Here is a 56,661-nt window from a genome sequence, read left to right on the forward strand (position 1 = left end):
AAGAGGGGGTCGGCGCCCGACCGGTCTCGATCTTGCGCCGTCTCCTGGGCGAGCTGGGTGACCCTGATGTCCTTCGTCGGCCTGCTCGCCCTGGCCGTCGCGGTCGCCGCGCCGGCCCGCGGCCTCGACGACCGCGCCGCGCGCCTCGTCCGCACCCGCCTGACCTGGGCCGCCGTCGTCGCCGGCGTCCTGGCGTTCCCGGCGGTCCTCACCGACCAGGCCCGCAGCGGCTCCGGCTACGACTACTCCGGCGCCTGGCAGAAGCTCTTCGACGGCTCGACCGCCGGCCTGCTCGCCGGCTTCGAAACCGTGCTGCCGCTCATCGCAGCCCTGATACTCCTGCCGGTGGTCCTCCGCCGCAGCCTCACGTCGCGACTGATCACCGGCCTCCGCGCGGCAGCCCTGCTCCTCGGCGTCGTCGCCCTCGCCGCGACCCGCATCCCGGCCAAGGCGCCGGCGCCGGCCGACCGGGCCCGCACCGCGTTCCAGACCTTCATGTGGATGCTGCACCTCATCGGCGGCGCGGTGTGGGTCGGCGGCCTCGTCGGCCTGGTCGTCCTCGCCGTCCGCAGCGCCCTGGACTCCGGCTTCTGGTCGGCGGCGATCCGCCGCTTCGCCGCCGCCGCGATGGGCTGCGTCGCCGCCATCAGCCTGTCCGGCCTGTACCTCTACTGGTCGCACGTCGACGGCCCGACCCAGCTGTTCACCACCATGTACGGCCGCGTCCTCGGCGTGAAGATCCTGCTGTTCGGCAGCCTGCTGGTCCTCGGCGCCGTCAACCAGTTCTGGCTGCACCCCCGCATCGACGCCCTGCGCGCCGCCGGCGACGACCGTCCGCTGCGCACCGTCCTGGCTCGCCGCTTCCCCACCGTGGTCGGCGTCGAGGTGGCGCTGATCCTGGCCCTGCTGTTCGTCGCGCCGTTCCTGCACGGCTCGGCGCGCAACCAGGCGTACCAGGCCGATGTGGCGAAGCACACAACGAACCCGAAGGCCAAGCTGCCCAAGCTGCCGCAGAAGGAGGTCTCGGCCTCCACCTGGGTCGAGGGCACCGCCGAGACGGCCGCGGTGCTGGTCGTGACGGTCGCGGGCTACCGCTTCTCCGGCCGGCTGGCCCGGCGGCGGGCCGATCGGGCCGCTCAAGCCGGTCAGGCAGGACCGGCGCACCAGGCCGTTCAGCCCGTTCAGCCCGGTCCCGCGACCACCTGACAGGATTCCCTCCGGAAACCGTGCAACCGAACCACCGCCCCGGGAGTGTCTTCCGGACCCGGCGTAAGGAAGCCGGGCTGATCGGAGCGAGGGGTGCTGTGGCCGAAGAGGCTGAGTCGATCGATTTCGCGGGGTTCTACACGGCGACGGCCACCCGCGTAGTGGGCTACCTGTACGTGGTGCTGGGCAGCGTCGCGGAGGCGGAGGACGCGGCGCAGGAGGCGTACACGCGCGCCTGGCTGCGCTGGAACAAGGTCCGGGGCTACGAGGACCCCGAGGCCTGGGTCCGCACCGTCGGGTTCCGCGTCGCGATGAGCTCGTGGCGCAAGACCAGGAACCGGCTGAGCGCGCACCGCACCAGCGGTGCCGACGCCTCCGGCGCGCACGTCCCGGAGATGTCGCCGGACCGGCTGGTCGTGGTGGAGGCGCTGCGCCGCATCCCGGCCGAGCAGCGGCGCGCGCTCGTGCTGTTCCACCTGCTCGGCCTGACGGTCGCCGAGATCGCCGAGGAGATCGGCGCGCCGGTCGGGACGGTCAAGGCGCGGCTGTCCCGGGGCCGCAAGGCGCTCGCGCCCTACGTGTCGGAGTTCGCCGACGACGAGGACGCCCCACCCGGCGCCGCGTCCTCCTCGCCGCCGCCCTCACTTCCTTCGGCTTCCGTTCCGTCCTCGGGGGACCCGGCCGCGCGCTTCGCGAAGGGAATGGTTTCCGGTGCCTGAGAACTTCTCCTCTCTGCTCGAAGCCCTGAACGACGAAGGCCGCGAGCTGGCCCGGCCGGTCCCGGCCGGCGTGATCGAAACCGTCGGCCGGGGTCGGCGCCGCCGGCACCGGTTCACCGCGGCCGGCTCGGCGCTCGCGGTCTGCGCGCTGGCGGCCGGCGTCGCGCTGGGCACCGGCGGTGCCGGGCACGCTCCGGCGCCGACCCGGCCGAACCCGACCCCGACCGCGACCGCGCCGTCGGCGACGGCATCGGGGTCCCACGAGGCCGGCGGCACGAAGAACCGCACCGGAACGAGCGCGCTCATGCTCGCCTCCGAGCCCCCGCAGCCGAACCTGTACCAGTGGCAGGTCACCAGCACGCAGAACCGGCCTGTTTCCTTCATCGAATTCCCGCTCTGCGGCTACGACATGACCGGGCCGAACGGATCCCCCGGGCAGCCGCCGAAGACCCTTTCGACGAGCCAGTCCCTGGCGGAATACAAGTCCGCCACCGACTCGTCGACCGGGGACGAGGTGGTCTACCGCTTCCCCTCGGCCGCGGCGGCCCAGCACGACTACGACATGCTCAAGCCGAACCCGGCCACCTGCAAGGACGTCCATGTGGACGTCACCCTGCCCAACGGCTTCGCCTGGGGGGACGGCGACGACTCGGGACGCCTGCACCGGATGATCGTGCTGTCCGGAACGGACATCGCCTATTGGTTCCACCAGTTGGGCAACCCCCCCACGCCGTACGACACCTCCGACGACAAGGCGGCGTTGCAGCGCATGGCCGCCCGGCTCGACGGCGGCACCCCGGTCCCGGACACCAATCCGCTGCCGGCGGGCGTGCTCCCGGGGTCGGCGTGGCTGGATGCGACGCAGATCCCGTTCGGCACCGCCGACAAGTCGCACGGCTGGTACCAGATGAACGGCCAGCAGTCCGCCCCCGGCGCCGCGCCCACCGCGGACCTTTGCGCCTCGGCGGACCGTGGCATCGTGAACGGGACGGACGCCACCGACGCGTCCCGCATCTACCACGGGACGCCGACGACCACGCCGGTGTATCCGGGCTCGACCTACCTCTATTCGGGGGCGAACCAGGACATCTTCACGTTCCCGTCGGCAGCCCGGGCGCAGAGCGCGTTCGACCACGCCCACCAGGCGACCGGGAAGACCAGCTGCCAGTTCAAGGACTACGCCGGTACCGACACCACCCGCACGGTCACGGTCGGGACCGACACCGCGACCGGCTTCTCGCTGCTGCTCACCGACAAGCCGGGGCCGACTTACACGCACATGTACTTCGTGGTCAAGGGCGTGCATGTGAGCACCTTGATGGTCAGCTTCAAGCAGGGCGACAGCTCGACCGGAGGTGACGCCGCGATCCTGGCGAGCATGGCGGCGAAGCTGCCATAGCGGCGGAGGTAGTGACGAGGGGTCGGCCCGGCGGGCCGACCCCTCAGCGCAAGTCAGCGCGTCAGCTCAGGCAGCCGACGTGCGCCAGGGCCTGCCGTAGCAGCGTCCCCTGGCCGCCGTGCATGTCCTGCAGCACGCTGTCCGAACTCGCCTCCTGCGGCGTCAGCCACACCAGGTCGAGCGCGTCCTGCCGGGGCTGGCAGTCCCCGTTCACCGGCACCACGTACGCCAGCGCCACCGCGTGCTGGCGCGGGTCGTGGTACGGCGTGACGCCGGCCGTGGGGAAGTACTCGGCGACCGTGAACGGCTGGAGCGAGGCCGGGACGTTCGGCAGCGCGACCGGGCCGAGGTCCTTCTCCAGGTGCCGCAGCAGGGCGTCGCGCAGCCGCTCGTGGTGCAGCACGCGTCCGGAGACCAGGCTGCGGGTGATCTCGCCGTCGGGCGAGATGCGCAGGAGCAACCCCACGCTGGTCACCTCGCCGGCCGCGTCCACGCGCACCGGCACCGCCTGGACGTAGACGATCGGCAGGTGGGCGCGGATCTGCGCCATTTCGCCCGGGGCGAACCAGCCCGGGGTCGTCTCGATCATTTCGGACATTCGTTGATCGTACTAGCGCGGAGGTCCAAAGGGCCTCCCCCTGTTCAGGATCCGGGCGCGGGCAGGGTGTGGTGCACGCCGCCGAGCGGGAGCGAGCGGACCACGGTGCTCGCTCCGCTCCAGCGGACCATTGCCGGTGGCGATCAGCCGGTCGGCGCGATGTTCGACAGGCCGCTCAGCAGGCCCGACAGCGCGTCGTCGACGCCGGACAGGACCGCCTGCACCACCGGGCCCAGCGCGCCCAGCACGTCGTTGACCAGCTGGTCGACGACGCTGGGGTCGATCGGGGCCGGGACCGTCTGCTGGTGGCGCACGTGGCTGTGCGCCGTCGTGGCCGCGCTGACGGGACCGGCGACGGCGGTGAACGTCAGGGCTGTGAGGAGTGCGACTCGGCGCACGGTTCTGATCATGTTCTAGTCGTATGCCGGTCGCGGTCCGGCGACACGCGGGCTGGTCCGTTAGAGCCGGAAGCTGCTCCGTTAGAGACAAGCCACCGCGTCAGCGCTCGTGTCAGGTCCGTGTCAGGAGCGCGTCAGGCCTGCTGGCGATGGTTGAGCCATGGAAAGCACAGAAAACACAGCCATAGCGGTCCAGGGACTGCGCAAGACGTACGGCGACAAGGTCGTGCTCGACGGCATCGGCTTCGAGGTCGCCCGGGGATCGGTCTTCTCCATGCTCGGCCCGAACGGCGCCGGCAAGACGACCACGGTGAACGTCCTGACGACGCTGCTCAAGGCGGACGCCGGGACGGTGCGGGTGGCCGGCCACGACGTGGCCGCCCAGACCGCGAAGGTGCGCTCCGCCATCGGCGTCACCGGGCAGTTCGCCGCGGTCGACGAGCTGCTGACCGGACGCGAGAACCTGCGGATGATGGCGGACCTCAAGCGCATCCGTCCGGCCGCGCCGCTGGTCTCGCGGCTGCTGGAGCGCTTCGAGCTGGACGGGGCCGCGGACAAGCAGGCCTCCACCTACTCCGGCGGCATGCGGCGCAAGCTCGACCTGGCCATGACCCTGGTCGGGAGCCCGCAGATAATCTTCCTCGACGAGCCGACCACCGGGCTGGACCCGCGCAGCCGGCGCACCATGTGGGACATCGTCCGCGAGCTGGTGGCCGAGGGCACGACCATCTTCCTGACCACGCAGTACCTGGAGGAGGCCGACCAGCTCGCCGACCGGATCGCGGTGCTGGACGGCGGACGGATCGTGGCCCAGGGCACCGCCGAGGAGCTCAAGCGCCAGATCCCCGGCACCCACGTGCGGCTCAAGTTCGCGACCCTCGCCGAGCTCGACAGCGCGGCGCGGGCCCTGGACTCCGGGACACGGGACGAAGCCGAGCTCACCCTGCGGGTGCCCAGCGACGGCACCTCGCGCTCGCTGCGGGCCCTGCTGGACCGGCTCGACGAGCACTCGCTGAACTCCGAGGAGTTCTCGGTGCACACGCCGGACCTCGACGACGTCTTCCTGGCCCTGACCGGCCACGCGACCACCGACGCGACCACCGACGGCACGACCGATGCCTCGACCGACACCAAGACCGGCGCCGCCACCGCGACCACCGCCGCAACCAACGCCGCCCCCAACGCCAGCACCGTCAACGCCACCACCGAGGAGAACTGATCATGAGCACCGCGTCCACCGCCCTCGGCGACTCCGCGATCATGCTGCGCCGCAACTTCCGGCACACCGTCCGTAACCCCGTCACCGTCTTCAACGCCATCCTGTTCCCCATCGTCATGATGCTGATGTTCGTGTACGTCTTCGGCGGCGCGTTCAAGGTTCCCGGCAGCTACGTCGACTACGCGGTCCCCGGCCTGATCGTCATGGCCATCACCTACGGCCTCGGCCCGACCGCGGCCTCGGTGAACGACGACATGACCAAGGGCATCATCAACCGGTTCAAGACCATGGACGTCTCCCGCGGCGCGGTGCTCACCGGCCACGTGGTCGCCACCACGGTCCGGGCCGTGATCGCCGTCGGAGCCATCATCGGCGTCGGCTTCGCGATGGGCTTCCGCTCCCACGGCAGCGCGCTGGACTGGGCCGCCGCGCTCGGCCTGGTGCTGCTGCTGGCCTTCGCGACCAGCTGGCTGACCGTCGCCATGGGACTGTCCGCGAAGTCGGTGGAGTCCGCCGGACTGGCCACCGTGCCGCTGATTATGCTGCCCTTCCTGAGTAGCGCGTTCGTGCCGGCCGCCACCATGAAGACCGGAGTGAAGCAGTTCGCCGAGTACCAGCCCTTCACCCCGATCATCGAGGTGCTGCGCGGGCTGCTCTCCGGCGGCCACGTCTCGACCAGCCACACCGTCCAGGCCCTGGCCTGGTGCGTCGGGTTCGCGCTCCTCGGCTACGTCTGGGCGGTGTCGACCTTCAAGAAGCGAGCGTGACCTGAGTGAGCTCGGAGAGCTCGGTCCGCGTCCCCTCCAGAACCGCCTCGGCGAACCTCGTGTCGCCGAGGCGGTTCCGCGTCTCCCGCTCGATGTGCGCGACGTCCGGGTGCTCGTCGTCCGGCAGCCCGCGCAGGGCTGCGGCCGCGCCGATCAGCCGGGCCGCCTGCTCCGGCTGCTCCTGCCGGAGCGCCAGGTCCGCCAGCGCGACCACCACCGAGGCGATCAGCAACGGGAGCCCGACCTCGGCCGCCGCCTCGAACGCCGCCGCACAGTGGCCGCGGGCCTCGTCCAGGTCCGTCGTGACGCGGGAGAGCAGGTCGTGCCGCAGCGCGCGGTAGTTCCCGCGCTCGGCCTCCTCGCCCAACAGGGACGTCGCCAGGGCGATCTGCTCCCGGGCCTGCTCCGCGTCGCCGGCCCAGCGGGCCAGATCCACCTTCGCCAGCGCCAGCTCGGCCAGCGCGTTCGGCCAGGTGACGCGCTGCGCCCGGCGCTCGGCCTCGACGATCGACGCCGCCGCGCCGTCCCGGTCCCCGGCCATCCAGTACAGCAGCGCCTGTCGGGCCCGCATCCGGATGACCTCCTCCGGGGCGCCGGCCTCGGCGACGGCCACGACCGCCTGCTCATAGAGCTCGCAGGCTCGCACGTACTCGCCGCGTACGGCGATCCGGTCGGCCAGCTCGGTCAGCGCGAACGAGATCCCGAACCGCTCGCCGATCGCCTGGAACTCCGCGAGCGCCGTCTCCAGATACGCGTCGGCGTCCATCCCGCTCTGGCCGAACATGACGCGGATCTTGCCCATCTGGAGCCGGGCCAGCGCGCGCACCCACGGATCGGCGTCGTCCAGCTGCGGTTCGAACGCTGACAAAGCCTCCTGCGGCGCCTGCAACATGCGCTCCAGCGGCTCGACCAGCGCCATCCCGGGATGCCGACGCGCGCCGGGCTCGATCCGCTCGACCCGCTCGACCTGCCCGGCCTGCTGACTGGCCTGGTACGCCTTGTGGATCCAGTCCTCGGCGGCGTGCTCGTCGCCGCGGCCGGAGGTCGCGAACATCACGATCACCGAATAGACGACGGCCCGGACCTCGGCGGTGGTCTCGCCGGGCACCTTGGCCGCGGCGGTCAGCAGCTCCAGGCCCTCGGTCCGGTGCCCGGCCAGCCACCAGAACCAGCCCGAGGCGGCCCCGAGCCGCATCGCGGCCTGCGCTTGCCCGGCCGCGAGCGCGCCGCGCATCGCCGCGGCGATGTTGTGGTGCTCGGCGTTCAGCGTGGCCAGCCATTCCAGCTGGTCGCGCAGCCGCAGGTGCGGTTCGGCGGTCTCGGTCAGGGAGGTGAAGTAGGCCAGGTGGGCCTCGCGCGCCGCGTCCTGCTCGCCGGCCTCGGCGAGGCGCTGCGCGGCGTACTCGCGGATCGTGCCGCTCATCCGGTAGCGCGGGGCGTCGCTGTCTCCGGTGCCGTCGCCGACGCTGTCAACGCGGCCGTCGACGTGGCCGTCCACGCCGTCGGCGATCAGCAGCGACTTCTCGGTCAGCGAGGTCAGCAGCTCAAGGATCAGATACGGCTCGATCTCAGCGCCCGCGCAGACCTGCTCGGCGGCCTCCAGACCGGCGCCGCCGACGAACACCGAGAGCCTTCGCAGCACCATGCGTTCGTCGTCCGAAAGCAGTTCCCAGCTCCAGTCGACCACCGCGCGCAGCGTCCGGTGCCGGGGCAGCGCGATCCGGCTGCCGCCGGTGAGCAGGCGGAAGCGGTCGTCCAGGCGGTTCGCGAGCTGGTCCACGGACATCGTCCGCAGCCGTGCCGCCGCCAGCTCGATGGCCAGCGGCATCCCGTCCAGGGCCCGGCAGACCCGGGCCATCGTCGCCAGCTGCTGCGCGTCGACGGTCAGGTCCCGGCGCACCGCCTGGGCCCGGTCCCGCAGCAGCTGCACGGCCGGGGAGGACTCGATCTCGGTCGGTGTCGCGCCTTCGTCGGGCAGCGGCAGTGGCGGCACCGGCCACAGCGCCTCGCCGGTGATGCCCAGGGGCTCGCGGCTGGTCGCCAGGATCCGGAGGGCCCGGCACTCGCCGAGCACGCGGTGCGCGAACAGTGCCGCGGACTCGATCACGTGCTCGCAGTTGTCCAGGACGATCAGGGCCCGGCGATCGCGCATCGCGGCGACGAAGCGGTCCGTGGGTCCGGCGTTCGGGTTCTCGCCGAGCAGGGTGTCGCGCAGGCCCAGGCTGATCAGCGCGGCCTGCGCCACGTCGCCTTCCGGGTCGATCGCCGCGAGCTCGACCAGCCAGGCGCCGTCGGTCAGGTCGCCGTCGCACAGCCGGCCGTCGGATTGCTTGCCGTCGGACAGTTCTCCGTGGGCCAGTGCGCCGTCGCCGAGCAGCGTGCGGGCGGTCTCCACCGCCAGCCGGGTCTTTCCGGCGCCGCCGGGGCCGATGATCGTGGTCAGGCGCTGGGCGTCGACCAGTTCGCGCACCGACGCGACATCGGCCTGGCGTCCGACGAAGCTGGTCAGCTCCGTGCGCAGGTTGGTCTTGCGGGTCCGCTCGCGGCGGCCGCCGAGTTCGCCGCGCAGGAGCGAGACGTGCAGCGCCGACAGCTCCGCGGACGGATCCGCGCCGAGTTCGTCGGCCAGGGTCTCCCTGGTGCGCTGGTAGAGCTGGAGCGCTTCGTTGTCGCGGCCGGCTGCGTTGAGCGCGCGCATCAGGGCCGCGACCAGACGTTCGCGCGTGGGGTGTGCGGCGACCAGGTCGGTCAGTTCGGTGACCAACTCGGCGCCGCTGCCGAGGGCGAGTTCGGCGTCGAAGCGCTCCTCGGCGGCGGTCAGGCGCAGGCCTTCCAGCCGGACCACGACCGCGTCGAACGCGCCGCTCTCCTGGAGGCCGACGTCCTGCATGGCCTCGCCCCGCCACAGTGCGAAGGCCTCGCGCAGCAGGCGGGCCCGCTCCGAGACGTCCTGAGCGGCGGCCTGGCTCGCGCTGACGAGGCGTTCGAAGCGCACCGCGTCCACGGCGTCCGGATCGACGGTCAGCCGGTAGCCGTCGGTGAGCCCTTCGATCGCGGCGTCCGGCAGGGCCTTGCGGAGCCGGGACATCAACCGCTGCAAGGCGTTGGCGGCGTCGGCCGGCGGGTTCTCGCCCCAGACCCAGTCGACCAGCGAGCCCTTGGGGACCGCCTGGTTCGGCCGCAGCGCGAGCGCGATCAGCACCGCGCGCAGGCGCGCGCCGGGCACGTCGGCCAAGGTTCCGCCCTGGTGGCGGACCTCCAGAGGTCCCAGCATCGCGATCTGCACGCGCCGATCCTGCCATGTGCGGCCGGTGGGGGCATCCAGCACTTGGCAGGCAGCGGTTCAGTTCGTGCGGGCTTTCGCGGCCGGCGCCCGGGTCGGCAGCGGCGGGGCGCTCAGCGCGGCGCGCGCCAGGTCGCGGAGCCACGTGTGCGCGCGATCGGTGTCATAGCGCTGATGCCAGGACAGGAACACCGGCGCCGGCGGCAGCTCGAGCGGCAGCGGCAGCGCGACCAGCCCGAGCGCGGCGAGCGCGTGGCGGGTGGTGGATTCCGGGACGGTGACCACGAGCTCCGAGCCGCGCACGAATTCCAGCGCCGCCGCCTCGCTGGGCACGGTCGCCACCACCCGCCGGGCCAGCCCGAGCCCGGCGAGGGCCTCGTCGATGACTCCGGCCAGGTTCCCTCTGCGGGAGACGGCGACATGGTCGGCGGCGGCATACCGCTCGGCGGTCATCGCCTGGCCGCGGCTCAGCGGATGGTCCGCGCGCACGACGACCACCTGCGGCGTCTCGGCCACCCGCTCCGCGCGCACGTCCGCGGCGTCCGGCGGGTTCGCGTTCGCTTCCAGGTCCACCTCGCCGCGGCGCAACCCCGGGGTGTCGACGGCGGACTCGGCGACGAACCGCAGCCGCACCCCCGGCGCCTGCTCCCGCACCGCCGCCAGCAGCGCCGGACCGGCGAGCGCGACCAGCGAGTCGTGCCAGCGGAGCGTGAAGGTGCGCTCCAGGGTCGCCAGGTCCAGCTCGCGGCTCGGCGCCAGTACGCCCTGGACCTGCTGCAACAGCGCGTGCACCTGCTCCCGGACGGCGAGCGCGTAGGGCGTCGGGGTCATCGTGCGGCCGGTGCGGACCAGGATCTGGTCGCCGGTGGTGCGCCGGATCCGGCCCAGGCTGCGGCTCATCGCGGGCGCGGTGACGTGCAGACGGTCGGCGGCGCCGGCCACGCTGCCCTCTTCGAGCAGGGCGTCGAGGGCGGCGAGCAGGTTCAGATCCAGTTGCACGGGAATCACTCTAGACCTGCCTGACATGCACTTGAAGTTAATGATGAGTGTTCTTACCGTCGTAGGCATGACGGAGATGACGGAAACCAAGAACGAAGTCGTGCTCGCTCAGACCGCGCTCGCCGTCCGCGATGCGGGAGCTGTGCTCCGCGAGCGGTTCGGCGCCGCGGCGAGCTATCAGAGCCGTGAGGAACTGATGCGGTTGCTCGCCGCCAACGACGATGCGGCGCTGGCGATCCTGCGGCCGCGGCTGTCGCTGCTGCGGCCGGAGGCGCGCTGGGTCGAGGAAGAACTCGCCGGCGGCGCCCTGCCGGACGGCGAGTGGTGGGTCGTCGATCCGGCCGAGGGCAACGTCAACCACCTGCACGGGCTGCCGGAGTGGGCCGTGACCGCGACCCTCGTGCGGGACAACGAGCCCGTGCTCACCGCCGTGCACCTGCCGCTGACCGGTCAGACGTACACCGCGCTGGCCGGCGGCGGCGCGTACCTCGACGGCTCGCCGCTGCGCGTGTCCGGCTTCGCCGACCTCGGCCTGAGCCTGGTCGCCACCAGTCAGGCCCGGCCGGACGAGGACGAGGCGGTCGTGCGGCGGGTCGGTGACTCGATCGGCGCGATGCTGCGCGCCGCGCTCGTGGTGCGCACCTCGGTCCCGGCGACGCTGCACCTGCTCGACGTGGTCGCCGGCCGCATCGACGCGTTCTGGCAGTTCGCCGGCGCCCGCGCTGACCTGCTGCCCGGCGCGCTGCTCGTCACCGAGGCCGGCGGCCGCGTCTCCGACGCCGAGGGCCGGCCGTGGACGCCGGAGAGTGCCGGCTTCCTGGCCGCCGCGCCGGGAGTCCACGCCGCTGCCGTTGCCACGCTCTCCCGCTGACCGCTCATCACATATACAAGCAAGGGAAAAGACTCATGACCGCGATCGCAGTATTCGGCAACGGCCGCGTCGGCAGCGCCTTGGCCGCGGGGCTCATCGGAGCCGGGCATCAGGTGGCCGTCGCGGACCGCACGCCGGGTTCGGCAGCCGACGCCGCGCGCACCGCGCAGGTCGTCATCAACGCCACGCCGGGGGACAGCACGCTGGAGCGCCTGTCGGCGCTGCGCGAATCGCTCGGCGGCAAGATCCTCGTCGATGTCTCGAATGCCACGCTGGACGGTCCGGACGGGCTCCCCGCCGAGCTGCTGTACCCGGAGTCAAGCCTCGCCGAGCATCTGCAGGCGGCGCTTCCGGACACGCGGGTCGTCAAGACGCTCAACACGATGCTCTACTCGGTGATGGCCGCTCCCGGCGCGCTGGCCCAGCCGCCGACCGCCTTCCTGTCCGGCGCGGATCCGCAGGCCAAGCAGGTCGTGCGCGGGCTGCTCGCGGACCTCGGGTGGCATCAGGACTGGATCATCGACCTCGGCGGGATCGAGACCGCGCGGGCCGCGGAGGCCGTGATGCTGTTGGTGCCGCACGTGATCCGCTCGGACGGGTTCGCGCCGTTCGCCGTCTCGATCGCCCGATAAGGCGCCGCTGCCCGACTACCCGACCTGCCCGACTACCCGACCGGTATCCCGACCCGCGCCTCCTCCAGAGCCTGTCGGAGCACCGCGAGCGTCGCGCCGACCGCGGCGACCTGCTCGGCGCCGATGGCGGCGGTGATCAGCTCCTCCAGGTGGCCGTGGAAGGTCTGCTCGGCCTCGGCGACCAGCGCGGCGCCGCGCTCGGTGAGGCTGATTAGCGACGAGCGCCGGTCGGCCGGGTTCGGCAGCCGCACGACCCAGCCCTGCGCCTCGTGCCGGTCGACGCCTTTGCTGGCCGCGCCGATGCCGATCGCGAAGGCGGTGGCGAGGTCGGCGACCCGGGATCCGGGGTGGTCCCGGAGGTAACGCAGCATCTCGTACTGCGAGGCGACGATCCCGTGCTCCGCGCGCAGCCGGTCGCTGACCGCGTTGTAGATCCGGGTCTCGCTGCGCACCAGGTCGTCGAAGAAGGCCCCGAGTCCGCCGGTTGCCGAAGTAGTTGCCACGGCATATAGTTTCTCATACATGCCTGGGAATGTACTTCCTGGGCAAGTACATGGTGACCACGGCTTGGGAGACACGGATGACCAGGGCACAACGACGTGAGTTGGACGCGATGCTGCGGAAGGAGGCGCAGGGCTTCGTGCCGCTGCCGATCGAGCAGATGCGGCAGGGATTCGCCGCGATGATGGCGCAGTTCCCGGTCTCGGCGGATGTGCGGCGCACCCCGACCGAGCTGGCCGGGCGGCCGGCGCTCTTGGTGGAGCCGGTGGGCTCGGCGCATGAGGCGCGGCCGGGGACCATCCTGTACTTCCACGGCGGCTCGTTCGCGCTCGGATCGCCGGACACCGCCCTGGTCAACACGGCCAACCTGGTCCGGCGCACCGGTGTGCGGGCGATCTCGCTCGACTACCGGCTGGCGCCGGAACACCCGTTCCCGGCCGCGATCGAGGACTGCCTCGCCGCCTACCGCGCTCTGCTCGACGCCGGCACCGACCCGGCCTCGATCGTCTTCGCCGGCGACTCGGCCGGCGGCGGTCTGAGCGTGACGACCAGCCTCGCCGCCCGGGACGCCGGACTGCCAATGCCTGCGGCGATCATCGCGTTCTCCCCGGGCGTCGACACCACGCGCACCGGACGGTCCATGACCACGAAGCAGGGCATCGACCCCTACTTCACCCCTGAGGGCATGGCCTACACCGCCGAGATGTACCTCGCGGGCCAGGACCCGGCGCAGCCGCTGCTCTCGCCCGCCGTGTACGCCGACCTCACCGGCCTGCCGCCGATGCTGCTCCAGGTCGGCACGAACGAGCTGCTGCTCGACGACGCGGTGCGGCTCGCGGCGCGCGCGACGGAGGCCGAGGTCGACGTGGTGCTCGACATCACGGCCGGGGTGCCGCACGTGTTCCAGGCCTTCGACGGCACGCTCGCGCTCGACGAGGCGGGTCAGGCCCTTGACCGCGCGGCGCTGTTCCTGACGCAGCACCTCGGGGCGCCGGTCGGGTAGCGACCCGTTCGGCGTACCGGTTGGTGTGCTGTGCACGCGGAAGTGGAAGCGCTCACGTGACTGGTTCACGACAGCGCGTCCGCGTCGGAGTTACGGAGGCACACCATGCCGGACTCCGTGCGAACACGCCGTTTTCGGTTGCTCGTCGGCGTGGGTGTGGGCGCCGCGCTTATTTTGTATGGCGGCGGCGGCGTGGCGATTGCGGGGGCTGCTGATCCCGGCTCTCGGCCGCCGACCATGGTGTGGATCCATGGCGGAGCCTTCGCCCAGGACGAGTTTCTCAAGGTCCTGCCACACCCCTCCCCGCAACTCGCCCTCACCGCGGTCGGCACGGACGGCATGTTCGCCTGTAATGCCGTGGCGGTCGATGAAGCGCTGGCGCGTCATACCCGTGTGTATGGTTACCAATTCAGCGACGAGAACGCGCCTCAGCGTTACCTTCCCGCGGCGGGATTTCCGTACGGGGCCTCACACACTTCCGAACTGTCCTACTTGTTCGATGTAAAGGCGCCATTCCCCGGGATTCTGTCCGGCGCACAGGTTCTCCTTGCTGATCAGATGCAGCAATATTGGACGGGCTTTGTCAAAGGCGTCCACGCGCGATCGGCGGCCGGATCCCGGTGGCCTCGCATGTCAGCGGCCGGAGCGCGGCCCATGATCGACTTCGCCGCGCCCGCCCCGGTGCCGCGGACCGACTTCGCCGCCGAGCATCACTGCGCATTTTGGAACGGCTCCGGGGCTTGACGGGACGGCGATGACGGTCTACCGGCACGGGCCCGTGTGCAATTGGACCCCAATGCGAGCCACAGATAACGGGAGAGCTGGCGCCGAAGCCGAGAATGTATTTAAGTACTCCTCAGATTTCCTGGCTACGGTCCCTCGCATCGCCGTCGCCGGTTCAGCGACGCGCCTCTCTCACAACGGATCGGTATGACGGGAATTCGTGAGTCCAGCAGCGGTGAGCCCAGCGCCGCGACGGTGGTCAGCGTTGCCGAACCGAGCTCGGCACCTGCGGGAACGCGGGGTGGCGCGCGGGGTGACGCGCGGGTCGCGGCGTTACGCGGCTGGGCCGGCCGGATCTGGAAGCGGCGGCCGCGGGCGCTGACCGTGGTGGCCGTGCTGGGGGTGATGCTGTTCGCCCTGTGGGGCATCGGCGGGCCCCTGATCGGCGACTCGACGCTGGCCCCGACCGACGAGCTGGTCGGCCAGGGCCCGTGGCTGAGCGCCGGGTACATCGGGACCACGGCGCAGAACACCTACCTGGACGACATCTATACCTCGCAGCTGCCCAGCGAGATCCTGTTCTCGCAGCAGCTGCACCACGGCGAGATGGCCCAGTGGAACCCCTACGGCGCCGCCGGGAGCGCGCTGGGCGCGATCCCGGACTACGCGTTCTACTCGCCGCTGAGCGTGCCATTCTACGTGCTGCCGGACTGGCTCGCGCCGGCCTATGAGCGGTTGCTGGAGATCGTGTGCTCGGTCGGCGGGGGCTTCCTGTTCCTGCGGCGCGTCTCGCTCTCGCGGCCGGCCGCGCTGGTCGGCGGCCTCACCTTCGCCGGCACCGGGTTCATGGTGGCGTGGCTGGGGTTCCCGCAGACCCGCGTGGCGGCCTTCATCCCCGCGTTGTTCTGGGTGATTGAGCGCTTCATTCAGGAGCGGCGGCCCAGGGACGCGGCGTTGGCGGCACTGCCGGTGGCGGCGCTGTTACTGGGCGGGTTCCCTTCGGTCGCCGGGTACACGTTGCTGACCGGGGTCGCTTACGCGCTTGTCCGGCTGGTCGGCGAGCATCGTGACAACTTGCGGCGTTTGGTGCGGCCGGTGCTGTATCTGGGCGGCTCGCTGGCCGCCGGCTTCGGGCTGGCGTTCTTCCAGCTGCTGCCGTTCCTCAGGTTCTTCGGGACATGGCTGATCCAGGGCCGGAACCAGACGCCGACCCAGACGTTGCCGGTGTCGAGCCTGCTGACGTCGGTCGCGCCGTTCTCGTTCGGGACGGTCGACGCCAGGGACCCCATCCAGTTCCTGCTGACGAACACCAACTTCGTCGAGGCCGTCTCCTACCTCGGCGCGGCGGCCGTCGTCCTGCTCCTGGCGGCGGTGGCGATGCCGCGGCGGGGGCGGGCGCTGATGCCGGCCGGCGGCTGGGTGTTCTTCATCGTCGCCGCGCTGATGTGGATCGAGCTGATCTACGTCGGCGGTCCGCCGCTGGGACTGGTCCAGAAGCTGCCGGTGCTGCGGTCGCTGTTCGAGCAGAACTTCATCGGGCGGGCCCGGAGCATTCTGGGCTTCCTGCTCGCGGTGCTGGTGGCGGTCGGTTTCGAGCTGTTGCTGCGGGTGCGCGCGGCGCGGGCCGAGCGGGCCGAGGGCGCTTCGGCGGACGCGGGGACGGCGTGGGCCGTCCGCCGGGCCCGGGCCGCGGCGGCCACCAGGCGGTGGGGTTGGGCGGCGGTGGTCGTGGTCGGCGCCGTGGCCGGTGCGGCCGTCCTGGTGTACCGGGGCCGGAACGCGGTGCGTATCGACACGGTGCTCTCCGAACAGGACCTCTCGAAGGCCCTGGACGAGTACTGGAGCCAGCTGCTCGGCGCCGGGGTCATGATCGCGATCGCCATCGGCTGCGTCGTCGCGTTGGGGATCGCGGGGCGGCATGCCTTCGGCGTCCGGAAGCAGGCGGCGGTCCTGCGGTTCGGTGCCGCCACGACGCTGGTCGTGCTGATCGCCGTTCAGGGCGCGCAGTTCATGGAGAACTATTACCCGAGGGCCGGCAAGGACACGTTCTATCCGGTCACCGACACCCACACATTCCTCGCGGACAACCTCGGCAGCCAGCGTTTCGCGTCGAGTTATGACGCGATCATGTTCGGGACGAGTACTGCCTATGATCTTCGGTCGGTGAACGGGCACACCTTCCTGAACGCCAATTTCGCCGCGCTTTTGCAGGGGATGCCCGACGATGTCGTGAGCTATCCGACGTACGTCAACTTCAACCCCAACGACCTGAAGCAGGCCACGAGCCCGGTGCTGGACCGGCTGGGCACCAAGTACTGGGTCGCGGCGCCGTACGACGACGTCTTCGGCACGCTCAACCGGGTGCCGCGGCAGGGGCAGACGCAGCTGGTCCCGGAGCAGTCGGTGACCGTGCCGATCACTGGGCCGGTGCGGGGGATCGGGTTCACGCCGGAGGGGAAGGTGCCCTGGGACATCGCGGGCTTCACCAAGGGCACGAGTATCGATGTCGTGATCCACGACGCGAGCGGGAAGCAGATCGCGCAGTCCAGCCGGCTGACCGGGGCCACCGCCGGGAGTCAGCTGCAGGTCGCGGTCGACGCCGACACGGTGCCCGCCGGCACCCCGCTCACCGCGACGATCACGCTGCACGCCGAGGCGCCGCTGACCGTGGACGCCGACGGCGCGCTGCCGGCGGTCGACACCATCACCGACGCCGACGACGGGCTGCGGTTGGCCTATGTCGGGTCGACGGTCATATACGAGCGCATGAACGCCCTGCCGCGCATCCGGTGGGCTTCGCAGAGCACTGTGATGGCGTCCGCGGACCAGCGGGTCGCGATGCTCAATTCCGGGGCGGTGCCGGGGAACACGGTGGTGCTGTCGGATCCGGGGCCCGCCGGGTCGGGGCAGCCCGCGGCGGTGCAGGTGGTGAACGACGGGATGGACTCCATCACGGCGGACGTCACCGCGCAGGGGTCGGGCTATCTGGTGGTCGCCGACGCCGACCAGGTCGGGTGGGCGGCCACGGTCGACGGGCGTCCGGCCGGGCTGGTGAAGGCCGACCAGGGGATGGTCGCCGTCGACGTGCCGGCCGGGACGCACAAGGTGACGGTGCGGTACAGCATGCCGCAGCAGGGGCTGGCCACGTGGGCTTCGGCTCTGGTGGGGGCTTCGCTGCTGGCGGTGCCCACGGGGGAGTGGTGGTGGGAGCGGCGTCGCCGGCCCGGGGTGGCTTTGGCTACGGCGGTGGCCGGCGGGGGCGAGCCGGACCCCGGGGATGGCGCGACCGGAGACGGCGAGGCGGGGGATGACGCGGCCGGAGATGGTGCGACCCGGGACCCAGATTCCTGAGCACTTCTTCGGCTCGAATCAGATTTCGTTTATAAGGAAGGGTAAAAACCGTGATACTCGCAGACTTGAAGTCGCTGAACTCGCCGAACGCGTTGATTGATCTGGACCGTCACGAGGAGCCCGCCGCCGCCCCGGCCGGCGCGGAATCCGAGCGCGGTGTCGCGCCTCACGTCAGTGTGGTTCTGCCGTGTTTCAACGAGGAGGCGCATGTTCTGCTGGAGATTCAGCGGATCTGCGCGGCGTTGGATGGCACGGGGTACCCCTATGAGGTGCTTGCGATCGATGACGCCTCCACGGATGGGACGTTGGAGGTGTTGCGGAAGGCTGAGATCGAGTATCCGTCGGTGAAGGTGGTGGCGTTCAACCGGAACGGTGGGGCCGGGACGGTGCGGCGGATCGGGTCGAAGATGGCCCGGGGTGAGATCGTGGTGTGGACGGATGCGGATATGTCGTATCCGAATGAGCGGATCCCCGAGTTGGTGGAGATGCTCGATTTCGATGCGGACATCGATCAGGTGGTGGGGGCCCGCAAGGCCGAGATGGGGTCGCATCGGTTGTTGCGGATCCCGGCGAAGTGGGTGATCCGGAAGATCGCTGAGAAGTTGACGAATCAGAAGATTCCGGATTTGAACTCGGGGTTGCGGGCGATGCGGCGTGAGGTGGCGTTGCCGTATCTGCGGTTGTTGCCGCCTGGGTTTTCGTGTGTGACGACGATCACTTTGGCGTTCATGTCGAATCAGCATCCTGTGGTGTATGTGCCGATTGATTATGCGAAGCGGGCGGGGAAGTCGAAGTTCCGGTTTGTGACGGATGCGTACCGGTACATCCTTCAGGTGTTGCGGATGGTGATGTATTTCAATCCGTTGAAGGTGTTGATGCCGCCGGCGTTGTGGTTGGTGGGGATCGGTGTGGTGAAGGCGGTGTTCGACCTGGTGGTGCATCCGTTCCGGTTCGCGCAGAACACGGCGTTGTTGTTGCTGTCGGGGTTGATCATCGCTTCGATGGCGTTGCTCGCAGACCTCATCGTGCGGTCCCGGCCGGAGTGAGGATGTAGGTGCGGCTGGCGCCTGGCAGGCCGCGTGGTTCGGTGCGCAGTGACTCGGACCGGTGCCCGGTCGTGCCCACGAAAACCGGCGGCCGCCAGCGCAACCTGCGACGCTCAACCGAACTGCGTCCCCCTGCGAGGCCATCCAACCATGCGCGAAGCCGTAAAAAGCCTGTGAAACCACCAACAAAACCGCCGTCGCCCAGCAGCCCAGCCCGGTTCCCCTAACCAGCCGACCTCACATCTCGTCGTCGCGCGCGTCCGCCACAAGCACCACCGCGATCGCCTCCGCATGCTACGGCTCCTCCGGATCCGCGACGACCTTCGCCATGATCGCGGCCTCGTAGTTCTCCGGATCCAGCTCCAGGATCTGCGCCAGCACCTCCGCGGCCTCCGGCAGCGCCCCGTACTTCACCAGCGTGAATGCTGCCAGCCGCAGCTTCTGGACCGTCACCGGCTCGGCCGCGTGTCATCAGGGTTATGCCATCAGTGCCTTGACTCCCGAAGCTCGTCCTCCAGCAAGCCCATCAACGCCCGCGCCGCCGGGCTGGTCGCCTCCGGCGTCGGAAGCAGCGCCGCGGTCTCGTACATCACCCCGCCGTTCTCCTTCAGCGGCAACGCGATCAGGCTGGCCCGCTTGCGCCGGAAGTGCCGCGGCACGACCGCCACCCCCAGCCCCTCGTCCACCAGATCCAGCAGGCTGTGCACGTCGTTCACCTCCAGCGTCACGGTCCGGCGCACGCCCAGCGCGGCGAACGCGGCGTCCGTCACGCGGCGCGGTCCCCAGTCCGGGTGGAAGTCGACGAACACCTCGCCGGCGAGGTCGTGCGGGGTCACCACGGCGCCGGCCGCGGCCAGGGCGTGGTCCGGATGACAGAGCACGTACATGGGCTCGCTCGTCAGCGACACCGACCGCAGCCGCTCCGGATCCTCCTCCGTCCGATACGCGAAGGCCATGTCCAGGCGCCCCGACGCGACCTGCTCGGCCAGCGCCGCCGATCCCCACTGCCGCAACCGGATCTCCACCTGCGGATGCAGCCGCCGGAAAGCGGCGAGCAGCCCGGCCACGTGCACTCCGGCGACGCACTGCTCGGCGCCCAGCGTCAGCGTCCCGCGCAGCACGCCCTGCACCGCGGCCACCGCCTCCCGCGCCGCGCGCTCCTGCGCCAGGATCCGCTCGGCCTCCACCAGCAGCGCGCGGCCGGCCTCGGTGAGCGTCACGGTGCGCGTCGTGCGCACGAACAGCGGCGCCTGCAACTCTCGCTCCAGCGCGCGGATCGAGGCCGACAGCCCCGACTGGGAAACCATCAGCCGCGCCGCCGCGCGGGTGAAGTGCTGCTCCTCGGCGACCGACACGAAGTGCTGAAGCTGGCGTATCTCCATGGTGCGGGAGCCTAGCGATTGAGAAGAGAAACCGCTGAATCCCAGCAGATTCTCCTGTTGGACTTCTGCTCGCCGCTCGCGGAAAAGTAGCCGCGGGCCCCGCGGAACCGGAGCCCGAACCACCCACCGCATTGGGAGTCGCGATGTACACCGCCCACCCCGACCGCTACGCCTCCATGCCCTACCGGCGCTCCGGAAACAGCGGCCTGTGCCTGCCGGCCGTCTCGCTCGGCCTCTGGCAGAACTTCGGCCCCAGCCGCCCCGCGGAGGTCCAGCGCGCCATCCTGCGCCGCGCCTTCGACCTCGGCGTCACGCACTTCGACCTCGCCGACAACTACGGCCCGCCCGGCGGCGCCGCTGAATCAGCCCTCGGAGAAGCGCTGCGGACGGACTTCGCGCACCACCGGGACGAGCTGGTGATCTCGACCAAGGCCGGCTACCGGATGTGGGACGGCCCGTACGGCGAGTGGGGCTCGCGCAAGCACCTGATCTCCTCGCTCGACCAGGGCCTGGGACGGATGGGGATCGACTACGTCGACATCTTCTACTCGCACCGGTTCGACCCCGACACGCCTCTCGAAGAGACGATGCGAGCCCTGCACACGGCCGTTCAGCAGGGTAAGGCGCTGTATGTCGGGGTCTCCAACTACTCCGCCGAGCAGACGCGGGAAGCCGCACGGATCCTCGCCGAGCTGGGCACGCCGCTCCTGATCCACCAGCCGAAGTACTCGATGCTCGACCGCGGCCCGGAGGAGCGCGGCCTGCTCGACGCCCTCGGCGAACTCGGCGTCGGCTCCATCGCCTTCTCCCCGTTGGAGCAGGGCTTGCTGACGGCCCGCTACCTCGACGGCGTCCCGGACGGATCCCGGGCTGCGCGCGACGGATCCTCGCTGAACAGCGACCGGCTCACCGACGAACTGCTGACGCAGCTGCGCGATCTGAACGACATCGCGAAGTCGCGCGGGCAGAGCCTGGCCCAGCTGGCGCTGGCGTGGGTGCTGCGCGGAGGCCGGGTCACCTCCGCGCTCATCGGCGCGAGCAGTCCCGAGCAGTTGGAGGACAACGTCGCCGCGGTGCGGAACCTCGACTTCGACGCCGATGAGCTGGCGCGGATCGATGCGGTGATCAAGCGGTAGCCGTGTCCACCGCCACCGCCACCGCCACCGCCACGGCCACGTCGTCGTAGTCGCCGGCCAGCAGCGCGTCGATCGCGACCGGCCGCTTCAGGGTCGAGGACACGTAGACCGCGCGCACGATGGCCAGCGCCATCAGGCCGTCCTGGAACGTGACCGTCGGCGGGCGGCCGGTCTCGATGGCGTCGACCACGTCCTCGTACTGGCGCAGATGGCTGACGATGAAGGCGTCGGCGGGCTTGGGGTTGCCGCGCAGTTCCGCTTCCGGGACCGCGCGGGAGGCCTGGTTGTCGGGTTCGGCGCCGCCGTAGGGTCCGCCGGTCTCTCCGGTGCCGTGCTGCGCGACGTGGAAGTACTCCAACTGGTCGTCGTGCAGGACGGCGGATCCGGTGCTGCCGTGGATCTGCAGGCGGACCGACAGGCCGGGGTAGGCGGCGGTGGTGGCGTGCAGGACGGCCAAGGCTCCGGACGCGAAGCGGACCGTGGCGACCGCGACGTCTTCGACCTCGATGGACTCGTGGGCCAGCGTCGCTGCGTGCGCGGAGACCTCCACGGGACGGCCGAGGAACCAGGCCAGGAGGTCGACGGTGTGGACGCCCTGGTTCATCAGGGCCCCGCCGCCGTCCAGGGCCCAGGTGCCGCGCCACTGCGCGGAGTCGTAGTACTCCTGGCTGCGCCACCAGGCGACGGAGGCCACCGCCGAGGTGACGCGGCCCATGCGGCCGTCGGCGATCGCCGCCGCGACGACCGCGCTCGCCGGATCGAAGCGGTGCTGGCTGATGACGCTGCTGACGATCCCGCGTCGCGCCGCGTCCTCGGCGAGCGCGGCGAGGCGCCGGGCTTCCGGGAGCGACACGTCGATCGGCTTCTCGACGAGGACGTGGACCCCGGCGGCCAGCGCCTCGGTCACGGCGGCGGAGTGCAGGCCGGTGGGGACGCAGACGGCGACGAGGTCGATGCCGCCGGCGGCGAGGGCTTCGGAGAGAGAGTCGAACTCGGCGGGCGCGGCGATCGGGCTGCGCTCGCCGTGCTCTCCGTGCTTGCCGTGCCCGCTGTTCTCGCGGGTCTCGCTGGCATCCCCGCGCCCGAAGTTCTCACTGAGCGCGATGTGTTCGGCGAGCTTGTGCCGCGCCGCGACGTCGGGGTCGACGATCGCCGCGACCCGGAGCCGAGGATGCCGCCCGACCGCCTCGGCGTGGATCCGGCCGATCGTGCCCGCGCCGACGATGGCGACTGCTGATGTGACAGCCGAGGTGGTGTGGTCGTCGTGAGTCATGCGGTCTCTACTCCGATTGTGTCGAGCAGTCCGGCGAGGGCACGGGCCGCACGGCCGAACAGCTCAGGGCCGGAGAACCCGCCGGTCGCGTGGCCGAGGGCCAGGTGCGGTTCGAGCGAGGCGAAGCCGGTGTAGCCGTCGTCGCGCAGCGCGGTCAGTGTGTCGAGCAACTGGCCGTCGCCCTCCCCGGCCGGCACCACCTCGCCGGTCGCGGCGATGGCGTCTTTCACTTGTAGGTACTCGATGTGCGGCCGCAGCATCGCGTAGCCGTCGGTGAACGGCGCCACGCCGACCTGGACGAAGTTGGCGCTGTCCCACGCCATCCGCAGCGCGTCGGAGCCCACCGACTCGATGAGGTCCAGGACGCGCTCGGGGATGTCGCCGTAGATGTCCTTCTCGTTCTCGTGCACCAGCACCACGTCCTCGCGCTCGGCGAGCCGAGTCAGGGCACTGATCTGCTTGAGCACCGGATCGCGCACCTCCCGCGCGCTCACCCCCTCCGGCCGGTAGAAGGAGAACATCCGGATGTAGCGGGTACCGAACCGGTGCGCCACCGCGATGGCGCGGGCCAGCCGCCGGAGCTCGTCCTCGGGATCCCCGACGATGTTCACCTTGCCGATGGGGGAGGCAACGGCGGAGACACCCATGCCCCACCGGTCCAACGCCGCGCCGAAGCTCTCCACTTGCTCGTCGGTCAGATCGACGACGTTGGTGCCCCAGGCCCCGCGCATCTCGATGTGCCGCGCACCCAGCGCCTGCAACACAGCGATCTGCACTTCGGGGTCGGGGCTGATCTCGTCGCCGAACCCGCTGAGCGTCCAGGTCACGGGATTCTGTCTGTCATATCGGCTCATCGCAGCTCCTCTGATGGAGAGCCCTGCGCCTTCCACCTTGGCGCGGCTGACGGACGGGAGTCCAACAGGGGGAGGCGATGGCATTCAGTGGGTGCGGTTCTTAATGAAGATCCACCATCTAGAAAATGGCTGATGCTAAGGGAAAACGCCGGAATGCCGACCTCCCGACGTATCAACCGGGGGAGGTCGGCATCGGCGTTCTTGCCGCGCCGTGCAGTGCCCAGCACCGCTTTTGCCGCGGCGACCGGCGGCTCTGCTCGGTCCTGCTCGGTCTACTCGGTCCTACTCGGTCCGCAGCGCGGTGGCGGTCCGGGACCGGGCCGCCCAGCCGGCCGGCAGCAGTGCCCCGAGCAGGGCGATCACGATCCCGCCGGCCAGCAGGGGGATGAGCAGCCCGGCGGTGTAGGTGTGGGTCACGCTCGGTGGCAGGTGCCGGCCGATCGCGTTGCCCATCGGGGTCAGCGTCGCCTTCTCCACCGCGACCCCGAGCGGGACCCCGATCAGCCCCGCGATCAGGCCGGTGAGGGTCACCGAGGTCAGGACCATCGCGATGGTCTGTTTGGGGGTCATCCCGAGGGCCTTGAAGATCCCCAGATCATGAGCCCGCTCGCGGGTGTCCTGCACCACCATGCTCAGCACTCCGAGCGCGGCGACCGCCATCAGCATCAGCGTGAGGATGGCCACCAGGGTGCCCATGGTGATCATCACGATGTTCTTGCCCCCGTCCGAGTTCGACTGGACCGAGGCGTTCAGCGGGGTCAGCGCGGCGGCGGCCGAGGCGGACCAGTCCTTTCCGTTGACGTTCGAGGCCAGCTCGATGTTGAACTGGTCGATGTGCGGGGTCAGTCCGGCGGCGGTGAAGGTGGCCGCGTCCGTCATGACCGTGTAGTCGCCCACGTTGGTGTCGTAGTTGATGCCGACGACTTTCAGCGTCAGTTGCTTGTTCTGCTTCGCCACGGTGACGTTGTCACCGACGTGGATCCCCACCGCCGAGGCCAGCTTGTCGCCGACGACGGCCTCGCCCGGCGCCGAGTACCAGCGGCCGGACAGCACCTCCAGGTGCGTCCAGGAGAAGTCGCCGGTGACCGTGAACACCCTCGGCGTTTCGCCGCCGGGCGGGGCGCCGACAATGGTCGCGCCGCTGTCGCCCCAGCCGAACGCGGTCTTCGTGCCCGGGATCTCGGCGAGCGCGGCGGCCACCTTGGCGGCGTCCAGGTGCGGGTTGCGCGGGTCGTTGGGGCCGTAGAGACCCCAGGGCACGCCCACGTCGGCTGTGGGTATCACGATGTCCGACCCGACGTTGAAGCCTGAGGTGGTGGCGTCCAGGTACTTGTTGAACCCGGTCTCCAGCCCCACCGCGAACGTGGCACTCACCACGCCGAACAGCACCGCCGCACCGACCACCACGGCCCGGGCCGACCGGGCGAACGGCTGGGCCAGCCCCAACGACACGGCCCGGGGCAGCGGCAGCCGCGAGGCCAGACGCTGCGCCGCCTGACCGCCCCCGGCCTTGGGGGCGCGGCCGACCACTAGAGCCCGCACCGTCGGCATCCGGCCGGCCCGCAGTGCCGGGATCAAAGCCGTGACGCCGACGATCAGCAGGGTTCCCAGCAGGACCACGGCGCTGACCCACAACGGGATCGTGGCACTGGCCGCGCTGGCCGCGCCGAGCTGCTTGGTGGCCCCGCCCAGGATCGGCACAGCCAGGAGGTTGCCGAAAGCCGTGCCGAGCACCACGCCGAGTGTCGCCGGGATCATGGCCTGCGCGACGTAGGCACGGGCCACCTGCAAAGGGGTGAAGCCCAACGACTTCAGAATCCCGATGCGCCGGATTCCCGAGGCCACGGCCCCGCTGACCACGATCGAGATGATCAGCACCGCCATGAACAGCCCGAGGATCCCGAAGCCGACCAGGAACGGCACGTAGGCCCTGGCGTTGCCGCCGGCCTGCTGCTCCGCGGTCAGGTACGACTGTCCGCTCTCGACCGCGCCAGCCGGCGCGGCGGCGGCTACCGCCTGCTTGTCGGCGGCGATGTCGGCGGCGGTCCCGGCTTTGGCGAACCGATAGAGCATCTGCTCGTCGGACTTGGCGCCGCCAGCGGTGAGCCGCGCGAAACCGTCGGCGGTGGCGAAGGCGGTCGCGCTGCTGGTCACGGAGTTGGCGAAGCCGACGACCTTGAACGACGGCGTGCCCGGCAGGGAGGAGAACACCACCGAATCGCCGAAGCAGTCGGTGGCGTACTGCTGCCACGGCAGGGCGATCTCGCCCGGGCTCGTCGGCCACCGCCCCCGGGTCAGCGCCAGCTGGTCCATCCCGGAGGTGCTGCCCAGGTCGGGCCGAGTGGTGACGGTGATCGGACCGTTGTCGTGACCGGCCCAATCCTTCGTGGTGCAGTCCATGCCGATCGTCGTGTCCAGGGCGGCGGCGACCGGGTACGGCCCGGCCGCCTCGGTGACGCCGGCGACGTGCGCGGTGGCGGCGGCCCGCGCGGCCGTGACCTTCGAGCTGTCGAACTGGACCGCCAGATGCGCCCCGTTCCGGGCCTTGAAGGCGTGCTCGAACGGAGCCTGTACGACAGCCAGCAGACCGAGCGACAGCACCGAGGAGGTGACGGCAGCAAACGTCGTCAGGGCCATGACGAAAGACTGCACGCGGCGCCGGCCCACGCCGGAGCGTACGACCTTGCCCAGGGCGCTCACCGGCTCACCGCCAGCAGCAGGCGGGCCACGGCCCGGAATCCGGCCTCGAACAGGCGCCGGGGCATCGGCGGCTTGCGCAGCGTCATCCGACCTCTCCCGCCGGACGGGCCAGCGGCGTGCGGGCGGCCAAGCCGGCACCGCTGCCGTCGTTGATGACGTCCCGCTCGACCGCGCCGTCGACCAGCTCGATCGTCCGGTGCGCGGTGCTAGCGGCCAGCTGCACGTCGTGGGTGACCAGCAGGATGGTCTGGCCCTCGCGGTTCAGGTCCAGCAGCAGCCGGCGCACGTCTTCGGCCGAGCTGGAGTCCAGAGCGCCGGTGGGCTCGTCGGCCAGCAGCAGCGCCGGCTTGTTCATCAGCGCCCGGGCCGCCGCCGCCCGCTGCCGTTGCCCGCCGGACAGCCGTGCCGGGTAAGCCCCGGCATGCCGGTCGATGCCCAACGAGCCGAGCAGCTCGGCGGCCCGCCGCTTCGCATCGCCCTTGCCCATCCCGGCCAGCTGCGCCGGAACCATGACGTTGTCCAGGACGGTCAGGTCGTCCAGCAGGTTGAAGAACTGGAAGATCATGCCGACCGAGGCCCGGCGGTACTTCGCCGAACCGGCCTCCCCGAGCTGGTCGACGCGGGTGCCGGCGACGGTCACGGTGCCGCTGGAGGGCCTGTCCAGGCCGGCGATCAGGTTCAGCAGCGTGGACTTGCCGCTGCCGGAATGGCCGAGGATCGCCACGCACTCGCCGGCCGCCACGGACAAGGTGACGCCGGCCAGTGCGGGCGGGCCATCGTCGTACTTCTTCGTCGTGCCGCGAAGATCGATCATCGGTGCGTTCGTCATGACCATGAACCTAGGAACGCGCCACGATCCGCCGCGTCGGCCGGCGGATGTCACCTCTTCCCAGGCCATCGCCCCGGGGGCGTATCGGGCGTACACCCCCGGGGCGACGCGCAGAGCCGACGCCACTGAATACGATCAGGCGTATGGAAGAGCTTCTCCAGCGTCTCTCGACATCGAAGCGCGTGACCTGGCTGACGTCACAGGCCGGGGTGCTGGCCACCGCCTGCTTGTACGCGCTGATGCTCCCCTTGACGACGCCGAGCCCCAACGCCGGCCTGTTCCGGTTCCCCGCCCTCGGGCACTTCCAGACGATCGGTCTGTGCGTCGTGCTCGCCCTGCCGATCCTGCTGGTGCGCCGTCTGCCGGCGGCCGTCTTCGCGGCGGTCCTGGGCGAAGCGGTCCTCGGCGACATTTTCGGCGCGCGGCCTTTGGCCATGTTGATCCTGCTCGTTGCTTTGAGCGGGTACGTCGCGGCCCGGCGGCCGAAGGTTGCCGCCGTCGGCTCCGTCGCGGGCGTCGCGATCGTGTTCGTCAACGACGTGCACGTCCACGGGCAGTCCGTCGGCGGCGCGGCCCAGTGGGCCGGGCAGTTCGCGTTGTGGTTCGCGGTCGCGTGGGTCTTCGGAGGGGTGTACCGCAAACGCCGTGAATACCTCGGAGCCCTGCAGGAGCAGACCGAGGCGCGCGTCGTGATGGCTGAGCGGCTGCGGATCGCCCGTGAGCTGCATGACAGTGTCGCGCACAGTATCGGGATCATCACGGTGCTGTCGGGGGCGGCGGCGCGGGTGGTGGAGACCAAGCCTGAGCAGACGCGGCAGGCGCTGCGCGGCATCGAGACCACCAGCCGCGAGACGCTGCTGGAGCTGCAACGTATGCTCGGGGCGTTGCGTCGGGCCGAGCCTGACGACGCCATGGCGCAGGCTGCTCCGCTGGCGCCGGCCGGCAGCCTGGCCGACGTCCCGCTGCTGGCCGAACGCACGGCCGACGCCGGGGTGCGGGTCCACGTGAGCTGGCGGGGCGAGCAACGTCCACTGCCGCCGGAGATCGAGTTGTCGGCGTTCCGGATCATCCAGGAGTCGGTGACGAACGTGGTGCGGCATTCCGGGGCGCGGACCTGCCGGGTCGCGGTCGGCTACGAGCCGACAGGAGTGAGGATCGAAGTGGTGGACGACGGGGACGACAGTCTCAGCGGCCCGGGGCGTCCGAGGTTCGCGGCGGGGGCCGGGGGCAGCGGCTTCGGCCTGCTCGGCATGCGCGAGCGGGTGACGCTGCTGTCCGGCCAGTTCAGTGCGGGCCGGCGTCCGGAGGGCGGGTTCCGGGTGACCGCGAGCCTCCCGGCATGAGCGTGCGGGTGCTGCTGGTCGATGACCAGCCGCTGATGCTGGTCGGCCTCGGGATCCTGATCGGCGACACCGAAGACTTGGAGGTGGTCGGCCAGGCCGGCGACGGCCGCGAGGCGGTGCGCCTGGTGCGTGCACTGCGGCCGGACGTCGTGGTGATGGACATCCGGATGCCGGGCATGGACGGGATCGAGGCGACCCGGCAGGCGACCGCCGAGCCGGACCCGCCCAAGGTGCTGGTGCTGACGACCTTCGACGACGACGAGTACGTCTACGGCGCACTGCGCGCCGGGGCCAGCGGATTCCTACTCAAGAGCATGGCCCTGGACGCGATCTTGGACGCGATCCGCGTGGTGGCCGCCGGCGACGCGCTGCTCGCGCCGAGCGTGACCCGACGGCTGATTGCGGACTTCGCCGGAACCTCCGGCCCCGCGGCCCCCGAACCGGACGCCGGACTCTCCGCGGACTCCAGTCCCATCGCCGGGATCACCGACCGCGAGCGCGAGGTGCTGGCCCTGGTCGGACAGGGACTGTCGAACACTGAGATCGCCGACCGGCTGGTGATCAGCGCGGCGACCGCGAAGACCCATGTCGCGCGGCTGTTCGCCAAACTCGAGGCCCGGGACCGCGTCCACCTGGCGATCATCGCCTTCGACACCGGACTCGTGCCGCGCAGACGGTAGGGGGAGACGGTAGAGGCAGGATCAGAAGAACAACCGGGGCCAAGCGGACCCGTACCAAGAAGCTCACCGCCGGCTAGCGATCAGGCCGCCCGCCCGAACACCGGATCGTCCCCGCAGAGAATGCTCTGATGTACCCGCGCCATCTCCGGCCCCGGCTCCACGCCGAGCTCGTCGATGAGGATGCGCCGCGCCGTCCGGTACGCGTCCAGCGCCTCGACGCGACGTCCCGTCCGGGACAGCGACAGCATCAGCTGCGCGTGGAAGCGTTCGTGCAGCGGATGAACCGCCACGAGCGACTGGAGCTGAGGCACCAGCACGTGATCCCGTCCCAGCCGCAGTGCCGCCTCGAAGCGGAACTCCAGCAGTTGGAGCCGCAAGTACTCCAAGCGCGGCACCACGGTCCTGGAGAGCAGCTGCGACGACACGTCCAACAGCGGCTGCGCACGCCACAGCCCCAAAGCCCGCTCCGTCGTGTCGTCGACCTTGCTCCACGCGCTGGCGCGCAGCTGTTCGCCGGCCTCGCGGCACAGGCTCTCGAAGCGATGCGTGTCGAGCTCGGACTCCGGAACCTCAAGCGTGTACCCGGGCGCCCGGGTTTGCAGGCGCGCCGCGTCCTGTTCTTGCAGGCTGCGGCGCAGACGCATGACGTGGCTGCGCAACGTCTGCGCGTAGCCGGCCGGCGGCACGCCGTCCCACACCGTCTCAGCGAGCTGATCCACGGAGACCGGGGTGTTGGAGTGCAGAAGCAGCGTCGCCAGCAGGATCCGCTGCCGGGGACCTGCGACGGGCTGCCATCGACCGGCGACGTCGATGACTTCCAACGGACCAAGAAGCCTGAACCGCATAGCCAACTCCCCGTGTGGTGGAGCCCCCAGCCTCGCCGGTCGCCCTCCCACCGGGCTAAGATCCGGATAACATCGCCTGGTCAAGGGCCTGCTCAAGGGCCTGACGAAGGCGGCGGTCCGCGATCGGTGGAAACATTCACCATTCGGCAAGCACCGCATGGAGTACCGGCTCCCAGAATTGGAGAGTCTTACCTTGTGTCGATGCCACTCATCAGCCCCTCGCGCTTCGACGGGCCACTAGTGGAACGGGACGCCGAGGTCGCGCGTCTGGAGCAGGTCGTGAGCCTGCTGCGCTCGGGGCGCGGGACCATCCTGGAGATCGTCGGCGATCCCGGAATGGGGAAGACCAGCCTGCTGGCCGTCCTCGCGGGCCTGGTCACCGGATCCGGCGCGCGGCTGGCCCGCGGGCACGCGGTCCGGGGCGATGCCGCCCCCGGCCAGATCTTCCGCAGCGCCTGGGAGGAACATCCGGAGCTGAGCGCCGTGGACCTCGGCGGCGCTTTAGACCCGCAGGCGGCCCGAACGCTCGCCACCGCCTGGGCAACCGGGCCCGGCGGCGCGGTGCTGCTCGACGACGCGCAGTGGTGCGACCCGATGTCGGTCGAGATCGCCATGCGGCTGGTCCGCAATCCGGTGCCGGGGCCGTTCCTGCTGGTCGTGTCGCACCGTCCGCGGCAGACGAACCCGGCGCTGCTGGACGCCCTGGACGACGGCGTCCGCATCGGGACCGTGACCCGCGTCGTGCTCTCACCGCTGAACGCGGACTCCATGCGGGGGCTCGCCGGCCGCTGGGTCGGCGCCTCGGCGGCGCACGCCGCCGGGAACGACGACATCCACGACCGCCGGCTCGGCGACGCGGCCGGCGGCAGCCCGCGCAATCTCAGGATCCTGCTGGCCGCCGGCTGGGACCCGGTGCTGTGGCCGTTCCAGGCCGGCGGCGACCCGGGCGGACTGCTGCGCGAGGCCGCGGCGCTGACCTCCGAACTCGACCTGCTCTCGCCGGAAGCCGGTGCGGTGCTGCGCGCCGCCGCGATCCTGGGCGACCCGTTCCGGCCCGGCGACGTCACGGAGGTCAGCGCGCTCCAGGCCGACCGCGTCCTGACCGCCCTCGGCGAGCTGTCGCAGGCCGACCTGATCAGGCGGCGCGGCAACGGCGAGTTCACGTTCCGCGACCCGGTGCTGGCGCACGTCGCCCACGAGCACTCCAGCCTGTCCGAACAGTCGGCGGGACACCGGCGCGCCCTGGACCTGCTCTCCGCGCGGCAGGTCGCCGCCTCGGTGCTGGCCCGGCACGCCGAGCACCTGCTGGGCACCGACTCCGCGACCGCCGCGCCGATCCTGGCCCGGGCCGCCGCCGAGGTGGTGGCGAGCGATCCGGCCGCCGCGGCGCACTGGTCGGGCCTGGCGCTCGACCACATCCCGCACGGCGGCCAGGAGCGTGCCGAGACGGAGATCCTGCGCTGCCGCGCGCTGATCGCGGTGGGGCGGCTGGACGAGGCCAGGACCCTGGTCCACGAGGTGCTGGGCCGCGTCGCGGACCTGCCGTGGCAGCTCGCGCTCCGGGCGTACGGGGCCGCGGCGGACGTCGAGCGGCTGCTGTGCCGGTACTCCGAGGCCGAGGCCATCGCCGCCACGGCGTTGGGGCTCCTGCCGGCCCTGCGCGAAGACGGCGCGCTGCCGATGGAAGCCGTGATGATGGTCTATGAGTACGCGCTGGTGCAGTCGCTGCGCGGGGACCACATCCAGGCGCGCGCGATGATCCGCTCTGCGGTGGACACCACCGTCCGTCCCCAGCACACGACGGAGATCGCGATCCGCTGCCTGGCCGTATGTCAGGACGCTTACGTCGGAGACGTCGCCGTCGCCCTGGAAGGGGTGCGCCTGTGCACCGGCGCGGTCGACGCGCTGGCCGATCCCCAAGCGGGTCAGGCTCCTGAGATGTTCGTGACACTCGGCGTCGCAGAGCTCTACCTTGAGCGGTTCGAGGACGCCTCCCGGCACGTGAAGCGCGGACTGAAGGTCGCCGGCGGCGGCACTCAGCTGCACGTGGTCCTGCACCAGCTGCTGTGCATCGGCAGCGTCGACCTGTTCACCGGCCGACTGGAGACGGCCACGGAGTGGGCCGTTCAGGCCGAACAGCTCGCGGCCGCAGTCGGATCCCAGGAAGGCGTCGGCCTGGCCAAGGCGATCCGCGCATCGGCGATGATCTGGACCCACGGCCGCCGCGACCTCGGCGAGATCCTGACGCTCGTCGAGTCCGCCATCGCCGACGTCGAGACGCACCGCAGCTGGTGGGCCCTGAGCGCACTCGGCCTGGCGGCCCAGGTGCAGCTGCTCGGCGGCGACCCCGACGGCGCCCTGCGCACCATGCTGGAGCGCGCCGACGGCCAGGACGTCGCGGTCGCGCAGCCCGCACTCGAACCCTCACTCAAGGCCCTGATGGCCATGGCCGCTCTGCGCCTCGGCGACCTGCCGGCGGCGCGCGGCTGGACCGAGGACGCCGAAGCCGCCGCATCCCGCCTCGGCCTGACCGGCCAGACCGCGAGCGCGATGCGCGCCCGCGCAGCACTGCACCTGGCCGACGGCCGCCCCGACCTCGCCGTGGACGTCTTCGAGCAGTCCGCAGACCGCTTCGAGCGGGCCGGCATGCCGATCCAGCGCGCCTGGACCCAGGCGATGGGCGCAGCCGCAGCCGACGCGGCCCAAGGCCACGACGCCGCGCTGGTCTGGCTGGACGCGGCATCGGCGGCGGCGGACGCGCTCGGCGCACTGTGGGTGCAGGAGGACACGGCCCGCGCGCGCGCCGAGCTGGAGACCGTGGCGCGCGACGACGGCACGCCGATGCGCGCGGAGGACGCCGACGCCGCCGACGACGATGCCGCAGCCGGACCACTCGGCATGCTCAGCGACCGCGAACGCGAGATCGCAGCCCTAGCCGCCGCCGGCCTGCGCTCGCGGGAGATAGCGCAGCGCCTATTCCTGAGCCCGCGAACCGTCGAGGCGCACCTGGGGCGCGTGTACCGCCGCCTCGGAGTGTCATCGCGAGGGGAGCTGCCCCGGATCATCGGGAACCGGGGCGGGAGCGAGGCGGCCGACGACATGGGGCGGTGACGGGTCAGCGTGGCCGGTGGTGCTGTTCGTGGGTCCGACCGGACCATGCGGGGTGTTGGTTCTGGGTCCCTCGCCGCGTCAGCGGGCGCAGCCAACCTGCCCGGTTTGGCGGTGTCAAGCCGGACGGAGCTGGACCACAGCAGCAGGGGTGCGGCTTGATTCCGCCAAACCGGGCTGGTTCCGTTTACGGCGATGACGCGGCGAGGGACCCAGAACCTCGGCGACCACAAGCAGCACCGCCAGCAGACAACGCGACGCAGGCAACAGCGTGATAGAAAGCCGAACAGTCGCGGGCCGGCGGCATCAAGCAGGTCGCGCGGGTCGCCCCCTCGTCGAGGAGGCCCGCCAGAGGCCTCAACGCACCCACCAAACGCGGCCGCCACCCGCCCGCATGACGCATGCGCAGTGACTCAGACTCATGCGAGGTCGTGCACGCGAAAACCGCCAGCCGGCAGCGCACCATGCACAGACTCGGACCAGTGCGCGGTCGTGTTCGCGAAAACCGCCGGCCGCCAGCGTGACCTGCGACGCTCAACCGAACTGCGTCCCCCTGCGAGGTCATCAAACCATGCGCGAAGCCGTCAAAAAACCGCCTGTAAACCACAGCCCAACCGCACCGCGGAAACCTACCGCGCACCCGCACACCCCACCCGTCACCCAGACCAGGACCGCCCTTCATCAACGCCCTTCATCACCGCCCCTCCTCACTCGAGACCATGCCGCTGCGCATACCGGATCGCAGCAACCCGGTCACGCGAACCAGTCTTGGCGAAGATCCGGTTGATATGCGTCTTAACGGTGTTGGCGCTCAGAAAGAGCATCGCCGCGATCTCAGAGTTCGACGACCCGCGCGCCATCAGCGTCAAGATCTCGCCTTCCCGCGCTGTCAGCCCGTCCGTGAGCACGGGCTCCGCAACTGCTGCCGCCCTGCTACCCGCGGAGGTCGCAGAGGTCGCGGACAGCAGCATCTCCTGAACCCGCGGGTCCAGCACCGTCAGCCCGTCGGCCGCGCTGTGCAGAGTCCGCGCGATATGCCTGCGGTCGGCATTCTTGGTCAAGTACGCGCGGGCTCCGGCGCGGAGCGTATCGAGCACCGACGTGTCGTTCGCGTACGTCGTCAGCACGACGATCGCCACCTCCGGATGCGAGACCGCCAGCCGCCGGGTCACTTCGAGCCCGTCGAGGACCGGCATGTGCAGGTCCAGCAGGATGGCGTCGGGGCGGTGCTCGGCGACTTGGGCGATGGCCTGCTCGCCGTCCGCCGCCGCGCCGACGACCTGGATGTCCGGCAGCAGGTCGAGCATCAGCACCAGCCCCTCGCGGATGGTCGCCTGGTCGTCGGCCACCACGATCCGCAGCGGGGCGTCGGGCCGCGGATCGGTCATCGGGGCACCTTCGCGACGACGGTCCAGCGGCCGTCGTCGATGCCCGCGGTCAGGGTCCCGCCGAGGAGCAGGAGGCGTTCGCGCATTCCTGTGAGGCCGTAGCCGCCGTTCACGGTCGCGAATCCGGCTGTTGCGAATCCGGCTGGAGACGCGTCGGCGCCGTCGGGCGCGAGCGCGTTGGCGACAGTCAGCGTCACAGCGTCTTCCTCGTACCGCACGACGATCTGGATCTCCTGGTGGGGCGCGTGCTTGGCGGCGTTCGTCAGCGACTCCTGCGCGGCGCGTGCGACGGCGAGCGCCTGCTCCGACTGTAGCGGGGCATCGTCGCCGTCGATCCGGAGGCGCACCGCGCTGCCGTGGAGGCGGCGGTGTTCCTGCGCCATGGTCGCGAGTTGCCGGTCCAGCGAGGCGGTGTCCGTGCGCAGGGCGTTGACGGCGCGGCGGGTCTCGGTGAGGCCGTCGCCCGCCATCCGCTGGGCTACGGACAGGACCTCGTCGGCCCGTTCCACGCTGCCGTCGCCGTCGCCATCGCCGCAGTCGTGATCCTCCAGCAACGCCCGCGCCGCCTGAATCTGGATCCCCAGCGCCCCGAGCGAGTGCGCCAGCACATCATGGATCTCGCGCGCGATCCGAGCACGCTCGTCCAGAACCGCGACGCGCCGCTGCTCCGCGCGGAGCTGTTCGACCTGCTGGAGCAGCAGCGCCGACTGCTCGGCCTGGACCCGGTACGAGCGACGCTGATGTCCGGCGAGCACCGAGACCAGCACGATCAGCAGGTAGCCCAGAACGCTGCCGGTGCCCGTGCCGATCGCCAGGCCGCCACCCGCGACCGCCACAGCCGCAGCGCTGGCGATGTACCAGCTCGTCGCGAGCTCCGTCTGGGTCCCGGCGGCGACGACCGCGACCAGCACGACACCGATCATGGAGCTGCCGTGCTGCGTCGAGACGGTCCCGGCGGCGACCGCGATCACAGTCAACAGCAGCGCCAGCACAGTCCCGCCGCGCGCCTGCAACTCGCCGCGGGCTTCGAGCAGCGCCCACAACGCCAGGGCGATACAGGACACTGCGAGCGCCGTCGCGGTCGCGGTGTCGGCCGCCGCACTCCGGTCGCGGCCGAAGGCGAGGGTCTCGACGCCGATCACGACGACGGCGACGGCCCTCAGCAGCCATTGGGTGGTGCGCAGCACATCGGGAGAGTACCTGTGCCGGGTCACGACGGCCTGTTCAGACGCGAAGTCAGGCGGGAGCCCGCGCCGCCTTCGGGCGCGAACGGGATCCCCATCGACTGCGCCCGCAGGACGATCACACCCGCCATCGCGAGCCGGTTGGCGCCGAGCGTCAGGAGGATCGGGGCGGAGGACGCGGCGACCTTGGCGTCCAGCCCAGCAGCAACGGCGGTGAAGAACAGGCGCGAGACGACGAGGCCGAGCCACAGCCACAGACCGGCCTTCGGCATGCGCCCCCATAGCACGTCGTCGCGCGACTCCAGGCGCATCACGATGCCCTGGGCCAGCCCGATCGCCGCGGCGACGGCGGCTCCGGTCGAGATGCAGGCGTAGTCGGTCGGGGTCGAGTGCCGGGCGCCGTGGTGCAGGCCCGAGATCCCGATGACGAGCAGGATCGCGGGCAGGACGACGACGCGTTTGGCGCGCAGCGTCTCGCCGACGAACTGGCGGGCGATGACGTAGGCGACGATCGCGATCGCGGCCAGAACTTCCAGGATGCCCATCTTCTTCTCCCCGGTTGTGGGTCTTGCTTGGGCCTCGGTGACGGCGCTGCCAACGCTAGGGAGGCGGGGATCGCGGGACGTCACACCAGGAGGTGACCCCCGGGTTGAACGGCGCAGCTCAGGCGTAGTACCGGGAGTCAACCCGCGCTGTGACGACCGCGAGGGGGCCGGCTCCGGCCTCGTCCTCGAACTCGCGGCGACCGCCGCCGGTCTGGTCCTCGGCCTGCTCGCATCGAGCCAGACCGCGGTGTACCGCAGCCCCCGCACCGGCAAGGCCGCCTCGCGCGCGGGACTCGGCTACGCGGCGGTCTGGGTCGTCGTGATCGGCGCCCGCGCGGCCTTCTCCTACGGATCGGTCCACTGGTTCCCGCACCAGCTCGGCCGCTGGATGTCGACGAACCAGATCACCGCCGACGCCCTCACCGACGCCCTGATCTTCATGGCCCTGGCGATGATGCTCACGCGGACCGCTTCGCTCGCCGGCCGGGCGGCGCGGGTGTGAGGCTTCAGTCCTGCGGTTCCGCCGCAGCCTTGTGCGGCATCAGCGCGACCGCCGGGACGCTGAGCGTTCGTGACGGTCGCGTCGATCACGCCGATCACGTCGACGGCGTCGGCGTCGGCGAGCAGCACCAGCGCCAGGATCGCCCACATCAGGAGGCCGGCGAGAGTTTTTGGGCGTGACCGTCTCAAGCACTCGATACGTAATGTTGCGTATTGCCCCACGGACATTCGAACCCTGACATACCCCTAGACCGTGCCCCATGCAGCCACCATGAAGGGAGAACCTGATGAAGAAGGCCTACCGGAAGTTCGCGGCGGTCGCGATCCTCGCGTCGGCGCTCGCGGTCGCGGTCGTCACCGCGGCCCCGGCGTCGGCCGGCGTGATGCAGCCGGCCTGCCACGTGGGGACCATCTGCTACCCGTGGTAGACGACTAGACCACTAGACCGCGCTAGGCCGTCGGCGTCTCCCGCTTCGGGGGACGCCGACGTGCTGTTGCGCCGTCACGCCGGGTCGGTGAAACCCATCCGCAGGTGGTCGGCGTGGTAGATGGCCTGGTCGAGCAGTTCGGCCACGTGGTTGTCGTAGAGCGCGTAGATCATCGACTTGCCGCGGCGTTCGGCGGTGACCAGCCCGAGGTTCCGCAGCAGACGCAGCTGGTGGGAGCAGGCCGACTGCTCCATGCCGACCTCGGCGGCCAGCGCGGTCGCGGCCAGCGGCCCCTCGCGCAGCCGGGCCAGGATCAGCAGGCGCGACGGCGTGGCGAGGGCCTGGAGCGTGGTCGCCACCCGGGCCGCGCTGGCGGCGTCCAGGCGGACGCGCGGTACGGCTTCGGCGGGAGGAGCTCCATGACCCATGCTCGCAGTGTACCCGCGCGAACACATGAACCAGTATTCATTTGTTCCTGTAGGGTGGGGCCGTCGAACCGTCCGCCATGCCGTGATCTAGGACCTGTCGCTGATGTCTCCCTTCACTCTCCCCGAGGTCCGGTGGGCCTCCGCGGCGCTGCTGCTGTTCCTGGTCGCGCTGCCGTTGCAGCTGACGGGGACGCCCGCGTGGGCCTGGGGCCCGCTCTACGCCGTCGTCTACGGCGCGGGCGGCTGGGAGCCGGGCTGGGCCGGGTTGCGAGCGCTGCGGGAGAAGACCCTGGACGTCGACCTGCTGATGGTGGTCGCGGCGTTGGGCGCGGCGGCCGTCGGCCAGATCCTGGACGGTGCCCTGCTGATTGTCATCTTCGCCACCTCCGGCGCGCTGGAGGCGGTCGCCACCCACCGCACCGAGCAGGCCGTCCGCGGGCTGCTGGACCTGGCGCCCGAGCGTGCCACCCGGATCGCCGCCGACGGCTCCGAAGAACTCGTGGACGCCGTCGCCCTTCAGGTCGGCGACACCATCCTGGTCCGGCCCGGCGAGCGGATCGCCGCCGACGGCCAGGTGATCGGCGGCGCCTCCGACGTGGATCAGGCCACGATCACCGGCGAACCGCTGCCGGTGGCGAAGAACGCCGGCGACGAGGTGTTCGCCGGCACGCTCAACGGCATCGGCGCGCTGACCGTGCGCGTCGATCGAGCAGCCGCCGACACCGTCGTGTCCCGGATCGTGGCGATGGTCGAGGAAGCCTCGGCCACCAAGGCCAAGACGCAGCTGTTCATCGAGAAGGTGGAACAGCGCTACTCGATCGGCATGGTCGCCGCGACGCTCCTGCTGTTCGCCGTCCCGCTGCTGGCCGGCGCCGCGTTCCAGGCAAGCCTGCTGCGCGCGATGACCTTCATGATCGTCGCCTCGCCGTGCGCGGTGGTGCTGGCCACGATGCCGCCGCTGCTGGCCTCGATGGCCAACGCCGGGCGCCACGGCGTGCTGGTGAAGTCCGCGGTGGTGATGGAACACCTCGGGACCACGACCCGCATCGCCTTCGACAAGACTGGGACGCTGACCGAGGGACGCCCGCGCCTCGCCGAGATCACGGCCCTGCCAGGCAGCGGATACGACGAGAAGCAGATCCTGGCGCTCGCCGCCTCCGCCGAGAACCTGTCGGAGCATCCGCTTGCGCGCGCCGTCGTGACCGCGGCCAAGGACGCAGGCCTTGAGCTGTCGCACGCCGAGGACTTCGCGGCCGCGCCGGGACGTGGTGTCAGTGCCCTGATCGAGGGCCGTCGCGTTGAGGTCGGGAGTCCTGCGTACCTTCTCGCGGCGACCACGAGTGCCGCGACCACGAACACCGCGACCACGAACACCGTCACCGCGATGCAGGAGTCCGGTCAGACCGCCACAGTCGTCCGCATCGACGGCACGCCGGTCGGACTGCTGGGCATCGCCGACCGCGTCCGCCCGGCCGCCGCCCGCACGGTCGCCAGGATCACAGCGCTGACCGGCACCGCGCCGATCGTCCTCACCGGCGACAACGCCCCCGCCGCGCGCCGCCTGGCCGCCGAGGTCGGCATCACCGACGTCCGCGCCGGCCTGCTCCCCGAGGACAAGGTGAGCGCGGTCCGCGAGTGGGAGGCCGCAGGCGAGCGGGTGCTGCTGGTCGGCGACGGCGTCAACGACGCCCCGGCGCTGGCCGCCGCGCACACCGGCGTCGCCATGGGCCGGGCCGGCTCGGACCTCGCGTTGGACACGGCCGACGCCGTGGTGATGCGCGACGACCTGGCGACCGTCCCCGCGGCGATCGCCCTGTCCCGGGGCGCGCGCCGCGTCGTGGTCGCGAACCTGGCGATCGCGGGCGCCATCATCGCCGGCCTGGTGACCTGGGACCTGGCCGGCACGCTCCCGCTGCCGTTGGGCGTGCTCGGGCACGAGGGCTCGACGGTCGTCGTGGGACTCAATGGCCTGCGACTGCTGCGCAAGAGTGTGTGGGAGAAGGCGCTGAGCGCCGGGACTGCGGCCTGACCGGTGTGATCTGTGGTCCTGCGGCCGGATTGCTGCAGATGGGTGACTCCCGAAAACACCGACCAATCCGAATCCGCTCCGGCTCCGAACACGCAGCATCAGGACTCGGACGCCGACCCGACATCAGCCGAGCCCTGACGAGAACACCGTCGAGTTCCCGGCGACAGCCCGGCGGCCGTAGCCGATTCGACCGCGTCCTATCGCGATATCGAATCACTCTTTGACAAGGTACAGATATCTCGCAGGTTCTCCACAGGAAGTAGGCAGGCATGGAATCAGGCATGCAGCAAACCGGCCTCGTGTCCCGTCGAGGCGTGGTGAAGGGCGCGGCCGGTGCCGCCGCCGTCGGTGCGGTGACGCTCGCCTCCCCGCGCACCGCGCAGGCCGAGGCGGCGCCCGCGCCGACCCACCCCGGCGCGCGCGGGCCGGTCCATCCCGTGATCGAGGAGACCATGACGGTCCACGTGCGCGACGCGCGCGCCGGGCTGCTCGACATCTACGTCGGCGAGCGCCACATCCAGGTCCGCGACAAGGAACTGGCCGCGCGTCTCATCGCCGCCGCGCGCTAGCCGATCGACCCGTCCCTCCCCACATCCACTTCGTCCAGTAAGCGAGGCTCCCTGATGTCCTCCCACCGCGAAGCCCCCGAGATCTCCAAGGACCCGGTCGCCGACAGCACCGACCTGTACGCCTTCGTCAGCCCGAACGCGCCGGACACCGTCACCCTGATCGCCAACTACCTGCCGCTGCAGGGTCCGGCCGCCGGCCCGAACTTCTACGAGTTCGGCGACGACGTGCTGTACGAGATCCACATCGACCACTCCGGCGACGGCCGTCCCGACGTGACCTACCAGTTCCGGTTCAGGACCACCGTCCACAACCCGGACACGTTCCTGTACAACACCGGCCCGATCACCTCGCTGGACAGCACCTCCTGGAACCGCCGCCAGACCTACTCGGTCACCCGCGTCGACGCCTGGGGCCGCTGCACCACGCTGGGTCAGGGCCTGGCCTGCCCGCCGTGCAACATCGGGCCGCTGTCCACGCCCGACTACCCGGGCCTGGCCCAGGCCGCGGTGCACGACCTGGGCGGCGGACGCACCGTGTTCGCCGGTCAGCGCGCCGAGGGCTTCTACGTCGACCTCGGGTCGATCTTCGACCTGGGCGATCTGCGGCCGTTCCAGAACCTGCACACCACCTTCAACATCCCCGGCCTGACGCTGAACGCGCAGCAGGGCGTCAACACCACCGCGCAGCTCAACGTGCACAGCATCGCGATCCAGGTGCCGATCACCGACCTGACCCGCGACGGCTGGCACGGCACCAACGTCGCCGACCCGCGCGCGGTGGTCGGCGTCTGGACCACCGCGTCCCGGCGCAAGGTCACGGTCCGCGAGGTCGAGGCCGGCCGGGACGCGGAGAACGGCCCGTTCGTCCAGGTCTCCCGGCTGGGCAGCCCGCTGTTCAACGAGGTCCTGGTGCCGATGGCGCGCAAGGACGAGTGGAACGCCTTGCCGCCGGCCGACGACAAGCGCTTCGCGCAGTACGTGGCGCACCCCGAACTGGCCTCGCTGCTGCCGGCCCTGTACCCGGGCGTGTTCCCGAACCTGGCCGCGCTGGACGCCGCCGGCACCGCCCGGGCCGACCTGCTGGCGATCCTGCTCACCGGCATCCCGTCGGGCATCATCCCCGGCTTCCAGAACAACACCGGCACCGTGCAGGCCGACATGCTGCGGCTGAACACGGCGATCAAGCCGGCGGTCCACCCCAACAACCTCGGCCTGCTGGGCGGCGACCTCGCCGGATTCCCCAACGGCCGGCGCGTCGCCGACGACGTCGTCACCATCGAACTGCGCGCCATCGCCGGCGTCACCTACCCCCTGGTCGCCACCTACACCCCCGACGCGGCAGCGGGCGTCGTGACCGACTTCACCCCGCCGGTCCCGGGTCTGCCGTCGTACCTGCCGACGTTCCCGTACCTCGGCGTCCCCTACAGCGGCTACAACGTCCAGTGAGCGAGCACATCCACGGTCCCTCCCCGGCCGGCAGCGTCGTGCTGAACCTGGGGGAGAACATCGGCGCTCTGATCCTGGAGGCCGACGCGAGCCTGCTCGGCGCCGAGATCGAGATCAGCCGGGCCGACCTGGATAGTGGCGCCGGCAGTGGCGGCGACGAACACGTGCACGCTCGCCGCACGCACAGCATGGTCCGCGAACGCCACACCGTCCCGAACCCCCGCTACGACGCGGTCTACCCGGACCTCGAAGCCGGCCGCTACACGATCTGGCGGGACGCCGACACCCCCGACGCGACCATCACCGTCGTCGGGGGACAGATCACCACCCACACGTTCTCGCGCGCAGCGGCAATAGAGGGAGCGGAGCAGAGCTGATCACTCTCCGCGCCGAGGGTCCACTCCTCGGCGCGGAGACAGTCCGGCCTCGACGCTGAGGACATGGCTTGTCCGTTCCCAGGCGAGCGAGGTCTTGCGGGCTGCCTCCACGGCTTTCGCCAGATCGCGGCGCGATCTGGCGATTGTCTGCGGGTCGCCGCTGAGCTGAGCGGCGGTCAGGCTTTGCTGCGCGGTGTCGCAGCGTGCTGCTGCACATCGCAGCGCCGTCTCCATCTCCTCGCGGCGCTCGGCCAGCTGGGCGATCCAGGAGCCGTGGACGATGGCCTCGGCTTCCCGGACCAACCGGTCCGGCGCGCTGCGGGAGGCCGCCTTGCGCGTACGTGTTGTTCTTCGCAGATGGCACATCGTCGTGTTCCTTTCTTTGTCGTGGTCTCTCAGCGGATGGTGACCGGGATCTGCACGGTCGTCTCGTCCACGTCGTCGGTGCGTACCGTGACGGCCAGCCGCCAGGTGCCGGACAGCGGCAGCGAGGCATTGCCGATCAGGTGGCCGGCGCCAGCGTTGCGCAGCGTCACCGGCAGCGGGCCCACGGCGCGGGAGGCGAGCGTGAAGGACGCCTGGACTTGCAGCACCTGCTCCTGCTTGCCGGTGGGGCCGAGGGTGTAGAGGTGGATGGTGTCGGCGCCGGTCTTCGCCGGGTCGACGGTCACCTGGACGGTGCCGGTCCCGCCGGGGCCGCCGGTGTTGAACGCGGCCGAGCCGCTGACCGGTCCGGCGGAGGCCGCGTGAGCGGTGCGCGCCGGCGGGGCGTTGACCAGTGCCGCGGTCAGTGCGAGCACACAGATCCCCACGCTGACCTCGCCGGCTACGGAACGCCGCAGCCTGGAGATCGCGGCGCGGTCGGTGGTCCCCGGATTTCGGTCCTCGCGGTGTCGGGCGATCCAGGTCCGCGCCAGATAGCCCAAGCCGATCAGCAAGGCGACGCCGAGCAGCTTGAGCAACAGCAACTTCCCGTACGAGGTACCTGTCAGCGCCGACAGCGAGCCGACCTGCCGCCAGCTTTGATACGTGCCGGTCCCCACGAGGACGATCACGCAGGACAGCGCGACCGGCGAGAACCGGCGTACCATCTCGGCCCGCTCGCCCGGCGTCCCCTGTCCGCCGCGGCGCAGGACGATCGCGGCCAGCATGGTCAGGCCGCCGAGCCAGACCGCCATCGCACACAGGTGGGTGATGTCGACCGGAATCGCGAGGGCCACCTGGATGCCGGTGTCGGAGTGTCCGGAGACGGCCCACGTCGCGGCGATTCCCACGGTCAGGACGACGCCTACTGCGGCTGCCAGCTTCCGGGCCCGCCGGGAGGCACCCTGAAGACGGGCGAAAAGCCAGGCCAGCAAAGCGGCGGCGAGGGCTAGCAGAACCAGTCGGATCCACAGCGCCTCGCCGAGGCGCGTCGACAAGGTCGTGCGCAGCACGCCGGTGTCCAGCGCGCGGCCGATCCCGAAGCCGGCGCCATAGGGGCCCTGGAGAACCAGCACGCCGGCGGTGGCTACGGCGAGTCCGCTCCACGCCGACGCCAACAGGATCCGCACCGCCTTGGTGCGCGCGCCCTTGGGCCACCAGGCGAACACGAACAGCGCCGCGCCGACCAGGATTGCGAAGGAGGCGTAGGCCACGAAGCGTGCCACTGCGTAGAGCGCGCCGACCGTCTTGCTGCCGGAGGAATTCAGGGTCGAGGAGTTCACCGTGGAGGCGGAGGCTTGGCCGATGTTGAAGGTGAAGGCTCCCTGCACCGGATGGGAGTCCGCGGAGATGACCCGCCACGACACGGTGTACGTGCCTTGATTCAGCCCGGACGCCACGTTGACGGCGACCTCGTCGGCATGGCCGGTCGGATGCGTGGGGCTGCCCTCGTCGACTCGGGCACCGGACGGCGCGAAGACGCGCAGCGCGCCGAACTGCAGGGCCACCGGCTCGTCGAAGGTTACTGACACCTGGTGCGGGGGCGCGGCGACGGTCTGCCCGTCGCCGGGCGAGGTCGCGACGACGGTGGCGTGGGCGAACGCGGCCTGCGCCGTCAGCACGATCAGGCAGATGACCAGGGCCGGGAGGACCAGCAGCCGACGGAGCACAGGGACCGCCTCAGTCCGAGGGGGTGGGTGGGGGAGCGGAGTCGGAGGACTTGCGGCGGGCCTTGGACATGCCGAACGCGCCGACAGCCAGACCGGCCACGCCGACCCCGATGCCCACGCCGCCGATGCCGCCCAGCGTTTGTGCGCCGGTGGTGCCGGAGCCAGTACTGGGGCTGGTCAGAACAAGCAGGGGAGCCGGGTGGTCGGGTGCGGGCTGGCCGGCCTGGGCCAGATTGATCCAGCGCACGACATCGCCGTTGGTGTAGGTCTGTACGGCCTTGAACACGAGTTGTTTCGTGTCGTCGGGCAGCTTGCCGAGCATGACATGGAAGCCCTGGTACTGCCCCGGCGCCAGCGCGCCGCCGCTCCAGGTGAGTTCCGAGACGACCTGTGTGACCGTGCCGTCGGTGGGGAAGACGACCTCCAGCTTCGTGGTGTTCGCCGCGGCTTCCTCGTTCGGGACGCGGAAGGTCAGCTCGACGTCGCTGCCGCCTTTGGCTGTGGTGTCCGGACCAATGGTGACGTGCGCGGAGGCCAGGCCGGCGGAGGTGAAGACGAACAGTGCCGTGCCGGCGAGGACGGTTGCCAGCGGCTTTCTAGATCGCGAGGATCTCTGATGACCCAACATCACGGTTCTCCTTTCCGTTTCCGCATGACCAGAGGCGTCAGAGCTACTACGGCGGCACCTTGGCCGATCAGGGCCCAGACTTTGTCGGCGTACCAAAGCGGCTCGTACATGTTGGGCAGCGGCCCGATGGCGCCGGGATTCGCGTAGCGGTAGAACAGGATCGCCGCCAGGCCCGCGGCCGCGGTCAGCCAGGCGAACGCGTCTCCGGCGCGGCGCCGCCACAGCACGACCAGCACCGCTGCGACGATCGCGGCTCCCGCCTCGATGCGGAACAGCGTGCCCTGGCTGACGACGGATGAGCTGATCGGGTCGTAGCGGTGCGCCAGCTTCAGGTGGATATAGGCGTCCACCGCGAGGCCGGCGGCCGCGACGGTTCGCAGGGCGACAGGGATGACCGTCATCAGGGGCCTCCTATCCGACCGTCAGGGTGCCGTGCATTGAGGCGTGGATGGTGCAGACGTACGGGTACGCGCCGGGAGTGGTCGGGGCGGTGATCGTCGCCGACTTGCCGGGGTTGAGGGCGCCGGTGTCGAAGGCGGCGCCGGAGCCGGCCGTCAGAGTGTGGGTCACGGAGTCGTGGTTGACGACGGTGATGGTCTGCCCGGGACGCACGGTGAGGTTCGCCGGGCTGAACGCGAAGTTGTCGATGACGATCTGCGCGGCGGCCGTTGTCGTCGGTGCTGTGCTCGGGGTGGTAGCCGGTGCAGTGCTCGGCGCCGTCGCGGGCGGCGAGCTGCTCTTGCTGCTCGTCGTCGACGAACAGCCCGCAGCCGCGAGGATCACCGCGGCGGCCGGGACCGCGACGCGTCGCAGGGTTCTGGTTCTGGTCATGGCGCTTTCCCTTCTACTTGCCGGTCCAGCAGCCGAGGATGTCGGTGGTTACCTCGTAGGCCACGTCGGCGCGGCTGAGCTTGCTCGCGCCGGACGTCGCCGGCAGGCCGGTGGCGTCGACGTGCAGGGTCTTGTCGTCCTTCAGGACGACCACGTTCCCGGCGGCGTTCTGGAAGCCGGGGTTCCCAAGGCCCTCGCTGCCGGTGAGCGGCGTGGTGGAGCCCAGTTGGTGCTGGAGCGCGGAGAGGTAGGTGTTCGCGGACGCTGCGTCCGGCGATTCCTTCACCGACAGCACCAATGTGCCGGAGCCGAGGTGATAGGTGCAGGTGTAGAGGTGGTCGGTCCAGGTGGCTGTGGTGGTCGGGGCCGGTGTGGCGGCCAGGATCGTCTCCACGGCGTTCTGGATCTCTGTGTCGCAGACCATCAGCGCGGACGCGGACGGGCCGACCGGTGTTGAAGCAGTGGACGACGTGCTGGGAGCGGGTGCGGCCGGGGCAGCCGGGCCGGCGGCCTTCGCCGACGCGCAGCCGGCCATCGCGGCCGTCACGGCGACGGCGGCGAGGAGTCTCAGTGCCCTCATGATGTCCTCCTCCCTCCGGTCAGGCCGGGTGGGTCCCGGTCAGGGTGGCGTAGACGACGATGTCGTCCAGGTAGTGCTGGTTCTCGAACGGTCCGGCGCAGGTGATCAGCCGGAGCTGCGGGTTCGTGGTGTTGCCGTAGACGGTCAGGGTCGGGAACGAGCTCTTGGCGTACTTGTTCACGCCGTCGATCCGGAACACGGCCACGGTGTGGTCGCTGCGCGTGACGTCGACGGTCTCGCCGGGCCGCAGCGCGCCCAGGTTGTAGAAGACGCCCTCGGCGCCGGTGGTGCCGTCGATGTGGCCGACGATGACCGCCGGTCCCACCTGGCCCGGAGTCGGGGAGTAGCGGTACCAGCCCGGGACTTCGGGCTCGGTCAGCGGCGGGGTCTGGATGGTGCCGTCGGAGTTCTGGCCGAGTTGGATCAGCGTGTGGTTCACGCCGATCTCCGGGATGCTGATCGCGGTCGGCGTGGCTGCCGGGGCCGGCGGCTTCTGGGGCGTCGTCGGTGTCACCGAAGGCGGCGTCGTCGACGGCGGCACAGTGGGCGTTGTCGACACGCTGGAGGCCGGCAGCGCGGCCGAAGCCGGCGGCTGCGGCGGATGGTGCTGCGCGGACAGCCCCACGACCAGCGTCCCCACCGAAGCCAGCAGGAGGACGGCGGCCGCCGACGCCGGCAGACGCCGGCGGCCACTACCGATCAGCCTTGTCAGCCAGGACATGACTGCCTACTTCTGGCCGGCGTTCCGGCGCCGCAGGTACAACGCGCCACCGGCGGTGGCCGCCAGGCCCGCGCTCGTGGCGAACATCCACGGCTGCTGCAGACCCGAGGTCCCGCCGCCGCCGGTGTTCACCCCGCCGCCGGGCACCGAAGACATCTGCGACACCTGGAGCGGGCCGCACAGCGCCGGCGAGGTCGCGGCCAGCGGCAGCGACGGAACCAGGTCGCTGGGCTCGGCCTGCGCCTGGGCGCTGAGCGTCGTCGGGTCCAGGCCGTGGACCACGATCACGGCCTTGCCGGCCTCGATCGAGGACACGGTCGCCGAGTCCAGGGTGACGGTGCGCGAGTAGCTGTACGACCCGCCGGACGGCGCGATCTTCACGTCGGTGCCGGCCGCCGGGCTGGTGTCCCCGCTGACGCTCAGCGTGGTACCGATCCCGCCGTAGAACGAGGCGCCCTCGGTGGTGCTGACCACGCCGTCGCCGTTCTTGTCGGCCGCGGCGGTCGGGCAGGTGCCGGCCGCACCGATGTGGATGTGCTGGACGTGCGGATAGGCCGCGCCCATGAAGGTCGTGGCCAGCCCCTGCACGTTCTCGGTGACGACCGCCTGGTCACCGTTCAGCTGAAGCATCAGCGTCCCGGAGCCGGTGGCGTGGTTCAGCGGGTTCAGCGTCGCCATGTAGGTGGCGGTGCCGGACGTCTGCGCACTGGCCGTCGATGCGGTGAAGGCCAGCGGAAACGCCAGCAGGGCCGCGGGGGCGGCGGCCAGCGCCAGGATCCTGGTCGTTCGTTTCGGGTGCGTCATCGTGCTCTCCTCCAGCTAGCGGTTCAGCTCCGGATGACGTCTCTGATCTGCGGGTGGGCGATCCGCCCACGAGGAACAGGGACTGAAGGACGATGTGCGTCGGGTCTGGGAGCGCATCGGCTCGACCTTCAGGGGGTGATTCGGAGCGGTCGGCCCGTCGGATTGGTGGAAGATATGTCCGGAATACGCCTTTTCTTCAAAGCAGGAGTATGATGGGGGCCATCCGAGGAAGCGTTTTCGCACTAACATCCGCGCTGGTGTCGCCCCTGGGTGAGGAGAGGTCCGCTCGCGGACCGGATCGGCGGCCTTCCGTGACGCTTCCCACGATCATCGCTCCACCTCTCCGAGGCGACGCCTCCGGTGCCCCGCTGCTGCCGCGGCTGGTCCTGGAACCGACCCTGTCGCAGACCGGGGCGTTCGACGGCGCCTGGTGGCCGCGCTCGAACGACGTCATGGCCGAGCTGCCGGACCTGATCACGGCGCTGACCGCGCATCTGGGCCGGATCGTGCGAGTGGGACTCGACGCCGACGCCTGGGACGACGTCCCGCGCAGCGTCACCGTCGACGGCCAGGTGATCAGGATCAGCTGGTTCCCGGGCAGCGATCGGACCATCAGCCTCAGCCTGGGCTTCCAGAACCACTTCCTCCTCTTGGTCGTCCCGCCGGAGACCGGCCTCGGAACGGCGCGGACCGCCATGGCCGGGGCCGCCGGGCGCGACAACAACGCGACCGCCGCCGAACTCCTGCCGTGACGGCGCGGCCATGACGCCGCGGCCATGTCAGCGAAGCCATGTCAGCGAAGCCATGACAGTCCGGCCGTGACAGCGCGGCCGGTGCTCGCCCCGGCAGCTGAATCCGGGCTCTTATAAGGCCCCGGTACAGCCCCGTCACAGCCCGGGAAGCATCGCGCGCCGGCTCCCCACAAGCGAACCGGCTGGTACTGTCGACAGTGACACCGTCGTCCAGTGACGGTGCAGCCCACCGGCACAGCGCAGCCACCTGCTCCGCGTCTTGGTCACCGGTCAGGGTCGTGGTCGCCCAGACATAGCGCGTCCGCTTGGAATTGCTTTTTCCGCGAGCAGCCGCGATACCGCCTGCCCGCCTTCCGGCCGATCGACGAAGTGAGGGCTCCGCCATGACCAGCTTCGGCTTTCTGAGCACCTACCCGCCCACCCGGTGCGGCCTGGCGACGTTCAGCGCGGCCCTGCTGCGTCACCTGACCGGCCAGGACTCCGGCGACAAGGCCGGTGTGGTCCGGGTCGTCGACGCCGTCCAGCCGGCCGTCTACCCCGATGTGGTCGCGCAGCTGGTCAACGGCTCGCCAACCGGTCCGGCCACGGCCGCGGCGGTGCTGAACCGCTGCGATGTCGCCGTCGTCCAGCACGAATACGGGATCTACGGCGGCCGGGACGGCGAGGACGTGCTGCGGGTCCTGGCGGAGACGACCAAACCGGTGATCGTGGTCCTGCACACCGTCCTGGCCGCGCCGACCGCGCACCAGCGCCAGGTCCTGGAGCGGGTCGCCGACGCCGCCGCGGCGGTCGTGGTGATGTCCCGGACCGCCGCCGACCGGCTGCGCGAGGGCTACCTCGTCGACGCCGCCAAGATCTCGGTCATCCCGCACGGCGCCTACAGCAGCCGGCGCATGTCGCCGCTCGCGTCCCACAACCCGTTCGCCCCGCCGGCGCCGGTCGCCCCGCCGCGCCGCCCGGTCATCCTCAGCTGGGGCCTGCTCGGTCCGGGCAAGGGCATCGAGTGGGCGATCGAGGCCTTCGCCGGGCTCGGCGACCTGGATCCGGCGCCGCGCTACGTGATCGCCGGGCAGACGCATCCCAAGGTTCTGGCACGCGAAGGCGAGGCCTACCGCGACTCTCTGCGGACCCGCGCCGAAGAGCTCGGCGTCTCAGCCGATGTCGAATTCGATCCCGAATTCCGCAACCCCGAAGTCCTGATGGATCTCGTGCGCAGCGCCGACGCCGTCCTCCTGCCCTACGACTCCACCGAGCAGGCGACCTCCGGCGTGCTCATCGAGGCGGTCGCCGCCGGCCGGCCGATCGTCGCGACCCGCTTCCCGCACGCTGAGGAACTGCTCGCCGACGGCGCCGGGCTGCTGGTACCGCACCGCGATGTCCCGGCCATGACCGAGGCGCTGCGCAAGGTGCTGACCCAGCCGGCCCTGGCCGAGTCCATGACGCAGGCCTGTGCCCGCCTCGCCCCGGATCTGGCCTGGTCGTCCGTCGCGGACGCCTACCGTGCCCTGGCCGAGTCGTTGCTCGAGGCCTCGGTCACGGCCGCGGCATGAAACCCGAGATCTCGTTCGCCCACCTGCGCCGGCTCAGCGACGACACCGGCCTGTTCGAGCACGCCCGTGGCGCCGTGCCGCGCCGGGAGCACGGATACTGTCTCGACGACGTCGCCCGCGGCCTGCTCGTCATCTGCCGCGAACCGGAACCGGACGCCGATCTGATCGCCCTCGCCGAGACCTACCTGGCCTTCGTCGCCCACGCTCAGGACCCTGACGGTGCCTTCCACAACCGGCTCGGCCTCGACCGGCTCTGGCACGACGAACCCGGCGTGGGCGACTGGTGGGGACGTGCGCTGTGGGGTCTGGGCACCGCCGCGGTCCGTGGCCCGGCGCCGTGGATCCGCAGCGCGGCGCTGGAGATGTTCGACAGCAGCGCGGTCCTGCGCTCGCCCTGGTCGCGCAGTAACACGTTCGCAGCGCTGGGCGCGGCGGAGATCCTGGCCACCGATCCAGCGCACGCGATCGCGCGGGACCTGCTCGCCGACGCCGCCGAACTCATCGGAGCACCACGGCCCGATCCCGCGTGGCCCTGGCCCGAGCCGTGGCTCAGCTACGCGAACGCCGCCCCCGCCGAGGTCCTGATCGCCGCCGGCCACCTGCTGGACGACGAGCGCCTGCTCACCGACGGCCTGACCCTGCTGGGCTGGCTGCTGGAGGAGCAGACGCGCGACGGACACCTGTCCCTGACCCCGGCCGGCGGCCACGGCCGGGGCTGGACCGGCCCCGGCTTCGACCAGCAGCCGATCGAGGCCGCCGCGCTGGCCGACGCCTGCGCCCGGGCCCTGGCCGTCACCGGCGCCGACCGCTGGGAGGCGGGCCTGGCCTCGGCGATGGCCTGGTTCCTGGGGATGAACGACTCGGGCGTCCCGCTCGCCGACGAGGCCACCGGCGGCTGCTGCGACGGCCTGGAGCGCGACGGGCGCAACGAGAACCAGGGCGCGGAATCGACGCTCGCGCTGATCTCCACTTTCCAACAGGGTCGAAAACCATCGAAGGGGCATTTTGCGTAACCTCGAATCGCGTAACCTCGAACTCGGCATCGTCGCGCACTCCCGCAAGGAGAACGAGCACCGGCTGCCCATCCATCCCGCGCACTTCGAGCGCATCGACGCCGACCTGCGGGCCCGCATCCACTTGGAGCAGGGCTACGGCGAGCACTTCGGCGTCCCGGACAGCCAGCTGGCCCCGTTCGTCGCCGCGATCCGGCCGCGGGCCGAGCTCGTGGCTTCGTGCGACGTCATACTGCTGGCCAAGCCGCTGCTCGAAGATGTCTCAGAGCTGCGCGAAGGCCAGATCCTGTGGGGCTGGCCGCACTGCGTGCAGGACACGAAGCTGACGCAGACGGCCATCGACCGGCGGCTGACGCTGATCGCGTTCGAGGCGATGAACCACTGGGGCGGCGACGGCTCGTTCAACCTGCACGTGTTCCACAAGAACAACGAGATGGCCGGGTACTCCTCGGTGCTGCACGCGATGCAGCTGCGGGGCTCGACCGGGGACTACGGCCGGCGGCTGCGCGCGGTCGTGATCGGCTTCGGCGCGACGGCGCGCGGCGCGGTGACGGCGCTGAACGCGCTCGGGGTCCACGATGTCGACGTCCTCACCGGCCGCGGCGTCACCGCGGTCGCCTCGCCGATCCACTCGGCGCGCATCGTCCAGTTCGACCACGACGACGCCGACGACACCGACGACCCGCGCCGCAGCCACGCGCTCACCGAGAGCGGACGCCAGCCGCTCGCGGAGTTCCTGGCCGGCCACGACATCATCGTGAACTGCGTCCTGCAGGACACCGCCGCGCCGCTGACCTTCCTGATCGACGAGGACCTCCCGACGCTGACCCCCGGGACCCTGGTCATCGACGTGTCCTGCGACGAGGGCATGGGCTTCAGCTGGGCGCGCCCGACGACGTTCACCGAGCCGATGTTCACCATCGGGGACGGCGTGCACTATTACGGCGTCGACCACAGCCCGTCCTATTTGTGGAACTCCGCGACCTGGGAGAACAGCGAGGCGGTGATTCCGTTCTTGCGTACGGTGCTCGACGGACCCGACGCCTGGGACGCCGACGAGACCATTCTGCGGGCGATCGAGATCCGGGACGGCAGGATCCAGAATCCGGCCATTCTGGCGTTCCAGCACCGGTCGGAAGAGTTCCCGCATCTGGCGCACGCCGTTTGACGATGCCTTTTGACGGTTTCGGCGCGAGTTTTTGGCGAACGGATCCGCGCGGGTTTCTGCTTCGGCGTTTTCGCGCCCGGATCTGTGCTACAGTGATCTTGTTGCAGTAGTGGTACCCATGAACTTAGTGCGCGCCTGATGCTTTGCGGCTCAGGCGTCTTTTGTTTTACCGGAGGACCTCCGGTTGGGGACATTTCGGCGGCCGGGACTCCGCGCGGTGCGGAAATCCCTTCGTTCCCCACACAAGGAGGAAAAAGTATGACTACCGGTACCGTGAAGTGGTTCAACGCGGAAAAGGGCTTCGGCTTCATCGAGCAGGACGGCGGCGGCCCGGACGTCTTCGCCCACTTCTCGAACATCGCCGCCGAGGGCTACCGCGAGCTGCAGGAAGGCCAGCGCGTGAGCTTCGAGGTCACGCAGGGCCAGAAGGGCCCGCAGGCCGCGAACATCGTTCCGGCGTAATCGCGGAGCAGGACGCCCGGCATTCCGGATGATTCCTGAGTGCGGCCCGGTACCTGAATCAGGTACCGGGCCGCACTTCGTGTTGGGCGCGTCGGGCGTGTCAGGCGGGTCGGGCTTGTCAGGCGGCCGCGCGGAGCTTCGTGAGCGCCTCGGCCAGGATGGCATCGGCGTCGGCGGGACTGCGCCGGTCGCGGACGTAGGCCAGATGGGACTTGAACGGACCGGTCGGCGCCAGCGCCGGGGGGTTGTCGGGGTCCAGGCCGGCAGGACGGTCGCAGGCGTTGCAGTCCCAGGTCGTGGGGACATCGGCGGTCGCGGCGAAGACCGGGCTCGTGGAATGGCCGATCGCGCACCAGAAGGTCACCGCCACTCGCGTCGCCAACGGCCCTCGTTCGCTCTCGCCTCTGGGCCCTGCCCCGATTCTGCTCCCGCGAATTCCGCTGCGTCCCATGGTTTGGAGCCTCCTTAGCCGCGGCCGGCTCTGAGCTCAGCTGAGCGAGCCGTTCCGCTGAGACGAACAGTACGCCCCCACGGCACCGCTGGTCAGGAATCGAGTCGATCGTGATCGCATCGGCATGCCGAGCCCGCGACGAGCCGCCGGGCCGCCGGATCCCGCGGCCGCCGCAGAACCTCCAGGAGCAGTGTTGAGCACATCCGTCCTACCGCAGCACCCGCAGGCACGTGACTTCCCCATGCTCCCGAGCACGCCGCCGGACAGCCTGCGCATCACCATCCAGGACACGCCGAAGGGCCCCGTCGTCGAGCTGACCGGCTACCTCGACCTGGCCACCACGCCGATGCTGAAGGCGGCCTGCACCGAGGTACTGCGCGGCTCCGCCGACCAGCGCATGGCCGCCGACCTGGAGCACGTGTCCTTCTGCGACTGCACGGGCCTGAACACGCTCCTGCACATCCACCGCCTGGCACAGAAGGGCGACGGCTGGCTGCGGCTCTGCGGGGCCGGGGCGACGTTCCACAAGGTGCTGCGCATCACGGGCCTGGCGCCGATGTTGCGCTGTTACGCCAGCGCCGCCGACGCGTTCAACGATGTGGCCCCGAGTCGCCACGCTGGGTCCCGGCCGTAGTCTGACTTGTTCTAAGCGGCCAACCTGACCCTGCAAGAAGTCGAGAGCGGCCTCAGGGGAGCGTGAGGGCCCTCCGGCTGTCGGCCTGCGAGTCTGGTCGCCACCGAGCCGGAAGGCCCTCACCTATTTCAGGACCGCACTAACTCACTGCACCACCGACCAAACGAACGTCGCGGTGCCGGAGACGCCCACGCTGTCCTTGGCCGTCACGGTCACGGTGTAGGTCCCCAGCGTGGTTCCGCTACCGGAGATGGTGCCGTTGTTGCTGATGGAGATGCCCGGGGGCAGTCCGGTTGCCGTGTAGCCGAGTGTCTGCGCGCTGTTCGAGTCCACGGCCTGCATGGCGAAGGACACTCCCGCGCCCTTCGGGCTGCTGTAGCCGAAGGGGTTGACCACGCCGACTGTTTCGGCGCCCGGGACGCCGGAGTTCGGTGTCACGTTGGCGCTGACCGCGGTGTTCGCCGTCGACACCCCCGCGTAGGAGGCGCCTGCGGCGACCTGGCCGGTCAGTGTGTTGGCCAGCGAGGTGGAGCCGGTCAGCGGCAGGTTGTTCGACGCGTCCCCGACCCGGATGGCATACGTCCCGGCCTGCGCCTCCCACTGGTTGTCCGTACCGGACCAGGAGGCCAGGTTGTGGACCGTCAGCGGGAAGCTGACCTGCGCGCTCTGCCCCGGATTGAGCATGACGCGCTGGAACCCGGCCAGCTGGTTCGGCGGGTCCTGACTGGCTGCCGGATCGCCGACATACAGCTGCGCCACCTCAGCCCCTGCCACAGATCCGGTGTTGGTGACCGTCGCGGTCACGGTGGCCTGGCCGTTGGCGTTGAACCCGCCGACCGCCAAGTTGGAGAAGGCAAACCTGGTGTACGACAGGCCGAACCCGAACGGGAACGCCGGGGTGATGTTCTGCGACTGGTACCAGCGATACCCGATGTTCACACCCTCGCTGTAGATCGGCCCGGTCGGCGTCCCCGGCCACTGCGCCGTGGTCTGCGCCGGAACCTGCGACAACGACGACGGGAACGTCACCGGCAACTTCCCAGACGGGTTCGCCTGGCCGAAGATCAGCGCCGCGACAGCCGCGCCGGTCTCGCCGCCGCCGTACCAGTTCTCGAAGACGCCGGCCACGTTGTTCAGCCATGGCATGACCACCGGCGAGCCGCTGTTGATCACCACGATGGTGTTCGGGTTCGCCGCAGCGACATCGTTGATCATCGTCTCGTCCGTAGCGGACAAGTTGAGCGTCTTCAGGTCGCTCTCCTCGCCCTCGGGCGCGTTGACGTAGATGATCGCGTCCGTCGCCGCCTGTGCCGCGGCCACGGCTTGCGGGATGTTCGTCGTCCCGTTGTCGTTGCCCTGCGTGTACGTGACCTTCACGTTCGGCCCGACCGCGTTCTGGATCCCGGTGATCGGCCAGATCGTGTTCGCGCTCGTCACGGTCCCGCTGCCGCCGCCGGCGATCTCGACGCCGGCGCCGCCGTCGGTGCCGATCACGGCGATGCTTTTCGCAGTGCTCGGATTCGGGTTCAGCGGCAGGATCCCGTTGTTCTTCAACAGGACCGTGCCCTCTTCACCGAGTTGCAGCGCGGTCTGCTGGTGCGCTGCGGAGGTGACCGTGTTGGACAGGGAGCCGCTGGCCGGGTTGTCGAACAGCCCGAAGGCGAACGCCTGGGTCAGGATCCTGCTGACGGCCGCGTTCACCGCGTACTGGCTCAGCGTCCCAGCCTTGATGGCGTTGGCCAGGTCGGTCGGGATCGAGCCGGGGAACGGCATCCCGATGTCCATGCCGCCGACCTCGGAGGCGACGTTGTTGTAGTCGCCGCCCCAGTCGGAGGTGATGTAGCCGCCGTAGTTCGCCGCGTTGTCGAGACCCTTGATCTGCATGTACGAGTTCTGACACGACGCGCTGCCGTTGACGACCGCGTAGGAGCACATGAACGAGGCCGGCGCGGACTGCGCGATGGTCGACTCGAACGGAGCCAGGTACAGCTCCTGCAACGCCTGGTTGCTCACGGTCTCGTTGTTGCCGCCGTTCGGGTACGTCTCCTGGTCGTAGGCCGCGACGTGCTTCACCATGGCCTGAACGCCCTGGCTCTGCAAGCCCTTCACCTGCGCCGAGGTGATCTGCCCGGCCAGGAACGGGTCCTCGCCGTACGTCTCATACGTCCGGCCCCAGCGTGGGTCGCGCACCATGTTCGTTGTCGGGCCGAGCGAGACGTTGACGCCCTTGCCCGCGAACTCGGCACCCATCGCGGTGCCCTCCTGCTGGATCAGCGCCGGGTCGAAGGTGGCCGCCGCGGACTCGCCGTCGGGATAGGCGGTGACCCCGCCGGTCCCGTCGCCGACACCGGTCGGGCCGTCCTGCATGTTCATCGGCGCGATGCACAGGTTGGGGATGCCGGCGACCTGGCCGATGTACGACGAGCCGCCGTCGCCGGAGAGCAGCGTGAACTCCTCGGACTGGTTCATCGTGTTCAGGATCTGCTGGACCCGCTGCGCGACCGGCGCGGTGGAGTTGACCCAGGGGCAGACGCCGTTGCCGCCGTTGCCGTTACCGCCGGAGAGCGGGGGCACGTAGGTCAGACCGTAGACGTCGAACTCCAAGATCGAGTCGCCCCACTGTGTCGCGCGCTTCGTCGCGTTCACCCGGATGTAGCGGGCGGTCGCCGAGAATGTGAACGACTCGCTCCCGCCGGTCGCGGTGGTCGTGGAGTAGACCGTGTTCCAGTTCGCGTTGTCGGTCGACACCTGGATCTGGAACGCCGAGGCGTAGGCGGCCTCCCAGGACAGCGCGGCGGCGCAGATCGAGGTCGGGGCACCGAGGTCGACTTCCAGCCACTGCGGGTCGCTGTACGCGCTCTCCCAGCGGGTACCGGGGTCGCCGTCGGTGGCTGCGGCGGCGAGGTTGCCGGTGGCGGAGTACGTCGAGGAGGCCGTGGTCGGCTGGCCGAGGGCGAGGTCCTGGTAGCCGCAGTACTGCGTCGGACCACCGCCTCCGCCGCCGCCGTTCGAGCCCTGGGCGAAGGACAGGAAGTGCAGGTTCCAGCCGCCCGCGTCCTGCTTCACGGTCAGCGTCTGAGCGCCGGCCGCCAACGTGACGCTCGCGGTGACCGTCGTCCAGGTCTGATACCCGCCGGTGGCGGGAACGGCGACCGCGCCGCTCAGATTGGCACCGGAGGAGTCAGCGATGTGCAGCGCGTCGCCGACCGCCGCC

General features: G+C 70.7%; 52 protein-coding genes and 1 pseudogene (1 of these 53 only partly in view). 27 read left to right on the plus strand and 26 right to left on the minus strand.

Going from position 1 to position 56,661, the window contains the following annotated elements; genetic code table 11:
• The first annotated feature begins 66 nt into the window (after window positions 1-66).
• The 3 genes and pseudogenes from GWK61_RS12720 (at window position 67) to GWK61_RS12730 (ending at window position 3,324) form a co-directional block, all read left to right on the plus strand.
• A complete protein-coding gene (locus tag GWK61_RS12720; RefSeq protein ID WP_228562215.1) occupies window positions 67-1,206 on the plus strand; it encodes a CopD family protein in 1,140 nt (379 codons plus the stop codon).
• A gap of 98 nt (window positions 1,207-1,304) precedes the next feature.
• Window positions 1,305-1,778, plus strand: a pseudogene (locus tag GWK61_RS12725) (sigma-70 family RNA polymerase sigma factor); the annotation flags it as partial.
• A gap of 139 nt (window positions 1,779-1,917) precedes the next feature.
• The gene (locus GWK61_RS12730) at window positions 1,918-3,324 is read left to right on the plus strand and encodes a hypothetical protein (protein ID WP_194908551.1); all 1,407 of its coding nucleotides are present in this window, start codon (window positions 1,918-1,920) and stop codon (window positions 3,322-3,324) included.
• 61 nt (window positions 3,325-3,385) lie between these two features.
• Here GWK61_RS12730 and GWK61_RS12735 read toward each other — a convergent pair whose 3' ends face one another.
• The gene (locus GWK61_RS12735; RefSeq protein ID WP_194908600.1) at window positions 3,386-3,913 is read right to left on the minus strand and encodes an NUDIX hydrolase family protein; all 528 of its coding nucleotides are present in this window, start codon (window positions 3,911-3,913) and stop codon (window positions 3,386-3,388) included.
• 152 nt (window positions 3,914-4,065) lie between these two features.
• The gene (locus GWK61_RS12740; RefSeq protein ID WP_194908552.1) at window positions 4,066-4,332 is read right to left on the minus strand and encodes a hypothetical protein; all 267 of its coding nucleotides are present in this window, start codon (window positions 4,330-4,332) and stop codon (window positions 4,066-4,068) included.
• A gap of 148 nt (window positions 4,333-4,480) precedes the next feature.
• On the opposite strand from GWK61_RS12740, the gene GWK61_RS12745 reads away from it, so the two are divergent.
• Window positions 4,481-5,539, plus strand: coding sequence for an ATP-binding cassette domain-containing protein (locus GWK61_RS12745; protein WP_228562217.1), 1,059 nt, complete (start codon window positions 4,481-4,483; stop codon window positions 5,537-5,539).
• Between the two features lie 2 nt (window positions 5,540-5,541).
• Window positions 5,542-6,306 (plus strand): ABC transporter permease, encoded by a 765-nt coding sequence (locus GWK61_RS12750; RefSeq protein ID WP_194908553.1) that lies wholly within the window; start codon window positions 5,542-5,544, stop codon window positions 6,304-6,306.
• Here GWK61_RS12750 and GWK61_RS12755 read toward each other — a convergent pair.
• Window positions 6,290-9,592, minus strand: a complete 3,303-nt coding sequence (locus tag GWK61_RS12755; RefSeq protein ID WP_194908554.1) for an ATP-binding protein — start codon at window positions 9,590-9,592, stop codon at window positions 6,290-6,292. The two genes, GWK61_RS12750 and GWK61_RS12755, sit on opposite strands and share 17 nt — an antisense overlap.
• A gap of 57 nt (window positions 9,593-9,649) precedes the next feature.
• A complete protein-coding gene (locus GWK61_RS12760) occupies window positions 9,650-10,588 on the minus strand; it encodes a LysR family transcriptional regulator (RefSeq protein WP_194908555.1) in 939 nt (312 codons plus the stop codon).
• Between the two features lie 76 nt (window positions 10,589-10,664).
• On the opposite strand from GWK61_RS12760, the gene GWK61_RS12765 reads away from it, so the two are divergent.
• Window positions 10,665-11,459, plus strand: coding sequence for an inositol monophosphatase family protein (locus tag GWK61_RS12765; RefSeq protein WP_438939764.1), 795 nt, complete (start codon window positions 10,665-10,667; stop codon window positions 11,457-11,459).
• A gap of 35 nt (window positions 11,460-11,494) precedes the next feature.
• A complete protein-coding gene (locus GWK61_RS12770; RefSeq protein WP_194908557.1) occupies window positions 11,495-12,091 on the plus strand; it encodes an NADPH-dependent F420 reductase in 597 nt (198 codons plus the stop codon).
• A 32-nt stretch (window positions 12,092-12,123) separates the two neighbouring features.
• On the opposite strand, the gene GWK61_RS12775 is transcribed toward GWK61_RS12770, so the two are convergent.
• Window positions 12,124-12,615: a MarR family winged helix-turn-helix transcriptional regulator gene (locus GWK61_RS12775; protein WP_194908558.1), complete on the minus strand. Its 492-nt coding sequence runs from the start codon at window positions 12,613-12,615 to the stop codon at window positions 12,124-12,126.
• A gap of 56 nt (window positions 12,616-12,671) precedes the next feature.
• On the opposite strand from GWK61_RS12775, the gene GWK61_RS12780 reads away from it, so the two are divergent.
• The 4 genes from GWK61_RS12780 to GWK61_RS12795 all read left to right on the plus strand — a co-directional run bounded on the left by GWK61_RS12780 (window position 12,672) and on the right by GWK61_RS12795 (window position 18,715).
• Complete coding sequence (locus tag GWK61_RS12780; protein ID WP_194908601.1) at window positions 12,672-13,595, plus strand: alpha/beta hydrolase; 924 nt, start codon at window positions 12,672-12,674, stop codon at window positions 13,593-13,595.
• A 105-nt stretch (window positions 13,596-13,700) separates the two neighbouring features.
• Window positions 13,701-14,339, plus strand: a complete 639-nt coding sequence (locus GWK61_RS12785) for a carboxylesterase family protein (RefSeq protein WP_194908559.1) — start codon at window positions 13,701-13,703, stop codon at window positions 14,337-14,339.
• Between the two features lie 186 nt (window positions 14,340-14,525).
• Window positions 14,526-17,669: a YfhO family protein gene (locus GWK61_RS12790; RefSeq protein ID WP_194908560.1), complete on the plus strand. Its 3,144-nt coding sequence runs from the start codon at window positions 14,526-14,528 to the stop codon at window positions 17,667-17,669.
• A 101-nt stretch (window positions 17,670-17,770) separates the two neighbouring features.
• The gene (locus tag GWK61_RS12795; protein ID WP_438939765.1) at window positions 17,771-18,715 is read left to right on the plus strand and encodes a glycosyltransferase family 2 protein; all 945 of its coding nucleotides are present in this window, start codon (window positions 17,771-17,773) and stop codon (window positions 18,713-18,715) included.
• 294 nt (window positions 18,716-19,009) lie between these two features.
• Here the strand turns inward: GWK61_RS12795 and GWK61_RS12800 are convergent, their stop codons facing one another.
• Window positions 19,010-19,168 (minus strand): hypothetical protein, encoded by a 159-nt coding sequence (locus tag GWK61_RS12800; RefSeq protein WP_194908561.1) that lies wholly within the window; start codon window positions 19,166-19,168, stop codon window positions 19,010-19,012.
• A 32-nt stretch (window positions 19,169-19,200) separates the two neighbouring features.
• Complete coding sequence (locus GWK61_RS12805; RefSeq protein ID WP_194908562.1) at window positions 19,201-20,097, minus strand: LysR family transcriptional regulator; 897 nt, start codon at window positions 20,095-20,097, stop codon at window positions 19,201-19,203.
• Window positions 20,098-20,240: 143 nt separating this feature from the next.
• Here GWK61_RS12805 and mgrA point away from each other — a divergent pair, with 143 nt between their 5' ends.
• A complete protein-coding gene (gene mgrA / locus GWK61_RS12810; protein ID WP_194908563.1) occupies window positions 20,241-21,233 on the plus strand; it encodes an L-glyceraldehyde 3-phosphate reductase in 993 nt (330 codons plus the stop codon).
• On the opposite strand, the gene GWK61_RS12815 is transcribed toward mgrA, so the two are convergent.
• The 4 genes from GWK61_RS12815 to GWK61_RS12830 form a co-directional block, all read right to left on the minus strand.
• Window positions 21,223-22,506, minus strand: a complete 1,284-nt coding sequence (locus tag GWK61_RS12815; RefSeq protein WP_194908564.1) for a Gfo/Idh/MocA family protein — start codon at window positions 22,504-22,506, stop codon at window positions 21,223-21,225. The two genes, mgrA and GWK61_RS12815, sit on opposite strands and share 11 nt — an antisense overlap.
• Entirely contained in the window at window positions 22,503-23,360 is an 858-nt protein-coding gene (locus tag GWK61_RS12820; RefSeq protein WP_194908565.1) for a sugar phosphate isomerase/epimerase family protein, read from the minus strand. The genes GWK61_RS12815 and GWK61_RS12820 overlap by 4 nt, the downstream gene beginning before the upstream one ends.
• A 282-nt stretch (window positions 23,361-23,642) precedes the next feature.
• Window positions 23,643-26,060 (minus strand): ABC transporter permease, encoded by a 2,418-nt coding sequence (locus GWK61_RS12825; RefSeq protein WP_194908566.1) that lies wholly within the window; start codon window positions 26,058-26,060, stop codon window positions 23,643-23,645.
• Window positions 26,061-26,142: 82 nt separating this feature from the next.
• The gene (locus GWK61_RS12830) at window positions 26,143-26,889 is read right to left on the minus strand and encodes an ABC transporter ATP-binding protein (protein WP_194908567.1); all 747 of its coding nucleotides are present in this window, start codon (window positions 26,887-26,889) and stop codon (window positions 26,143-26,145) included.
• 143 nt (window positions 26,890-27,032) lie between these two features.
• Here GWK61_RS12830 and GWK61_RS12835 point away from each other — a divergent pair, with 143 nt between their 5' ends.
• Together GWK61_RS12835 and GWK61_RS12840 are read left to right on the plus strand one after the other, a co-directional pair.
• A complete protein-coding gene (locus GWK61_RS12835; protein WP_194908568.1) occupies window positions 27,033-28,232 on the plus strand; it encodes a sensor histidine kinase in 1,200 nt (399 codons plus the stop codon).
• The gene (locus tag GWK61_RS12840; protein ID WP_194908569.1) at window positions 28,229-28,912 is read left to right on the plus strand and encodes a response regulator; all 684 of its coding nucleotides are present in this window, start codon (window positions 28,229-28,231) and stop codon (window positions 28,910-28,912) included. Before GWK61_RS12835 ends, GWK61_RS12840 begins: the two co-directional genes overlap by 4 nt.
• Window positions 28,913-28,992: 80 nt before the next feature.
• Here GWK61_RS12840 and GWK61_RS12845 read toward each other — a convergent pair whose 3' ends face one another.
• Complete coding sequence (locus tag GWK61_RS12845) at window positions 28,993-29,757, minus strand: AfsR/SARP family transcriptional regulator (RefSeq protein ID WP_194908570.1); 765 nt, start codon at window positions 29,755-29,757, stop codon at window positions 28,993-28,995.
• A gap of 201 nt (window positions 29,758-29,958) precedes the next feature.
• Between GWK61_RS12845 and GWK61_RS12850 the strand changes: the two genes are divergently transcribed.
• On the plus strand, window positions 29,959-32,868 hold the full coding sequence (locus GWK61_RS12850; RefSeq protein ID WP_194908571.1) for a helix-turn-helix transcriptional regulator: 2,910 nt from the start codon (window positions 29,959-29,961) through the stop codon (window positions 32,866-32,868).
• A 704-nt stretch (window positions 32,869-33,572) separates the two neighbouring features.
• On the opposite strand, the gene GWK61_RS12855 is transcribed toward GWK61_RS12850, so the two are convergent.
• From GWK61_RS12855 to GWK61_RS12865, 3 genes are read right to left on the minus strand one after another with little or no spacing between them, the layout of a single operon-like run.
• On the minus strand, window positions 33,573-34,253 hold the full coding sequence (locus GWK61_RS12855) for a response regulator (protein WP_194908572.1): 681 nt from the start codon (window positions 34,251-34,253) through the stop codon (window positions 33,573-33,575).
• Window positions 34,250-35,440, minus strand: coding sequence for a sensor histidine kinase (locus GWK61_RS12860; RefSeq protein WP_194908573.1), 1,191 nt, complete (start codon window positions 35,438-35,440; stop codon window positions 34,250-34,252). Before GWK61_RS12860 ends, GWK61_RS12855 begins: the two co-directional genes overlap by 4 nt.
• A gap of 23 nt (window positions 35,441-35,463) precedes the next feature.
• A complete protein-coding gene (locus tag GWK61_RS12865) occupies window positions 35,464-35,982 on the minus strand; it encodes a hypothetical protein (protein WP_194908574.1) in 519 nt (172 codons plus the stop codon).
• A gap of 247 nt (window positions 35,983-36,229) precedes the next feature.
• Between GWK61_RS12865 and GWK61_RS12870 the strand changes: the two genes are divergently transcribed.
• The gene (locus GWK61_RS12870; RefSeq protein WP_194908575.1) at window positions 36,230-36,484 is read left to right on the plus strand and encodes a hypothetical protein; all 255 of its coding nucleotides are present in this window, start codon (window positions 36,230-36,232) and stop codon (window positions 36,482-36,484) included.
• Window positions 36,485-36,770: 286 nt separating this feature from the next.
• Entirely contained in the window at window positions 36,771-36,911 is a 141-nt protein-coding gene (locus GWK61_RS12875; protein WP_194908576.1) for a hypothetical protein, read from the plus strand.
• A gap of 74 nt (window positions 36,912-36,985) precedes the next feature.
• Here GWK61_RS12875 and GWK61_RS12880 read toward each other — a convergent pair whose 3' ends face one another.
• Complete coding sequence (locus GWK61_RS12880) at window positions 36,986-37,339, minus strand: ArsR/SmtB family transcription factor (protein WP_194908577.1); 354 nt, start codon at window positions 37,337-37,339, stop codon at window positions 36,986-36,988.
• A gap of 103 nt (window positions 37,340-37,442) precedes the next feature.
• On the opposite strand from GWK61_RS12880, the gene GWK61_RS12885 reads away from it, so the two are divergent.
• The 4 genes from GWK61_RS12885 (at window position 37,443) to GWK61_RS12900 (ending at window position 41,760) form a co-directional block, all read left to right on the plus strand.
• Window positions 37,443-39,368: a heavy metal translocating P-type ATPase gene (locus tag GWK61_RS12885; protein ID WP_194908578.1), complete on the plus strand. Its 1,926-nt coding sequence runs from the start codon at window positions 37,443-37,445 to the stop codon at window positions 39,366-39,368.
• A gap of 281 nt (window positions 39,369-39,649) precedes the next feature.
• Window positions 39,650-39,937 carry a twin-arginine translocation signal domain-containing protein gene (locus GWK61_RS12890; protein ID WP_194908579.1) on the plus strand — a complete coding sequence of 96 codons (288 nt, stop codon included), beginning with the start codon at window positions 39,650-39,652 and terminating at the stop codon, window positions 39,935-39,937.
• Window positions 39,938-39,991: 54 nt separating this feature from the next.
• Complete coding sequence (locus GWK61_RS12895) at window positions 39,992-41,383, plus strand: DUF4331 domain-containing protein (protein ID WP_194908580.1); 1,392 nt, start codon at window positions 39,992-39,994, stop codon at window positions 41,381-41,383.
• The gene (locus GWK61_RS12900) at window positions 41,380-41,760 is read left to right on the plus strand and encodes a phospholipase (RefSeq protein WP_194908581.1); all 381 of its coding nucleotides are present in this window, start codon (window positions 41,380-41,382) and stop codon (window positions 41,758-41,760) included. Before GWK61_RS12895 ends, GWK61_RS12900 begins: the two co-directional genes overlap by 4 nt.
• On the opposite strand, the gene GWK61_RS12905 is transcribed toward GWK61_RS12900, so the two are convergent.
• The 8 genes from GWK61_RS12905 to GWK61_RS12940 are packed head-to-tail and all read right to left on the minus strand — an operon-like array spanning window position 41,761 to window position 47,417.
• Window positions 41,761-42,126, minus strand: a complete 366-nt coding sequence (locus tag GWK61_RS12905) for a hypothetical protein (protein WP_194908582.1) — start codon at window positions 42,124-42,126, stop codon at window positions 41,761-41,763.
• Window positions 42,127-42,155: 29 nt separating this feature from the next.
• Window positions 42,156-43,853, minus strand: coding sequence for a copper resistance CopC/CopD family protein (locus GWK61_RS12910; protein ID WP_194908583.1), 1,698 nt, complete (start codon window positions 43,851-43,853; stop codon window positions 42,156-42,158).
• 10 nt (window positions 43,854-43,863) lie between these two features.
• Window positions 43,864-44,481, minus strand: coding sequence for a YcnI family copper-binding membrane protein (locus GWK61_RS12915; protein WP_194908584.1), 618 nt, complete (start codon window positions 44,479-44,481; stop codon window positions 43,864-43,866).
• The gene (locus GWK61_RS12920; RefSeq protein ID WP_194908585.1) at window positions 44,481-44,882 is read right to left on the minus strand and encodes a hypothetical protein; all 402 of its coding nucleotides are present in this window, start codon (window positions 44,880-44,882) and stop codon (window positions 44,481-44,483) included. Before GWK61_RS12920 ends, GWK61_RS12915 begins: the two co-directional genes overlap by 1 nt.
• 10 nt (window positions 44,883-44,892) lie before the next feature.
• Window positions 44,893-45,312 (minus strand): cupredoxin domain-containing protein, encoded by a 420-nt coding sequence (locus GWK61_RS12925; RefSeq protein ID WP_194908586.1) that lies wholly within the window; start codon window positions 45,310-45,312, stop codon window positions 44,893-44,895.
• 13 nt (window positions 45,313-45,325) lie between these two features.
• Window positions 45,326-45,892: a hypothetical protein gene (locus tag GWK61_RS12930; RefSeq protein ID WP_194908587.1), complete on the minus strand. Its 567-nt coding sequence runs from the start codon at window positions 45,890-45,892 to the stop codon at window positions 45,326-45,328.
• Between the two features lie 19 nt (window positions 45,893-45,911).
• Window positions 45,912-46,613 carry a class F sortase gene (locus GWK61_RS12935; RefSeq protein WP_194908588.1) on the minus strand — a complete coding sequence of 234 codons (702 nt, stop codon included), beginning with the start codon at window positions 46,611-46,613 and terminating at the stop codon, window positions 45,912-45,914.
• A gap of 6 nt (window positions 46,614-46,619) precedes the next feature.
• The gene (locus GWK61_RS12940) at window positions 46,620-47,417 is read right to left on the minus strand and encodes a GVDTG sorting domain-containing protein (RefSeq protein WP_194908589.1); all 798 of its coding nucleotides are present in this window, start codon (window positions 47,415-47,417) and stop codon (window positions 46,620-46,622) included.
• 311 nt (window positions 47,418-47,728) lie between these two features.
• On the opposite strand from GWK61_RS12940, the gene GWK61_RS12945 reads away from it, so the two are divergent.
• The 5 genes from GWK61_RS12945 to GWK61_RS12965 all read left to right on the plus strand — a co-directional run bounded on the left by GWK61_RS12945 (window position 47,729) and on the right by GWK61_RS12965 (window position 52,362).
• Window positions 47,729-48,169, plus strand: coding sequence for a DUF5994 family protein (locus GWK61_RS12945; RefSeq protein ID WP_194908590.1), 441 nt, complete (start codon window positions 47,729-47,731; stop codon window positions 48,167-48,169).
• A 383-nt stretch (window positions 48,170-48,552) separates the two neighbouring features.
• Entirely contained in the window at window positions 48,553-49,719 is a 1,167-nt protein-coding gene (locus GWK61_RS12950) for a glycosyltransferase (RefSeq protein ID WP_194908591.1), read from the plus strand.
• On the plus strand, window positions 49,716-50,732 hold the full coding sequence (locus tag GWK61_RS12955) for a glycosyltransferase (RefSeq protein WP_194908592.1): 1,017 nt from the start codon (window positions 49,716-49,718) through the stop codon (window positions 50,730-50,732). Before GWK61_RS12950 ends, GWK61_RS12955 begins: the two co-directional genes overlap by 4 nt.
• Window positions 50,725-51,900: a N(5)-(carboxyethyl)ornithine synthase gene (locus tag GWK61_RS12960; RefSeq protein WP_194908593.1), complete on the plus strand. Its 1,176-nt coding sequence runs from the start codon at window positions 50,725-50,727 to the stop codon at window positions 51,898-51,900. The genes GWK61_RS12955 and GWK61_RS12960 overlap by 8 nt, the downstream gene beginning before the upstream one ends.
• Window positions 51,901-52,158: 258 nt before the next feature.
• Window positions 52,159-52,362, plus strand: coding sequence for a cold-shock protein (locus tag GWK61_RS12965; RefSeq protein WP_194908594.1), 204 nt, complete (start codon window positions 52,159-52,161; stop codon window positions 52,360-52,362).
• A gap of 118 nt (window positions 52,363-52,480) precedes the next feature.
• On the opposite strand, the gene GWK61_RS12970 is transcribed toward GWK61_RS12965, so the two are convergent.
• Window positions 52,481-52,813, minus strand: coding sequence for an RNA polymerase-binding protein RbpA (locus GWK61_RS12970; RefSeq protein WP_194908595.1), 333 nt, complete (start codon window positions 52,811-52,813; stop codon window positions 52,481-52,483).
• A gap of 193 nt (window positions 52,814-53,006) precedes the next feature.
• Between GWK61_RS12970 and GWK61_RS12975 the strand changes: the two genes are divergently transcribed.
• On the plus strand, window positions 53,007-53,447 hold the full coding sequence (locus tag GWK61_RS12975; RefSeq protein WP_194908596.1) for an STAS domain-containing protein: 441 nt from the start codon (window positions 53,007-53,009) through the stop codon (window positions 53,445-53,447).
• Window positions 53,448-53,591: 144 nt separating this feature from the next.
• On the opposite strand, the gene GWK61_RS12980 is transcribed toward GWK61_RS12975, so the two are convergent.
• On the minus strand, window positions 53,592-56,661 hold the 3' portion of the coding sequence (locus GWK61_RS12980) for a glycoside hydrolase family 3 C-terminal domain-containing protein (protein ID WP_228562222.1). Its footprint extends 830 nt past the window's final position; 3,070 of the gene's 3,900 nt are visible here — the last part of the coding sequence; its start codon lies off the right edge, out of view — the gene reads right to left on this strand; its stop codon occupies window positions 53,592-53,594.

Source organism: Catenulispora rubra (assembly GCF_015356825.1).
Classification (GTDB): Bacteria; Actinomycetota; Actinomycetes; order Streptomycetales; family Catenulisporaceae; genus Catenulispora; species Catenulispora rubra.

Coding starts and splice junctions, on each gene's coding strand:
- GWK61_RS12720 (WP_228562215.1), top strand. CDS start 67: ATGTCCTTCGTCGGCCTGCTCGCCCTGGCCGTCGCGGTCGCCGCGCCG.
- GWK61_RS12735 (WP_194908600.1), bottom strand. CDS start 3,913: ATGATCGAGACGACCCCGGGCTGGTTCGCCCCGGGCGAAATGGCGCAG.
- GWK61_RS12740 (WP_194908552.1), bottom strand. CDS start 4,332: ATGATCAGAACCGTGCGCCGAGTCGCACTCCTCACAGCCCTGACGTTC.
- GWK61_RS12745 (WP_228562217.1), top strand. CDS start 4,481: ATGGAAAGCACAGAAAACACAGCCATAGCGGTCCAGGGACTGCGCAAG.
- GWK61_RS12750 (WP_194908553.1), top strand. CDS start 5,542: ATGAGCACCGCGTCCACCGCCCTCGGCGACTCCGCGATCATGCTGCGC.
- GWK61_RS12765 (WP_438939764.1), top strand. CDS start 10,665: ATGACGGAAACCAAGAACGAAGTCGTGCTCGCTCAGACCGCGCTCGCC.
- GWK61_RS12770 (WP_194908557.1), top strand. CDS start 11,495: ATGACCGCGATCGCAGTATTCGGCAACGGCCGCGTCGGCAGCGCCTTG.
- GWK61_RS12775 (WP_194908558.1), bottom strand. CDS start 12,615: ATGTATGAGAAACTATATGCCGTGGCAACTACTTCGGCAACCGGCGGA.
- GWK61_RS12780 (WP_194908601.1), top strand. CDS start 12,672: ATGACCAGGGCACAACGACGTGAGTTGGACGCGATGCTGCGGAAGGAG.
- GWK61_RS12785 (WP_194908559.1), top strand. CDS start 13,701: ATGCCGGACTCCGTGCGAACACGCCGTTTTCGGTTGCTCGTCGGCGTG.
- GWK61_RS12790 (WP_194908560.1), top strand. CDS start 14,526: ATGACGGGAATTCGTGAGTCCAGCAGCGGTGAGCCCAGCGCCGCGACG.
- GWK61_RS12805 (WP_194908562.1), bottom strand. CDS start 20,097: ATGGAGATACGCCAGCTTCAGCACTTCGTGTCGGTCGCCGAGGAGCAG.
- mgrA (WP_194908563.1), top strand. CDS start 20,241: ATGTACACCGCCCACCCCGACCGCTACGCCTCCATGCCCTACCGGCGC.
- GWK61_RS12815 (WP_194908564.1), bottom strand. CDS start 22,506: ATGACTCACGACGACCACACCACCTCGGCTGTCACATCAGCAGTCGCC.
- GWK61_RS12820 (WP_194908565.1), bottom strand. CDS start 23,360: ATGAGCCGATATGACAGACAGAATCCCGTGACCTGGACGCTCAGCGGG.
- GWK61_RS12830 (WP_194908567.1), bottom strand. CDS start 26,889: ATGACGAACGCACCGATGATCGATCTTCGCGGCACGACGAAGAAGTAC.
- GWK61_RS12835 (WP_194908568.1), top strand. CDS start 27,033: ATGGAAGAGCTTCTCCAGCGTCTCTCGACATCGAAGCGCGTGACCTGG.
- GWK61_RS12840 (WP_194908569.1), top strand. CDS start 28,229: ATGAGCGTGCGGGTGCTGCTGGTCGATGACCAGCCGCTGATGCTGGTC.
- GWK61_RS12845 (WP_194908570.1), bottom strand. CDS start 29,757: ATGCGGTTCAGGCTTCTTGGTCCGTTGGAAGTCATCGACGTCGCCGGT.
- GWK61_RS12850 (WP_194908571.1), top strand. CDS start 29,959: ATGCCACTCATCAGCCCCTCGCGCTTCGACGGGCCACTAGTGGAACGG.
- GWK61_RS12855 (WP_194908572.1), bottom strand. CDS start 34,253: ATGACCGATCCGCGGCCCGACGCCCCGCTGCGGATCGTGGTGGCCGAC.
- GWK61_RS12865 (WP_194908574.1), bottom strand. CDS start 35,982: ATGGGCATCCTGGAAGTTCTGGCCGCGATCGCGATCGTCGCCTACGTC.
- GWK61_RS12875 (WP_194908576.1), top strand. CDS start 36,771: ATGAAGAAGGCCTACCGGAAGTTCGCGGCGGTCGCGATCCTCGCGTCG.
- GWK61_RS12880 (WP_194908577.1), bottom strand. CDS start 37,339: ATGGGTCATGGAGCTCCTCCCGCCGAAGCCGTACCGCGCGTCCGCCTG.
- GWK61_RS12885 (WP_194908578.1), top strand. CDS start 37,443: ATGTCTCCCTTCACTCTCCCCGAGGTCCGGTGGGCCTCCGCGGCGCTG.
- GWK61_RS12890 (WP_194908579.1), top strand. CDS start 39,650: ATGCAGCAAACCGGCCTCGTGTCCCGTCGAGGCGTGGTGAAGGGCGCG.
- GWK61_RS12895 (WP_194908580.1), top strand. CDS start 39,992: ATGTCCTCCCACCGCGAAGCCCCCGAGATCTCCAAGGACCCGGTCGCC.
- GWK61_RS12905 (WP_194908582.1), bottom strand. CDS start 42,126: ATGTGCCATCTGCGAAGAACAACACGTACGCGCAAGGCGGCCTCCCGC.
- GWK61_RS12915 (WP_194908584.1), bottom strand. CDS start 44,481: ATGTTGGGTCATCAGAGATCCTCGCGATCTAGAAAGCCGCTGGCAACC.
- GWK61_RS12920 (WP_194908585.1), bottom strand. CDS start 44,882: ATGACGGTCATCCCTGTCGCCCTGCGAACCGTCGCGGCCGCCGGCCTC.
- GWK61_RS12925 (WP_194908586.1), bottom strand. CDS start 45,312: ATGACCAGAACCAGAACCCTGCGACGCGTCGCGGTCCCGGCCGCCGCG.
- GWK61_RS12930 (WP_194908587.1), bottom strand. CDS start 45,892: ATGAGGGCACTGAGACTCCTCGCCGCCGTCGCCGTGACGGCCGCGATG.
- GWK61_RS12935 (WP_194908588.1), bottom strand. CDS start 46,613: ATGTCCTGGCTGACAAGGCTGATCGGTAGTGGCCGCCGGCGTCTGCCG.
- GWK61_RS12940 (WP_194908589.1), bottom strand. CDS start 47,417: ATGACGCACCCGAAACGAACGACCAGGATCCTGGCGCTGGCCGCCGCC.
- GWK61_RS12950 (WP_194908591.1), top strand. CDS start 48,553: ATGACCAGCTTCGGCTTTCTGAGCACCTACCCGCCCACCCGGTGCGGC.
- GWK61_RS12955 (WP_194908592.1), top strand. CDS start 49,716: ATGAAACCCGAGATCTCGTTCGCCCACCTGCGCCGGCTCAGCGACGAC.
- GWK61_RS12965 (WP_194908594.1), top strand. CDS start 52,159: ATGACTACCGGTACCGTGAAGTGGTTCAACGCGGAAAAGGGCTTCGGC.
- GWK61_RS12970 (WP_194908595.1), bottom strand. CDS start 52,813: ATGGGACGCAGCGGAATTCGCGGGAGCAGAATCGGGGCAGGGCCCAGA.